Genomic DNA, 56,550 nt, shown 5'->3' on the forward strand with positions numbered 1-56,550 from the left:
ACTAAACGGCGTCAAACGGGCATTTTTATGGTGGTTCATCCGGGCTCTTTGGGGACTGGATAGGTGTGGTAACCACCATTTTCCAAAGATGCCCCGGATGAACAACCTACCGAGAGATCACAACTAACAGTCGACTCTACCCAGTCGAATCTACCCGGTCGGCTCTACCCAGCCACCCGAACAAAAACGCCGGCGCAGGGCCGGCGTTTTCGTGGATGCAGCGCGGAACCTCAGTGCTTGAGGGTCTTGCGCAGGCGTTCCAGGGCCTGCAGCTGGACGACGGCTTCGGCCAGCTTCTGCTGGGCTTCGGCCACTTCCATGGCTTCACCGCGGTTGGCCAGGATGCGCTCGGCTTCTTCCTTGGCCTTGCGGACCGAGGCTTCGTCGATGTCCTGCGCGCGGATCGCGGTGTCGGCCAGCACGGTCACCACCTGCGGCTGCACTTCCAGGATGCCGCCGGAAATGGCGAAATCCAGCTGCTCGCCATTCGGCGTGGTCACCACCACCTTGCCCGGCTTCAGGCGGGTGATCAGCGGCGCGTGCTTGGGCGCGATGCCCAGTTCGCCCAGCTCACCGGTGGCCACGACCAGGGTCGCTTCGCCACGGAAGATTTCCTGCTCGGCGCTGACGATGTCGCAACGGATCGTGCTCATGCAAATCTCTTCGCTGTTCGCGGCGGCGCAATGCCACCGTGGGAGTCCACCGGCGCGGGCGGTTGCCCGGCGCCGGCGTCAGGTCGGGCAGGATCGCTCCCGCCCGCCCCGGATCAGGCCTTCTCGGCCATCTTCTTGGCCTTCTCGACCGCTTCTTCGATGCCGCCAACCATGTAGAACGCCTGCTCCGGCAGGTGATCGTACTCGCCATCGACGATGGCCTTGAAGCCACGGATGGTGTCCTTCAGCGGCACGTACTTGCCCGGCGAACCGGTGAACACTTCGGCCACGTGGAACGGCTGGCTGAAGAAGCGCTCGATCTTACGGGCGCGCGACACGGCCTGCTTGTCCTCTTCGGACAGTTCGTCCATGCCCAGGATCGCGATGATGTCCTTCAGTTCCTTGTACTTCTGCAGGGTCTGCTGGACGCGCTGGGCGGTGTCGTAGTGCTCGTGGCCGATGACCAGCGGGTCCATCTGGCGGCTGGTGGAGTCCAGCGGATCGACGGCCGGGTAGATACCCAGCGAGGCGATCGAACGCGACAGGGTAACGGTCGAGTCCAAGTGGGCGAAGGTGGTTGCCGGCGACGGGTCGGTCAGGTCGTCCGCGGGAACGTAGACGGCCTGGATCGAGGTGATCGAACCGTTCTTGGTCGAGGTGATGCGCTCCTGCAGGACGCCCATTTCCTCGGCCAGGGTCGGCTGGTAACCCACGGCGGACGGCATGCGGCCCAGCAGTGCCGACACTTCGGTACCGGCCAGGGTGTAGCGGTAGATGTTGTCGACGAACAGCAGGACGTCCTTGCCCTTGCCGTTTTCGTCCTTCTCGTCGCGGAAGTACTCGGCCATGGTCAGGCCGGTCAGGGCGACGCGCAGGCGGTTGCCCGGCGGCTCGTTCATCTGGCCGTACACCATCGCCACCTTGTCGAGGACGTTGGAGTCCTTCATTTCGTGGTAGAAGTCGTTGCCCTCACGGGTACGCTCACCCACGCCGGCGAACACGGACAGACCGCTGTGCGCCTTGGCGATGTTGTTGATCAGTTCCATCATGTTGACGGTCTTGCCGACGCCGGCGCCGCCGAACAGGCCGACCTTGCCGCCCTTGGCGAACGGGCACATCAGGTCGATGACCTTGATGCCGGTTTCCAGCAGTTCGGTGGCCGGGGACTGGTCTTCGTACGACGGGGCCGCACGGTGGATTTCCCAGCTGTCGCTGGCGGCCACCGGGCCGGCTTCGTCGATCGGACGGCCGAGCACGTCCATGATGCGGCCCAGGGTGCCGGCGCCGACCGGCACCGAGATGCCACGGCCGGTGTTGACGGCAACCAGGTTGCGCTTCAGGCCGTCGGTGGAACCGAGGGCGATGGTACGCACCACGCCGTCGCCCAGCTGCTGCTGGACTTCGAGGGTGATCTCGGTGTTTTCCACCTTCAGTGCGTCGTACACCTTCGGCACCGATTCACGCGGGAATTCGACGTCGACGACCGCGCCGATGATCTGAACGATCTTGCCCTGACTCATTGCTGCATCCTCTAATGTGTGCTTTGAACGAACGCGGTCAGACTGCTGCCGCGCCGCCGACGATTTCGGAGATTTCCTGGGTGATCGCTGCCTGGCGCGCCTTGTTGTAGACGAGCTGCAGGGTGCCGATCAGCTTGTTGGCGTTGTCGCTCGCCGCCTTCATCGCAACCATGCGTGCCGCATGCTCGGAGGCGACGTTTTCCAGCAGTGCCTGGTACACCAGCGACTCGATGTAACGCGTCATCACGTGCTCGAGCACGGTCGCGGCATCGGGTTCGTACAGGTAGTCCCAGTCGTGGTGAGCGACCTGCTTCTCAGCCGGCGGCAGCGGCAGCAGCTGATCGAAGCTGGCCTTCTGCACCATGGTGTTCACGAAGCGGTTGTAGACCAGGTACACGCGGTCGATCTTGCCTTCGGTGAAGGCGTCGAGCATGACCTTGATCACACCGATCAGCGATTCCAGCTTCGGCACGTCGCCGATGTGGGTCACGCTGCCGACCATGTTGACCTTCACGCGGCGGAAGAAGGTCGAAGCCTTCTGGCCAATGGTCACCAGGTCCACTTCCGCACCCTTGTCCTGCCATGCCTTGGCTTCGCCCAGCATCTTGCGGAACAGGTTGTTGTTCAGGCCGCCAGCCAGGCCGCGATCGGAGGAGATCACGATGAAGCCGACCCGCTTGACCTGCTCACGCTCGACCAGGAACGGATGCTGGTAGTCGGTGCTGGCCTGGGCCAGGTGACCGATCACCTGCTTCATCGCCTGCGCGTACGGACGCGAGGTCTTCATCCGATCCTGCGCCTTGCGGATCTTGGAGGCCGAGACCATTTCCAGGGCGCGCGTCACCTTGCGGGTGTTCTGCACGCTCTTGATCTTGGTTTTGATTTCGCGTCCGCTTGCCATCTCTTGTTTCCCGTGGCGCGGGGCTGCTGCCCCGCGTTGTTCAACCGTTTGTCATCTGGTCCAGCGGAGCCAGCGGCTCCGCTCTACAGGACCGCGATTACCAGCTGCCGGTGGTCTTGAACTCGGCGATGCCCTTCTTGAAGGCACCTTCGATGTCGTTGTCCCAACCGCCGGTGGCGTTGACCTTGCTGACCAGCTCGCCCTGGGTGTTGGCGAAGTGGGCGTGCAGGCCTTCTTCGAACGCCAGCAGCTTGTTGACCGGCACGTCGTCGAGGTAACCCTCGTTGACGGCGTAGATCGACAGTGCCTGGTTGGCGATCGACATCGGCGCGTACTGCTTCTGCTTCATCAGCTCGGTGACGCGCTGGCCACGCTCCAGCTGCTTGCGGGTCGCTTCGTCCAGGTCCGAGGCGAACTGCGCGAACGCAGCCAGCTCGCGGTACTGGGCCAGCGAGATACGGATGCCGCCGGACAGCTTCTTGATGATCTTGGTCTGGGCCGAGCCACCGACGCGCGACACCGAGATACCGGCGTTCACGGCCGGGCGGATGCCGGCGTTGAACAGATCGGTTTCCAGGAAGATCTGGCCGTCGGTGATCGAGATCACGTTGGTCGGAACGAAGGCGGACACGTCGCCGGCCTGGGTTTCGATGATCGGCAGCGCGGTCAGCGAACCGGTCTTGCCGGTGACCTTGCCTTCGGTGAACTTCTCGACGTATTCCTCGGACACGCGGGCAGCGCGCTCGAGCAGACGGGAGTGCAGGTAGAACACGTCACCCGGGTAGGCTTCACGGCCCGGCGGGCGCTTCAGCAGCAGCGAGATCTGGCGGTAGGCGACAGCCTGCTTGGACAGATCGTCGTACACGATCAGCGCGTCTTCGCCGCGGTCCATGAAGTACTCACCCATGGTGCAGCCCGAGTAGGCGCTGATGTACTGCATGGCAGCCGATTCGGAAGCGGTCGCGGCCACCACGATGGTGTGGGCCAGCGCGCCGTTCTCTTCCAGCTTGCGCACGATGTTGGCGATGGTCGAAGCCTTCTGGCCGATCGCAACGTACACGCACTTGATGCCGGTGCCCTTCTGGTTGATCACGGCATCGATCGCCATCGCGGTCTTGCCGGTCTGGCGGTCACCGATGATCAGCTCGCGCTGGCCACGGCCGATCGGGATCATCGAGTCGACCGACTTGTAGCCGGTCTGCACCGGCTGGTCGACCGACTTGCGCCAGATCACGCCCGGCGCAACACGCTCCACCGGAGCGGTCAGGTCGGTGCCCAGCGGGCCCTTGCCGTCGATCGGCTCGCCCAGCGCGTTCACGACGCGGCCCAGCAGTTCCGGACCGACCGGCACTTCCAGAATGCGGCCGGTGGTCTTGGCGACGTCGCCTTCGCGCAGGTGCTCGTAGTCACCCAGCACCACGGCGCCGACCGAGTCGCGCTCCAGGTTCAGGGCGAGGGCGAAGGTGTTGTTCGGCAGTTCGATCATTTCGCCCTGCATCACGTCGGCCAGACCGAAGATGCGCACGATGCCGTCGGACACGCTGGTCACGGTGCCTTCGTTGCGCGATTCCGCGGCCAGCTTGACCTTCTCGATGCGGTTCTTGATCAGTTCGCTGATTTCGGAGGGGTTGAGCGTGGTTGCCATCGTCAAGTCCTAGTGCCGGCAGCGGGGCCGGACGTTAAATGAATTCAGTTAGCGAGCGCGGTCTGCAGACGGGCCAGCTTGCCCTTCAGCGAACCATCGATGACCACGTCGCCGGCGTCGATCACGGCGCCGCCGATCAGCGAGGCATCGACCGCGGTGGTCACGTCGACCTCGCGGTTGAAGCGCTTGCGCAGCGCGACCTTGATCGCGTCCAGCTCACCGGCCGACAGTTCGGCGGCCGAGGTGACGGTGGCCTTGACCACGTGCTCGGCTTCGGCGCGCAGGGCGTCGAACATGCCGGAAATCTCCGGCAGCAGCGGCAGACGATGCGATTCGGCCAGGATGGCCAGGAAGCGCGAGTAGGTCTCGCCGTGGGACACCGGCGCCAGCAGGGCGACGGCGTCGTCACGACCCAGCTCCGGGTTGGCGAGCAGGGCCGCCACGCGCGGGTCGGCGGCGACGTGGGCGGAGAACGCCAGGGCGTCCGACCACGGCGCGAACGCGCCTTCGTCGCGCGCGGTCGCGAACGCGGCGCGGGCGTACGGGCGGGCAAGCGTGAGGGCCTGGCTCATCCTTAGATCTCCGAGGCCAGCTCGTCGAGCAGCGCCTTGTGGGCGTTGGCGTCGATTTCGCGCTTGAGCAGCTTTTCGGCACCGGTCACGGCCAGCGCGGACACCTGCTTGCGCAGATCTTCACGGGCACGGTTGGCGGCGGCGTCGATTTCAGCCTGGGCCAGTTCCTTCTGACGGGTGGCTTCGGTGATCGCTTCGTTGCGGGCAGCATCAACGATCTGGTTGGCACGCGCGTGGGCCTGATCGATGATCTCGTTGGCCTTGGTGCGTGCTTCCTTCAGCGCTTCGTTGACCTTCTCCTGCGCCTGGGCCAGATCTTTCTGGCTGCGGTCGGCAGCAGCGAGGCCTTCAGCAATCTTCTGCTGGCGCTCTTCGATCGCGTTCATCAGCGGCGGCCAGATCTTGGTCGCGATGATCCAGATCAGACCAGCGAAGGCCAGCGCCTGCGCAAGAAGGGTGAAATTGATATTCATGGTTAGCTCGATCGCTGGTTTCGGGGTGGACGCGCCGCCGTAGCGGCACATCCGGCCTTCATCCGAAACCGGGTGCATCAGCACCCGGTCGTCTCAAACCGCTGTATCAGCCGGCCAGAGCCTTGGTGACGGCGCCAGCGAAGGCAGCCGACAGCGGGTTGGCGAAGGCCAGCAGCAGGCCAACGGCGACCGAGATGATGAACGCGGCGTCGATCAGGCCGGCGGTGATGAACATGCGGACCTGCAGGACCGGGATCAGTTCCGGCTGGCGGGCGGCCGACTCCAGGAACTTACCAGCCATGATGGCCAGACCCAGACCGGCGCCCAGCGCGGCCAGGCCGATCATGATGCCGACGGCAAGGGCGGTGGAGCTCTGAATCTGCGCGAAGTTGGTCAGGACGGCGAAGTACATGGTTATCTCCAGGAACTTAAGTTGCTAAGGGTGATGAAACGGATGAAGGTTGAAACGCGTTGAAGCTTGAAACTCAGTGAGCGTCTTCCGACAGGCTCAGGTACACGATCGACAGCATCATGAAGATGAAGGCCTGCAGCGGGATCACCAGCAGGTGGAACAGCATCCAGCCGAGGCCGAACACACCACCGGCAATGGCACCGAAGAAACCGGCACCACCCAGCACCCAGATCAGCAGGAACACGATTTCGCCGCCGAACATGTTGCCGAACAGTCGCATCGCCAGCGAGATCGGCTTGCTCAGCCACTCGACGATGTTGAGGATTAGGTTGAACGGCATCATCCACTTGCCGAACGGCGCCGTCAGGAATTCCTTGATGAAGCCGCCCAGGCCCTTGGACTTGAGCGCGAAGAACAGCATCAGGAAGAACACGCTGATGGCCATGCCCAGGGTGGCATTGACGTCAGCGGTCGGCACCGGCTTCCAGTAGTGCACGCCCGCCCATTCCAGCGGCTTGGCGATGAAATCGGCCGGGATCATCTTCAGCAGATTCATCAGCAGAATCCAGAAGAAGATGGTGATGGCGATCGGCGTGACCAGCTTGCTCTTGCCGTGGTAGGTGTCCTTGGCCTGGCGGTCGACGAACTCCAGGCAGATTTCAACGAAGGCCTGCCACTTGCCCGGCACGCCGGCGGTGGCCTTGCGGGTGCCCAGCCAGAACGCGACAACGATCACCACGCCCATCAGGACCGCGGTGAGGAAGGTATCGACGTGGATATGCCAGAACATACCCTCACCCTTGCCGACCGGCGCGGTCAGGTTGTGCAGGTGATGCTGGATGTAGCTGGTAGGGGTTAGAGCCTCGCCCGCCATGTGTCCGGAACCTTCAGTTAATTGAATTCTGTCAACGCCTGGCCATCGCCAGGACCTGGAACATCAAGCCGACGGCGATACCGGCCAACAGCGCCAATGCAGGCAGCTTGAAGACCAGGAACCCCACCAGCAGGACGCCGAAAACCACAACCCACTTGGCCACGATCGCAATGATCAGGCGAGCCATCGCCGATCCTGCAGCCAGTGCCCCACCGCCCAGTGCCATCCGTGCCGCCACCCAGCCACCGGCCGAAATGGCCACACCGGACGCCAGCGCGCCGAGGGCGTATTTCGGACCTACCAGCAGGAAGGCCAGGGCCAGGACAGCCACTGCGGCCAGCGGGTAGACCGCGGCGCGCAGCATCAGTCGCCGACCCGCATCAACGGAGTTCAGCACAGGACGTCCCGCGTGGTTGCAAGTGGAGGGCTGAGGCGGCTACAGCAGGGGGGCCTCATCGAGCCGCCAAATTATAGCAATGGGACAATTTGCGAGACAACCGCTCCCTGTTCATCCCTGGAAGCCGCAAGTTGCGGTAACGGTTACATTTTTGCGTGCCACCAGGGGGACAATGACGTCCGCACCATGTTGCGACGCACTATTGAACTTTGGTCGCAGGCTGCGGAACTTTCGTCAGACATGCCGGTCCGATCATTCGACCTGCCTGCAGCATCCTCGTCGGCTCCGCCCCGCAGGTCCCACGATGGCCCCGAAGCCCGGCTCCGGGGCCATCTTTTTGCATCGTCGCGACAGCACTGAACCGTACACATGCCATGGACCATACGTTCACGCATGGTGGACGGGCCTGTCCGGCACAGTGGCCTTCATTCTGATGAACCACTGCAAGGACTCTTCGATGCGCCCCGTACCCACCCTGCTCGCCCTCTCCCTGCTCGCTGCCGGCGCCTCGTTCGCCAATGCGGCCCACGCCGCCGAAGGCGATGACCGCTTTGCCATCCGTCTGGGTGCGATGAACATCGATTCGGACAACACCCTCCGCGGCAGCACCACCGTGGCCGGCCAGGACATCTCCCTGAACCAGGACTTCAAGCTGGGTGGCAAGGAATGGGAGCCGCGCATCGACGGCATGTTCCGCATCAGCAACCGTCAGCGCCTCCTGTTCAACTACTTCAAGTACGACAAGGACCGCCGCGAGACCCTCGACCAGGGCATTTCCTTCGGCGGTGAGAACGTGCCGGCCGGCAGCTTCGTGAAGGGTGAGCTGAAGTACCAGGTGGCCAGCCTGGTCTATGACTACTCGGTGGTTGATACCGACACCTTCGACCTCGGCCTGCAGATCGGTGGCGAGTACGCCAAGGTCAGCACCAAGGGCTACGCCGACCTGGGCACGGTGTACGAAGGCCAGTTCCTCGACGAGAAGGCCGATGGCGTGGCACCTGTGGTGGGCGCCCGCATGACCTTCACGCCGTCCGAGCGCTGGATGATCACGCTGCAGGGCCAGTACCTCAACACGCGCTGGGGCAGCTTCGATGACTACAAGGGCGACCTGAGCCGCGCCAATGCCATCGTCGATTACCGCTTCACCAAGAACTTCGGCGTGTTCGCCGGCTACGACTGGTTCAAGCTGGACGTGGACAAGAAGGGCAGCGACGGTACTGTCGGCCTGAAGCAGGAATTCAAGGGCCCGGTGGCCGGTATCAGCTTCGTGTTCTGATCCCCCACCCCTTCCACGGCACCCTCTCTCCTGGCGCGGCCTCCGGAACATCGGGGCCGCGTTTTTTGTGGCATCGTCGAGCAGAGAAGCAGGTTGGTCGAGCGCGGGGGGAGAGGGGCTTGCGTGCGAATGTCCCCCGGCGCCGGCCTACGGCCGACGCCTCCTCCTTTACTTCGCACACAAGCCCCTCTCCCCCCGCGTGTCAGGAATCAGGGCGGCTTTGGCACTGGCTCTGACTATCCGCAAGCCGAGCCACTGCGCGGGTGGCGGGCGTTTCGACAAAGTAAAGGAGGAGGCGACCGCCACAGGCGGGCGACGGGGGACATTTGTCGAAATGCCTGCCACCCGCGCAGTGGCCCGGACCCTCGCGATGACAACAGCCGAAGACATTCCTGCAGCCAACAAAAAACCCCGGCAGAAACCGGGGCTTTTCGTTCGGAACGGCGCGGGCGCCTTACTTCTTCTTCGGCATGTACAGATCGGTGATCGTGCCGTCGTAGATTTCCGACGCCATCGCCACCGACTCGCTCAGCGTCGGATGGGCATGAATGGTGTGGCCGATGTCTTCCGCCTCCGCACCCATCTCGATGGCCAGGCCGATCTCGGCCAGCAGGTCACCGGCGTGCACGCCGACGATCGCACCGCCGATGATGCGGTGGGTTTCTTCGTCGAAGATCAGCTTGGTGAAGCCCTCGGTGCGGCCGATGCCGATCGCGCGGCCACTGGCGGCCCACGGGAACTTGGCCACGCCGACCTTCAGGCCCTTGGCCTTGGCTTCGGTCTCGGTCACGCCAACCCAGGCGATTTCCGGGTTGGTATAGGCCACCGACGGAATCACGCGGGCCACCCATTCCTTCTTGTGCCCAGCAGCCACTTCTGCGGCCAGCTTGCCCTCATGCGTGGCCTTGTGGGCCAGCATCGGGTTGCCGACGATGTCGCCGATGGCAAAGATGTGCGGCACGTTGGTGCGCATCTGGCGGTCGACCGGGATGAAGCCACGGTCGGTGACCTGCACGCCGGCCTTCTCGGCATCGATCTTCCTGCCGTTCGGCGAGCGGCCCACGGCCACCAGCACGCGGTCGAAGGTGCCCTGCGCCAGCGCAGGCGCCTGGCCTTCCTCGGCGGCTTCGAAGGTGACGGTGATGCCCTTGGCATCGGCGGTGACGCCCGAGGCCTTGGTCTTCAGGTGCACTTCGATGCCCTGCTTCTTCAGGCGGTCGGCCAGCGGCTTGACCAGGTCCTTGTCGGCGCCCGGCATCAGCTGGTCCATGAACTCGACCACGGTGACCTTGCTGCCCAGCGCGCTGTACACGGTGGCCATTTCCAGGCCGATGATGCCGCCGCCGACGACCAGCAGCGAGCCCGGCACTTCGGCCAGCTCCAGCGCGTCGGTGGAATCCATCACGCGCTTGTCGTCCCACGGGAAGTTCGGCAGCTTCACCGCCTGCGAACCGGCGGCGATGATGCACTTCTGGAAGCGCAGCAGCTGGGTGCTGCCGTCAGCAGCGGTGATTTCCAGCTCGTTGGCCGAGATGAACTTGCCGACGCCCTGCACGCTGCGGACCTTGCGCTGCTTGGCCATGCCGGCCAGGCCCTTGGTCAGCTGGTTGACGACCTTTTCCTTGTACTCGCGCAGCTTGTCCAGGGTGATGGTCGGCTTGCCGAATTCGACGCCGAAATCACCCGCGTGGGCCACTTCGTCGATGACCGCTGCGGCGTGCAGCAGCGCCTTGGACGGAATGCAGCCCACATTGAGGCAGACGCCGCCGAGGCTGGCGTAGCGTTCGACCAGCACCGTATCCAGGCCGACGTCGGCAGCGCGGAAGGCGGCGGTGTAGCCGCCCGGGCCCGAGCCCAGCACGACCATCTCGCATTCGATGTCGGCCGGCTTGCCGCTGGACAGCGCCGGCTTCGGCGCAGCCGGTTCGGCCGGGGCGCGGTGCGACGGGGTCACCGGCGGCTTGCTGGCCGGAGCGGCTGCAGCCGGAGCCGGCGCAGCGGCCTTGGCCGGGGCTTCGGCGGCGCCTTCAGCGTCCAGCACCACGACCACGGCGCCTTCGGACAGGGTGTCGCCCAGCTTGACCTTGATCTCCTTGACCACGCCGGCAGCCGAGGACGGCACTTCCAGGGTGGCCTTGTCCGATTCCAGGGTTACCAGACCCTGGTCCTTCTTCACCGTGTCGCCGACGGCGACCAACACTTCGATCACCGGCACATCGCTGTAATCGCCGATGTCGGGAACCTTGACTTCAATCGTGGCCATGGTGGGTTTTCCTCATGCCCGCCCGGCATGGCCGGTGGGCTGTCACTGCATCTGTTCACGCGGCCGCGCCAGGGGCTGCGGCCGCACGGTGGGGGCGAAGCGGGTGCCTTACAGCAGCACGCGGCGCATGTCGGCCAGTACCTGGGACAGGTACGTGGTGAAGCGTGCGGCCAGGGCGCCGTCGATGACGCGGTGGTCGTAGCTCAGCGACAGCGGCAGCATCAGCTTCGGTGCGAATTCCTTGCCGTTCCAGACCGGCTGGATGGACGACCTGGAGACACCGAGGATGGCCACTTCCGGTGCATTGACGATCGGGGTGAACGCGGTGCCGCCGATGCCGCCCAGCGAGCTGATCGAGAAGCAGCCGCCGCTCATGTCGGCCGGGCCGAGCTTGCCGTCGCGTGCCTTCTTGGCCAGTTCGCCGGTTTCCTGCGCGATCTGCACCACGCCCTTCTTGTCCACGTCGCGGATCACCGGCACGACCAGGCCGTTCGGCGTGTCGGCGGCGAAGCCGATGTGGAAGTACTTCTTCAGGGTCAGGTTTTCACCGCTGGCATCGAGCGAGGCGTTGAACTCCGGGAACTTCTTCAGCGCTGCGGCGCTGGCCTTGATCAGGAAGGCGAGCATGGTCAGCTTGATGCCGGCCTTCTCGTTCTCCTTGTTCAGCGCCACGCGCAGGCCTTCCAGGTCGGTGATGTCGGCCTGCTCGAACTGGGTGACGTGCGGGATCATCGCCCAGTTGCGGGCCAGGTTCGCACCCGAGATCTTCTTGATGCGCGACAGCGGCTGCACTTCGGTCTCGCCGAACTTGCTGAAGTCGACCTTCGGCCACGGCAGCAGGTTCAGGCCACCACCGGCAGCGACAGCAGCACCGCCGGCAGCCGGCACGCCACCGCTGAGGGCGGCCTTGACGAACTTCTGCACGTCACCCTTGGTGATGCGGCCACCCTTCTCGGTGCCGTTGATCTGCAGCAGGTCCACGCCCAGTTCGCGGGCGAACACACGCACCGCCGGGGTGGCATACGGCACCTTGGCGGGCAGCACGCCATCGGCGTTGAACTGCACCGGCGGGCTGGACGGGGTACCGGCCGAGGCGATCTCGCGGGCCGCCAGCTTGTCCGGCTGCACCGGCACAGCGACCGGCTCGACCTTGGTGGCGGTCTCGGCGGCAGCCGGAGCGGCCGCAGCGGCCGCCTTGGTCGGCGCCGGCGCGGCAGCGCCCTCGGCTTCGATGATGGCGACCACATTGCCCTGCGACAGAGTGTCGCCGACCTTGACCTTGATCTCCTTGACCACGCCGGCCACCGACGACGGCACTTCCATGGTGGCCTTGTCGCTTTCCAGCGTGACCAGGCCCTGGTCCTTCTTGACCGTGTCGCCGACGGCGACCAGCACTTCGATGACCGGAATGCCGGAGTAGTCGCCGATATCCGGCACCAGCGCTTCAACCGCACCACCGCTGGCAGCCGGGGCGGCCGGCGCAGCTGCGGCCGGGGCCGGTGCGCTCTGGGTGGCGGCAGCCGGGGCAGCGGCCTTGGCAGGTGCCGGCGCGGCGGCCGCCGGCTTGGCGGCTTCGGCTTCGCCTGCGGCCACTTCGATCAGGGCCACGACCTTGCCTTCGGACAGGCTGTCGCCGACCTTGACCTTCAGTTCCTTGACCACACCAGCCACCGAGGACGGCACTTCCATGGTCGCCTTGTCGCTTTCCAGCGTCACCAGGCCCTGGTCCTTCTTGACCGTGTCGCCGACGGCGACAAGCACCTCGATTACCGGGATATCGCTGTAGTCACCGATATCGGGGACAAGTGCTTCCTTGATTTCGGCCATGGGGATAACTCCGGCAATCTGGTGTAGGGAAACGTCTATTGTGCGGCCAGCGGGGTCCAGCGCCAACCGTTACAGGTGTTTTCAGTACGCACGCAGCCGGGACAGGCTGTTGCCAATGGGTCGCGGCCGCGACCAGTCGGCAGCGTATTGTCCGGACGATGTCCGCTTCATGTCGCCCGCGCGTCGGCCACCGGCTGCCAGGCCTGGCGCAGGCGCGGCAACGACCACGCCGCATTGGCAGGGCTGGTCGACGGCAATGCGACCAGCTTCGGCGGGGTTTCCAGCCGTGGCAGCACCCAGCGCTGGAACGCCTGCAGCGACGCACCACCATTGCAGCCGATCAGCTTCAGCTCAGGCAGCGTGGCGATCAGTTCCGGCAGCGCATTGGCCACTTCCGTGCCACGCACGATGTCGGCATCCAGGCTGCCGCGCCGCTCGCAGCGGCCGATCACATCCCACAGGCCGATGCTCGCGGCGTTCAACGCCTGCAGCCGTTGCACATAGGGCAGAGCCGCGTCGAAACCGCAGATATCGGCCATCAGCGGCCAGAAGCGGTTGCGCGGATGCGCGTAGTAACGCTGCTCCTGGAGGGATGCCACGCCTGGCATCGAACCCAGCAGCAGTACCCTGCAATCCACGTTCACCTGCGCTTGCAGGCCGACGCACAGCGTTGCCGCGCTCACATCTTCTCCAACTGAATGAATGCCACTGACGACCAGAAACCCCATGGATACAGGCTTTTCGCGCTGATCGCTGAACAAGGAAAACTATTTTTTAACGCGCGTCGGATTCGATTCATGTTGAGGCGACTACGGTGTGCTCGCCCCGCAACCGGGGGCCCAAAACAAGAAACATTAGGAGATACCCCCATGCGCTCCATCCGTATCCTGAGTCTCGCCCTGCTGACCTCCGCCGCCTTCGCGCCGGCCGCTTTCGCCCAGGACAGCAGCTCCACCGATACCGCTTCGGGCAAGCATTTTGCCGTGGTTGGCGGCGTCGCGCTGCTGCAGCCGAAGAATGATCCGATCGACGGCATCAAGAAGGTCGATGGTGGCCCGGCGCCGACCGTCAGCTTCAGCTACTACATCAACGACAACTGGGCCGTTGAACTGTGGGGCGCCGCCGACAAGTTCGACCACAAGGTGAAGGGCCCGAACAATGCCCGCCTGGGCAACGTCGAGCAGCAGCCGGTCGCGCTGAGCGGCCAGTACCACTTCGGCCAGGCTGACAACGTGTTCCGTCCGTTCGTGGGCGTGGGCTACTACCAGTCCAGCTTCAGCAATGAAACGCTGGCCGACGGCAGCAGCTCCGACATCCGCCTCAAGGACGCCAAGGGCGTGATCGGCACCGTCGGCGTGGACATGAACATCAACTCCACCTGGTTCGCCCGTGCCGATGCCCGCTACATGCGTTCGCGTCCGGACGTGAAGGTCGGCGGTGAGAAGATCGGCGAAGCCAAGATGGATCCGTGGACCGTCGGCTTCGGCATCGGTGCCCGCTTCTGATCCAGGCAGCACCGGCTTCACGGATGTAACGCGACGGGCCCTGCGGGGCCCGTCGTCGTTTCCGTCACCCGCGTTCTGTAGAGTCGACTGTCAGTCGACTCTACGCACACACAGGACACGGAGACGCGATGGACGACGTCGACCTGCTGGTGATCGGTGGCGGCATCAACGGCGCCGGCATCGCCCGTGATGCGGCCGGCCGCGGCCTGCGGGTGCTGTTGTGCGAGCAGGATGACCTGGCCGCGCACACCTCCAGCGCCAGCAGCAAACTGATCCACGGCGGCCTGCGCTACCTTGAACAGGGCGAGTTCGGACTGGTGCGCAAGGCACTGGGTGAACGCGAAGTGGTGCGGCGGCAGGCCCCCCATCTGGTCCGTCCGTTGCGCTTCGTACTGCCATGGGAACCCCACCTGCGACCGCGCTGGATGCTGCGCGCGGGCCTGTGGCTGTATGACCATCTGGGCGGGCGCAGCCCGAGTTTTCCCGCCTCGCGCGCACTGGACCTGCAACGCGACCCGCTTGGCCCCTGGCTCTCCCCGGCGCTGCGGCAGGCCTTCAGCTACGCCGATGCACAGGTCGATGACGCGCGGCTGGTACTGCTCAATGCGCTGGATGCCGCCCGGCGTGGCGCACGGGTACATGTGCGCAGCCGCTGCATTGAACTGCGCCCTGTGCTGGGCCGTTGGCAGGCCACGTTGGAAGCCACCGACGGCCGGCAGCAAACGGTGATCGCCCAGGCCGTTGCCAATGCAGCCGGCCCTTGGGCAGGAGGCCTGCTGGAACGTATGCAGGCGCGCGATGGCGGCCCCGCCCTGCGCCTGGTACAGGGCAGCCACATCGTGCTGCGCCGGCCCTGGCCCGACGACAGCGCCTGCCTGCTTCAGCAGCCCGATGGCCGCGTGGTGTTCCTGCTGCCGTTCGCCCACGACCACCTGCTGGTCGGCACCACCGACACCGACTACCGCGGCGACCCGGCCCGGTGCAGCGTGCTGCCTTCGGAGGTGGCTTACCTGTGCGAGGCCGCCAACCACTACCTGCGCGAGCCGATCACCCCGCAGGACGTGGTCTGGCAGTTCGCAGGGGTACGCCCGCTACTTGCCGATCCCGATCCGCGTGCAGCGAAGCTGAGCCGTGACTACCGCCTGCAGTTGCAGTCCAGCCCGGCGCCCGCGCTGCATGTGCTGGGCGGCAAGCTGACCACGTACCGCGTGCTGGCCGAAGAAGCGCTGGACCTGCTGCGCCCCGCCCTGCCGCAGATGGGACCGGCATGGACGGCAACGGGCCACCCACTGCCGGGCAGCGACTGGGGCGACGCCACGCAGGCGTGCTCGCGCCTGCAGGCACTGGCACCGTGGCTGCCCGCGGAGATTGCGCGCCGCTGGGCCGGCGCCTACGGCAGCCGCAGCGCGGAGCTGCTGCAGGGCGCTCAGGGCAAGGGCGATCTTGGCGAGGAGTTTGGCGGCGGCCTGCATGCCCGCGAAGTGGACTTCCTGCGCGACCACGAATGGGCCTTGAATGCCGAGGACGTGCTGTGGCGGCGGAGCAAGCTGGGGCTGCGGCTGGATGCGGCGCAGGTGGCGCGGCTGCAGGCGTGGATGGGGGGTCGGATCCCTTTCCCAGGGAAAGGGCTCTGACCCCCGTGTTGCCACGTGTGCCAACCAAGGTTGGCAGCTACCAGGGTGGCCGCGCGCGACGCGATCGATGCATTAGGATTTCCCCATCGCCACCGGAGACGCTGCATGACGCCCCGCTACGTGCTGGCCATCGACCAGGGCACCACCAGTTCGCGCGCGATCCTGTTCGACCGTGCTGGCGACATCGTCGGCAGTGCGCAGCGCGAGTTCGCGCAGATCTTCCCGCAACCCGGCTGGGTCGAGCATGACCCGCGCGAGATCCTCACCAGTGTCTATGCCACGCTGACCGAACTGCTCAGCCGCGAACAGATCGACCCACGTCATATCGCCGCGCTGGGCATCACCAACCAGCGCGAGACCACCGTGGTCTGGGACCGCGCCAGCGGCCAGCCGATCCACAATGCCATCGTCTGGCAGTCGCGGCAGAGCCATGCCATCTGCGAGCGATTGAAGTGCGACGGGCATGAGGCACTGGTCCGCGAACGCACGGGCCTGCTGATCGACGCCTATTTTTCCGCCACCAAGGTGCGCTGGATCCTCGACCACGTGGAAGGTGCGCAGCAACGCGCCGAGCGTGGCGAGCTGCTGTTCGGCACCATCGACAGCTGGCTGGTATGGAACCTCAGTGGCGGCCAGGCGCATGTGACCGACTACAGCAACGCCGCACGCACCCTGTTGTTCAACATCCACACGCTGGACTGGGATGACGACCTGCTGGCGCTGCTGGACATACCCCGCGCGATGCTGCCGCAGGTGCGCGATTCCAGCACGGTGTATGCGCACACCCGGCCGCAGTTCTTCTTCGACCACCCGATCCCGATCGCCGGCATCGCCGGAGACCAGCAGGCGGCGCTGTTCGGCCAGGCCTGCTTCCAGCCGGGCATGGTCAAGAACACCTATGGCACCGGCTGCTTCATGCTGATGCACACCGGCACGCAGGCGGTGCGCTCGCGCAACGGCCTGCTGACGACCATTGCCTGGGGCCTGGACGGGCGCGTGGAATATGCACTCGAAGGCTCGATCTTCATCGCCGGCTCGGTGGTGCAGTGGCTGCGTGACGGCCTGCGCATGATCGAGCGTGCCAGCGACAGCCAGGCACTGGCCGCGCAGGTGCCGGACAGCGGCGGCGCGTATCTGGTGCCGGCATTCGTCGGCCTGGGCGCGCCCTACTGGCGCAGCGATGTGCGCGGCGCGATGTTCGGCCTGACCCGTGGCACCCGCAAGGCACACTTCGTGCGTGCCGCGCTGGAGGCGATGGCCTACCAGACCCGCGACGTGCTTGATGCGATGCAGTCCGATGCGGGCATCGCGCTGACCGAACTGCGCGCCGACGGTGGTGCGATCGGCAACGACTTCCTGGCCGGCTTCCAGGCCGACATCCTTGGGGTGCCACTGCTGCGGCCGCGGCTGACCGAGACCACCGCGCTGGGCGCGGCCTACCTGGCCGGTCTGGCCGTCGGGTTCTGGTCCAGCCGCGAGCAGATCGCCGCGCAATGGGGCCTGGACCGGCGCTTCGAGCCACAGATGGAAGTGGCGCGGCGCGAGAAACTCTATGCAGGCTGGCAGCAGGCCGTGGCGGCCACCCTCGCCTTCCACGTCGACTGAAGGTCGTGCCGGCCGCTGGCCGGCAACCCCATGATCCTTGGCGGCGTTTGCAGATTGCCGGCCAGCGGCCGGCACGACCGCATGGCCAGAACGCCCGCAGCGCCGGTCAGAACGCCGGCAGCACCGCGCCCTTGTACCTGGTCTCGATGAAAGCCTTCACCTGCGGGCTGGTCAGGGCCTTGGCCAGCTTCTGCACGCGGGCGTCGTCCTTGTTGTCCGGCCGCGCGACCAGGAAGTTCACGTACGGCGAGTCCTTGCTCTCGATCGCCAGTGCATCCTTGGTCGGGTTGAGGCCCGCATCCAGCGCGTAGTTGGTGTTGATCAGGGCCAGGTCGACCTGGTCCAGCACGCGCGGCAGCATCGCCGAGTCCAGCTCGCGGAACTTCAGGTTCTTCGGGTTGGCGGTGATGTCACGCAGGGTCGACAGCGCGTTGGCCGGATCCTTCAGCTCGATCACGCCGGCCTTGTGCAGCAGGATCAGCGCGCGGCTGTTGTTGCTCGGGTCGTTCGGGATCACCACGTCGGCACGGTCGCGCAGCTCGGCCAGCGACTTGACCTTGCGCGAATAGGCACCGAACGGCTCGATATGCACGCCGATCACCTTCACCAGATCGGTCTTGCGATCGCGGTTGTAGGCATCCAGGTACGGCTCGGTCTGGAAGTAGTTGGCGTCCACCTGCTTCTGCACCAGCTGGTCGTTGGGCTGCACGTAGTCGTTGAACACGCGCACGTCCAGGTCCACGCCTTCCTGCTTGAGGATCGGCTTGACCACATCAAGGATCTCGGCATGCGGCACGGCCGTGGCGGCCACCACCAGCTTCTGCGAGGGCTCGCCGGACTTGCCGCAGGCGGTCAGGGCCAGCGCAGCGGCGAGCAGGGGCAGCAACAGGGTCTTCTTCATGGGCGGAGGAGTTCTCGGGGGGAGTGTCAGGATTTTTCGTAGTTGCTCAGGGCCAGCTCGAGCAGCGCCTTGGCCTGCTCGCGCAGCATCACCGGCTCGACGATTTCGGCATCCGAGCCGTAGTGCAGCACGTCCATCAGCAGTTCGCGTGAGACGCTGTACGGCACCTTCAGTTCATAGCGGCCATCGGCCAGGAAGCGGCCCTGCTGCTTGGAGTGCCAATGCTCGTCGGCCACCCAGCGCGCGGCCTTGGCACTGAACAGGATGGTCGCCCAGCCCTTCGGCGCACCGGAGAAGATGCCGTAGCTGGCACCCAGCTGCTCGTCCAGCTCGCTGTCGGCGACGTCACGGGCAGTGCTGTCGACCACGCGCGCCTTGTGGATGCGGTCCACGGCGAAGCTGCGCAGGGCTTCGCGGTCATGGTCCCAGGCATCCAGGTACCAGTTGTCGCGGTAATGGGTCAGGCGCTGCGGCGAGACGGTGCGCTTGGTCGGCTCGTCGGTGGAACGGGCACGGTACTCGAACGCCAGCTGGCGGCGCTCCAGCACCGCCGAGGCCACGCTGCGGAAGCTGCCTTCATCGAACTTGCGGCCGCGGTGCGGGATTACCCGCACACGGTCCACCGGCCAGTTGGAGACACCGGCCTGGGCAGCCAGCAGGCTCTCGATACGCTGCTGCAGCGGCGCCAGCACCGAGGACAGCACGCCGCCGCCGGTACGCGCCAGCAGGTGCTGCGAGGCCAGCAGGGCGTGCAGCTCCTCCGAGCTGAGCCACAGGCCAGGCAGTTCGAAGCGGTCGCTCTCGTCGGCCTGATAGCGGAAGCCGGCCTCGCCGTCGCCCTCGATCGGTGCCATCAGCGCATCGCGCAGGAAGGCCAGGTCGCGGTAGACGGTGGCACGGGAACAACCGAGCTTGTCCTGCAGGGTCGCCACCGTCACCGGATAGCGCGCGGACTTGAGCAGACGATGCAGGGCGGTGATGCGTTCGTATCGGTCCATACCCCCGATTATGTCCGAGTCGCGGGTCTTGTGTGGGACGTTTGGGCTATCGTGGTCGCCCCCACCCCCATGGAATGCCCGATGCGCCGGTTGCCCGCCCTGTCCCTGCTGGCCTGCCTGCTGCTGGCTGCCTGCGATCGCGCACCGGCGCCGGCCAGGACCGAAGCTCCCGTGCCCGCGGCCGATCCGGCCCAGGCCGTACTGGGCGCCAGCCAACGCTTTGCGGCCCTGGGCAGTTTCCATGCCGAGCTGGAGGTGCTGGGCGCGCCGCAGCCGGTGCGCAGTGCCATGGACTTCGTCGCCCCCGACCGCTTCCGGGTGCAGACCCCGGGCGGGCCGCAGACGATCATTGGCGACACCATGTTCCTGCAGGCCGACGGTGCGATCCGCCAGGTTCCCACCCCGCCGGGCCTGCTGGAGCAGTGGCGCAACCCCTTGCCGGCCGACGCCCTGACTGCCGAACTGCAGGCCGAAGACCTGGGCAGCCAATCGCTGGATGGAGTCGAGACCCGTCACTACCGCCTGCGCGGCGCGCAGGCCGGCGAACGCCTGGAGTACTGGGTGGACGCCCAGGGCCTGCCACGGCAGATCGTGCGCAGCGGCAGCAGCAATGGCCGCAATTTCCAGCTGCGCCTGCGCTACTCGCGCTTCAACGACCCGGCATTGCGTATCGATCTGCCCTGAATAGGCGTCCGCGGCAACGTCTGCTGAAGCGCGCCTTGGATCGATTCTGACCGCCATCACGCTTCCAGTATCATCACCGGCTGTCAACCGCTTCGGAGAAGCCCCGATGTCCCTGCGCGTGTCCCTGCTGATCCCCCTGCTGCTGTGCGCGCCGCTCGCGTATGCACAGGATGCCTCCGAACTGGCGGCGATGTCTTCGCCGTGGAGCGGCAGTGGCGGCGAGCTCGGCTTCGCCTCGGCACGCGGCAACAGCAGCACCGAGAGCTTCAACGGCCGCCTGCGCCTGCGCTACACCGACGGCGATTGGGTGCACAGCATGGACCTGGCCGGCCTGCGCTCCAGCTCCAAGGTGACCGAGACCCGCGACGACGGCACCACCACCCGCCGCAACAACACCACCGCCAACCGCTACACCGGCAGTGCCGGCAGCGCGCTGCAGCTGGGCGAGCACCGCCAGCTGACGGCCACGGTGCGTACAGAGCGCGACGACTTCGCCACCTACGACCGCCAGAGCTCGTTCGGTCTGGGTTACGGCACCCGCCTGTGGAACACCGAGCGCTTCTCGTTCGACGCGCAGATCGGCCCCGGTGTGCGCCGCACCCACAGCACCGAGGACGACCGCACCCGCACCGGCATGATCGGCCGCGGCCTGTTCGACATGAAGTACTCGCTGACCGACAACACCGACCTGGTCAACACCCTGCTGGTCGAATCCGGTTCGTACAACACCTTCGGCCAGAACGACTTCGGCGTGTCGGTGAGCATGAACGAGCACCTGGCGCTGAAGGCCGGCTGGCAGGCGCGTTACAACAGTGACGTGGCCGAGGACAAGCGCAAGACCGATACGCTGACCACGATGAACGTGGTCTACAAGTTCAAGTAAGAAACGGGCGCCAAGGGCTCCCGTTCTTCTTCCGGTGGTGCCGGCCGCTGGCCGGCACGACCTGCGATGGCTCAGACGTTCAGCAGTTCGCCGGCACCGGCATCCAGCAGCATCTTCGCCACTTGCTGGCCCAGCGCTTCCGGATCACTGCCTGGGCCCACGGCTTCGGCGCGCACCGCACGGCCGTCGCTGGCGCTGCCAACCAGCCCCTGCAGGTGCAGGTCATCGCCCTGCCACTGCGCGATGGCCGCCACCGGCACGTGGCAGCTGCCGTGCAACGCACGATTCATCGCCCGCTCGGCTTCCACGCAGGCACGCGTGGCCGCGTCATCAAGCGGGGCGAACAACGCCATCAGACGCGCATTGCCACCATCGCACTCCACCGCCACCGCGCCCTGCGCCGGGGCCGGCAGCCACTGCGGCGGTTGCAGGCGCGCGACGATGCGCTCGCCGAGACCCAGACGCTCCAGGCCGGCCACGGCCAGCACGATGGCGTCGTAGCCACCGTTGTCGAGTTTGGCCAGCCGGGTGTTGACGTTACCGCGCAGGTCGAGCAGTTCCAGGTCCGGTCGCAGCGCGCGCAGCTGCGCCTGGCGACGCAGCGACGAGGTCCCGACCCGCGCACCGATCGGCAGCGCGTCCAGCGAGGCGTACAGGTTGGAGACGAAGCCATCGGCGGGATCGTGACGGGTCAGCATTGCCGGCAACGCGAACGGCGCATCCAGTTCCATCGGCACATCCTTCAGCGAGTGCACCGCGCAGTCGGCCTCACCGCGCAGCATGGCCAGCTCCAGCTCCTTCAGGAACAGGCCCTTGCCACCGATGGCGGCCAGCGAACGGTCGAGCACTTCGTCGCCGCGGGTGCTCATCGGCACCAGTTCCACATGCAAGCCGGAATGGGCCTGGCGCAGGCGGTCGGCGACGTGTTCGCTCTGCCAGAGGGCGAGCGGGCTCTTGCGGGTGGCGATGCGGACGGTTTCCATCCGGTCATTATCGCGCCTTCGGCGCGGATACGGCCAACGGCGGAGCCCCTCGTGGCTGGTGGAGGGGTCATGAAAGCAACAGCCGCGCGTGGCCGGGCGGGGTGGGCCACGCAGGGGACGCTGCAAGTACGTCCGTGTAAGCTCGGTCGCCGCATCCATGCGGCTCACGCCCCTGCGCAGCCCACCCCGCCTGACCTCTGACAGCTTCAGTGCGCGTCAGCCACGGAAGATCAAAAGAAAAAAGCAGAAGCAAAAGCAACAGCCGACGGCTTCCGGGGTCAGATCCCTTTTCCGCAGGAAAAGGGATCTGACCCCTCTTTCCAAGCCGATAACAACAATGCTCTTGCTGTCCGATGCGTTGAAGAACGAGAGGGTTGGGCCGGGGTGGGGCGGCGGGACCGTTGGCGCCATGGATGGCGCCATCGAGCTTACATGGATGTACTTGCAGCGTGTCCCGCCGCCCCACCCCGGCCCAACCCAGCACGTAGAAACAACGAGCCATGACCCGCTGTTGCTGTTGCTGTTGATTTCATAGCAGTCGCGGCCGCAGGCCGCGCGGGACCACTCACAGATGCCGCAATTCCTGCTTCAGCGTCGCCACGCAGCGGCGGCTGACTTCCAGCGGCTGCTTGCCATGCCGCAGCACCGCCTGCACTTGACCACCCGAGCCTCGACGCAGCTCCACCAGCTCGTGGCGCGCCACCAGGCAGTTGCGATGGATGCGGATGAAGCGGCTGGCGAACTCTTCCTCCAGCGACTTCAGCGACTCCTCGATCAGGTCCTCGCCGCGCGCATGGTGCACCACCACGTACTTCTCTTCCGCCTGCAGGTAGTGGATGTCGTCCAGCGGGATCAGCCGCAGGCTGCCACGCAGGCGTGCGCACAGCATGCTGCGGGCCTGCTGCCCGCCGTTGTCCTGCGGCTGGCCATCGCGGCCGGCCAGGAACGTGCGTGCACGTGCGATCGCTGCGGCAAGGCGCTCGGCGCGGACCGGCTTCATCAGGTAATCGATGGCCGCCGCCTCGAACGCCGACAGCGCATGCGCGTCATAAGCCGTGCAGAACACCACCGCCGGGCGCGGCTCGAAGCTGGCCAGGTGGCGGGCGGCTTCCAGGCCGTCCAGCCCGGGCATGGCGATATCCAGCAGGACCAGGTCCGGCTGCAGCTCCGCGCACGCATGCAGGGCCTGCTCGCCGTTGCCGGCCTCGGCCACCACGTCCACCCCGTCCTGCGCCGCCAGCAGGCTGCGCAGGCGTTCCCGCGCCAGCGGTTCGTCATCGGCGATGACTACCCTCACGGTCGTCCCCTCACTGGATCGGCACTGTCACCTGGCAGGCATAGTAGCCCTCGCTCCAGCCAGCCGTCATCCGCGCGGCGGCGCCGAAGCGCCACGCCAGCCGATGAGCGATGCTGTGCTGGGCATGGCCGGCACCACGCGCCAGCGCCAACCCCGGCGCCTGCGGATCGGGCGCGGGATTGCGCACGCGGATCTGCAGCTCGTTGCCCTCGCGCACCAGCTGCAATTCGATGGTGCCGCCCTCGGGCAGCCGCGAAATACCATGCAGCACTGCGTTTTCCACCAGCGGCTGCAGTACCAGCCTCGGCAGTGGCAGGTCCCACGGCAGCGGCTCATCGCGCTGCCAGCGCACCTGCAGACGCTCGCCGAGGCGCAGCGACTCTATCGACAGATAGCGCTCGGCCAGCTCGCATTCGTCACGCAGGGTGGAGTCGCCCTCGCCCGCACCCAGGGCAGCACGGAACAGATCGGACAGATCCAGCACCGCGCGTTCGGCCACCGCCGGATCGCGATGCAGCAGGCTGGCGATCAGGTTCATGCTGTTGAACAGGAAGTGCGGCCGGATCCGCGCCTGCAGCGCGTCGGCCTGGGCACGCGCGTTGGCCTGCACCTGCACGGCCCAGCGATCGCTCACATAGAAGTAGCGCAGGGCAAGTGCGGCGATCAGTGCCGTGGTTGCCGCACTGCCCAGGGTGAAGCGCCAGAAGCTGATGCCGCGGGCGAAGTTGTCGCCCAGTACCGCGTACAGTGCATGCACGATGCCGGCACAGACCACGGCGATCAGGGTCGCCAGCATGATCGCCGCGACAGCGCCCAGCACCGGCGGCAGCCTCGACAGTGCCTGCCGCAGGAGGCACAGGCTGGCGGTCACCGCCAGCGCCAGCCACAGCGCGAAGCCGCTGGCCGACAGCAGCTCGCCGAAGGTCCAGTGGCGGCTGCCATCGGGCGCCAGCGCCAGCACCACCACCACCAGCTGGGCCAGGCCGAGCATCGCCGCCAGCCGCGGCAGGCGGCACAGTTCCGGCATCCACGGCGATGTGCTGGCCGGGGGCATGGCTCAGGCAGCGCCCAACCGTTCCTGCAGCCAGTCACCCAGCGCCTGGATCTCTTCGGCGCAGACCTGGTGGGCCATCGGGTAGCTGTGCCACTCCACCTGCAGGCCCAGCGCCTGCAGGGCCTGCGCGCTGTGTACGGCCACCGCCTGCGGAATCACCGGGTCGCTGCTGCCATGGGCCATGAACACCGGCACCTGCACCGCACCGTCAACGCGACGGGCACTGTCGGCCTCGGGCAGATAGGTGGACAGGGCGATCAGGCCGGCCAGTGGCGCGGTGCGCGCCAGCGCGGCGGTCAGGATGATCGCCCCGCCCTGCGAGAAGCCGGCCAGGAAGATCTTCTCCGGCGCGACGCCGCGCTCGATCTCACGTGCGATCAGCGCATCCAGCTGCAGCACCGATTCCTGCACGCCGGCCATGTCGGCACGCGAGCGGAAGTCCATCCCGACGATGTCGTACCAGCCGCGCATCGGTACGCCGTTGTTGATCGTGATCGGCCGCACCGGTGCGTGCGGGAACACGAAGCGCAGCGCCGGCCAGTGCGGACGCACCAGTTCCGGCACGATCGGCGCGAAGTCGTGGCCGTCGGCGCCAAGCCCGTGCAGCCAGATTACCGACCACTGTGGCGAGGCGCCGGTTTCCTGTTCCACCGTTTGCAGCATGATGCGGCTCCTTCAAGTTCGAGCCGCATTATGCCGCTGGTGCAGGGCCATCAGTACAGCGGCGATTGCTCGGCGGCTTCCCGGCGCAGCTGCGCGGCGCGCACCAGCACCGGTGGCGGAATGTTCTCTTCGGGGATGTCGAGCAGGCCGAGGCGATGCAGGAAGGCACCCGGGCCGCGCGAGGAGGTCAGCGCCACCACCGGAACGGCCAGCACCATGCCGATCACCACCGGCGCCATCCAGGCTGCCAGCGACGGCGACACCGCCCACGCCAGCACACCCATGAACGCACCAAACACACCCAGCCCGCCGTAGCCACGGATCAACGCCATCCACGAGATGCCACCATCGTCACGCTGCTGTGCGTCCCAGCCGGAATCGCGGCCGGACAGCACTTCGGCCACGCCGCGCGACTGCACGTACATCACCACCGGTGCCATCAGTGCGGCCAGCACGGTCTCCACCAGCATCGACACGAACGCACGGATCGCACCGCCGCAACCGCGGCGGTCGACAGGGTCCAGCAGCATCGCCAGATAGCCCAGCACCTTGGGCAGCAGCAGCACGGCCATGGTGGCGGCGAACAGGCGCACCACCTGCTCCTCGTCCTGGGCCCGCCAGTACACGCTGGGTGACAGGTGCAGCAGGGCGTTGAAATCGATGCCTTCCTGGAACAGCGGGATCGCAATGCCGATCAGCATCAGCATCGCCCACATCGGCGCGGTGAAGTAATGGCCGATGCCGATCAGCATGTGGGTGCGGCTGATCCAGTGCAGGCCACGGCTGCCGACCACCTTGCCGTGCTGCAGGTTGCCCTGGCACCAGCGACGGTCGCGCACCAGCAGGTCGGTCAGGGTCGGCGGGCCTTCTTCGTAGCTGCCCCCCAGGTACGGCACCATGTGCGCGGCCCAGCCGCCACGGCGCATCAGCGCTGCTTCGACGAAATCGTGGCTGAGCACGTGGCCGCCGAACGGCTTGCGCCCCGGCAGCGCTGGCAAGCCGGCGTGGTCGGCGAAGGCACGGGTGCGGATGATGGCGTTGTGGCCCCAGTAGTTGCTCTCGGCGCCATGCCACCAGGCCACGCCACGGGCGATCACCGGGCCGTACACGCGACCGCCGAACTGCTGCATGCGTGCGAACAGGGTGCGGCCACCAATCACCGAGGGCAGGGTCTGGATCAGGCCGACATCGGCGTTGTGTTCCATGCCGGCCACCAGGCGCACGATGCTGTCGCCGGTCATCAGGCTGTCGGCGTCCAGGATCAGCATCTGCGGGTAAGCGCCACCGAAGCGGCGCACCCAGTCGGCGATGTTGCCGGCCTTGCGCCCGCTGTTGTCGCCACGGCGGCGGTAGAACAGCCGCGTCTGGCCGTCCGGCACGCGCTCGCGCAGTTCGGCGAATACCTGCTCCTCGGCGCGTGCGATGTCCTCGCGCCGGGTATCGCTGAGCACGAAGAAGTCGAAGCGTTCGAGCTGGCCGGTGGCGGCCACCGACTCGTAGATCGCCTGCAGGCCCGCCAGCAGTCGGCGCGGATCCTCGTTGTAGGTCGGCATCAGCAGCGCGGTGCGGCTGTGCACGGTCGGCAGCGGCTTGTCCGGGTCGATGCCAAGGCGATAGCCACGGTCGAACACGGCGGTCAGGAAGCCGGCCACGGCGCTGGCGAAGGACAGCGCGATCCAGGCAAACAGGCCGACGAACAGCACCAGCAGGCAGGCTTCCAGCACGCTGATGCCATTGGCCGACAGCACCCGCCACATCATGCGGGTGGCGATGGCGGTCATGGCCAGGGTGCCGCCGAAGATGTAGAACCGGCGCAGGCCGATCAGGCGTGGCGAGGTACGGTGCCGACGGACCTTCAGCTTGCCTTCGCGCAGGGTCTGTTCGGGCATCGGCAGCGGAGATTCGGCCGGCAGCAGCGCCCAACCGGCGTCGAGCCGGGGCGCATCCGCTTCCGCGTGGATGGCTTGACCCCCCATCACCGCTTACTCCCCACGATCGGCATGGCCGGCCGTCCCGGCCGGGCTGTATGCGCGAAGGTTCCCGGCGCGCCCTCCCGGCGCCCGCACTTGTCCTGGCTGTACCGGCCCTTGGCCGCACAGTCGCTGTCTGTCACTACCGGAACCCACACGATCTCCAACGGGGCGGAATCGAAAATGCGGCCCAGTCTAGGGCGCCGGATGTAAGCCGAGTGCGAAGGTCTACGCCGGGATTTATCCCCATTCAGCAAACAGCAGGCGATGGCGGACCGCGCAGCGGAATGTCGCTTCGTGGCACCGGGTACTGGATCGTAACAAACGCGAACGGTTATCATTTCATTAACCAGGCAGGTCGCCGTCCTCCGTACGGCCGAGGCCCACCCAGCTGCGCCGGCCCGAACCGTGCGCCCTACGACCCATGGAAGGGGGGGCCTGCCTGCTTGTCTGCGTGTGCCCGCTGCTTCCATCCGGTCCCCCCTCATTCGATGGAAGCCGTCATGTCCCAGCCGTTCCGCTCCCGTTCCGCGCGCCTGCCGCGCACCCGCCTGGCCAGTGCCCTGGCCACCGCCTGCCTGCTGGCCCTGCCCGGCGTGGCCGCTGCAGAGGCCAGCGCCGATGCCTCCACCAAGGACCTGGATACCGTGGTGGTCACCGCCTCGGGCAACCAGCAATGGATCAAGGATGCGCCGGCCAGCATCAGCGTGATCAGCCGCGAGGACATCGCGCGCCAGCCGGTGCACGACCTGGCCACCCTGCTCAGCCGCGTGCCCGGCGTGACCGGTGGCCTCAGTGCGGTTGGCGAGCAGTCCAAGATCAAGCTGCGCGGCATGCCGTCGAACTACACGCTGGTGCTGGTGGACGGCAAGCGCATGGGCAGCTCGGCCTCGACCAACTACCGGCCGGACCTGGGCCGCCAGGACCTGAACTGGATCTCGCCCGACCAGATCGAGCGCATCGAAGTGGTGCGCGGACCGATGTCGTCGCTGTATGGCTCCGACGCCATGGGCGGCGTGATCAACATCATCACCCGGCGCATCGGTGATGACTGGAGCGGCAGCGCCACCCACAGCTATACCCGCCCGGGCGATGGCAAGCGCGGCGACACCCAGCAGATCGGTGCGACGTTCTCCGGCCCGCTCGGCGAGCGCTTCGGCCTGCGCATCGGTGCCAACAGCATGCGCCGCGATTCGGATCGCTCCAATGGCGGTGTCTACGGCAACGCGTATGCAGGCGAGAAGGACCGCAATGTCGATGCGCTGCTGCAGTGGAAACTGAGCGACGCGCAGGAACTGTCGCTCGAAGCCGGCCATGGCGTGCAGCAGGCCTTCATCGACGCTTCGCTGGAAAAGCAGGATGAAGGCGCCTGGGGTGCCAGCGAACTCAAGCGCAGCTCGCTGGCGCTCAACCACGATGGCAAGTGGAGCTTCGGCAATTCGAAGATCAGTGCGTACTGGACCGAGTACAGGAACGACATCGGTGCTACCGGCCGTTCCGAAGCCACCGATACGATCATCGAGGGCAGCCTGACCACGCCGTTCACCCTGGGCGTTGAACATCAGTTCGCCGTGGGCGGCCAGTGGAAGCGCCAGGAGCTGACCAACACCGACACCATCGGCCGCGCGCCGATCGACTATGCCGGCAATGCCGTCAGCGGCTCCGATCTGGAAGTGGATACCTGGGCCCTGTTCGTCGAAGACGAACTGAAGCTGCACCGCACCCTGGCACTGACCCTGGGCGCGCGCCTGGACCACCATGAGACGTTCGGTGGCCACGTCAGCCCGCGCGCCTACCTGGTCTGGCATCCGGCCGAGCAATGGACCATCCGCGGTGGCGTTTCCAAGGGCTTCCGCGCCCCCAGCCTGACCGAGAACTCCGCCAGCGCCGCCACCCAGTCCGGTGGCCGTGGCTGCACCTCGCTGATTCCGCTGGGCTATACCCGCGGCGGCTGCTACATGGCCGGCAACCCGGACCTGGACCCGGAAACCAGCACCAACCGCGAAATCGGCATCAGCTTCGACAACGATCTGGTCGATGCCGGCCTGACCTACTTCCACACCGACTTCAGGAACAAGATCGAGTACGCACCGCTGGGCAGGTTCAACGGCATCTGGTGGACGCGGATGAGCAACGTGCAGCGCGCACGCACCAGCGGCATGGAAGGCAGCTTCAATGTCCGCTTCGGCGAGCACTGGCGCTGGCGCACCTCGGCGACATGGATGAAGGAAGCCAGGAACCTGACCACCGGCCGCAACCTGATCGATACCCCCGAATTCTCGGGCTATTCGTCGCTGGACTGGACGCCCGACGCGGTGTTTTCCAGCAGCCTGTCGGCGCAGTACACCGGCAGGCAGGCCGGCACGGCGACGACCTTCCTCAAGGCCTACACGCTGTATGACCTGACCGCCGCCTGGAACGTCAATGAGGTACTGACCCTGCGTGGCGGCGTCAGCAACCTGGCCGACAAGAAGCTGTATGCGGAAGGCTCCACCGATTACTTCGTGGCCGGGCGCAGCTACTTCCTCAGCATGACCGCGCGGTTCTGACCAAGAGCGTCCGCCGCGATCGCGCTGGCGACGGGCCAGCGCGATCGGCGGTGTTGCGGATTACTCGCTTTCCAATGCGGCGGCGGGCGCCGCGCTCTGCGTAGCCGCCGTGCGTGCACGGTCCATCGCCACCGCCAGTTGCTGGCGTGCGAGCAGCTGTTGTGCCTGCACCACTTCAGGTGTCGGCAGGAGCACCGGTCCCGGTGCGTTTTCCGGTGTAGCAGGTGTGGTCATGCAACCTCCATGGACATCCCGCCGCCGCACGGATTCAGCTGGTGCGGCAGCGGAACTGCGCACCCTATCCTAAAAACAAGGCGGGCGGGTGACGGTGCGCGCCCCTGCCACAGCAGCCGGAACAAGGCAGGCGTCACATTTTTGACGGTGACGCTTGGATCCTGAATAGGACTTGTCCTATCATGAAAACGTTTTCTCACAGGGATGTCTCCCCCAATGAATACCACTGACCTGTCCCAGTTCAGCCCGAAGTGGCAGTTCCGCTTCAACTTCTTCCGCCAGCACGGCGCCCCCAAGAACCCCGGCTTCAAGCAGGCCTGGAAGGCGCTGTCCTTTGGTGACCGCCTGAAGATCAACCTGAACTTCTTCGCGTTGTTCTTCGGTGCCATCTACCTGCTGATTCTTGGCATGTGGCGCAAGGCACTGGTGGTGATCGGCATCAACATCGCGCTGGCCATCATCACCATGTTCCTTCCGGACGTCGTCGGGCGCATGCTGTTCATCGCCATGAACCTGCTGGTCGCCTCCAGCACCAACTACAGCTACTACCTGGAGAAGGTGGAAGGACGTACCAGCTGGAACCCGTTTGAAGGAATGTTCTGAGCCATCAGACCTGCGCAGGATGCGCGGCAAGGATGCAACCGACGCCCGGCCCCCGCCGGGCGTCTTCGTTTCCGGGATCAGGCCGCGCGGCGGGCCATGGCCTCCGGTTCGGCCTGCAGGCGGAAGCGCGAGACCGCCACGGCCAGCTGCTCGGCCTGCTCCTCCATAGCCCGCGCCGCGGCGCTGGCTTCCTCCACCAGCGCGGCATTCTGCTGGGTGGTCTCATCCATCTGCACCACGGTCTGGTTGACCTGCTCGATGCCGGCGGACTGTTCACGCGACGCAGCCGAGATCTCGGCCATGATCTCGTTGACGCGCCCCACCTGGCCGACGATGGCCTGCATGGTACGGCCCGCACCGTGCACCAGCTGCGCACCGGCACCGACCTGCGCCACGGATGCGTCGATCAGCTCCTTGATCTCCTTCGCTGCGCCCGCCGAGCGTTGCGCCAGCGCGCGCACTTCGCTGGCGACCACCGCGAAGCCGCGGCCCTGCTCACCGGCCCGCGCCGCTTCCACCGCCGCATTCAACGCCAGGATGTTGGTCTGGAAGGCGATGCCGTCGATCACCGAAATAATCTCGGCGATGCGCTGCGAGGAGGCCTCGATCTGCTCCATGGTCTGCACCACCTGGTTGACCACTTCCCCGCCCTCGCTGGCAACGTCAGCGGCGGATCCTGCCAGGGTATTGGCCTGCAGCGCGTGGTCGGCGTTCTGGCGCACGGTGGAGGTCAGCTCCTCCATCGAGGCGGTGGTTTCTTCCAGGTTGGCGGCCTGCTGCTCGGTACGACGCGAGAGATCGCTGTTGCCCGCAGCGATCTCACCCGCCGCCAGGCGGATGCTGGCGGCCGACTGCTGGATCTGGCCGACGATCTGGGTCAACTGCTGCACGGTGCTGTTGGCATCGTCGCGCATCACCGCGAACACGCCATGGAAATCACCGCGCATGCGTGCGCTGAGGTCGCCGGCGGCAATCGCGCGAAGCAGCGTCGAAAGCTCAGCCAGGTTGTGATCGCTGACCTGCATCATGATGTTGAGGGTCTCCACCATGCGGCGGAAATCGTGGTCGAAGCGCTGGGCATCACCGCGTACAGCGAAGTCGCCGGCCGCCGCGGCGGCGGCCAGCTGCTGGATCTGCTCGTTGATCGCGGCCAGGTTGCTCTTGGTGGTGGCCATCGCTGCGGTGAACACCGCCTTCTCGCCCGGCAGCGCTTCCATGTCCACGCTGAGGTCACCCACCGCGTAACGCTGCATCACCTCGACCAGGCGCTGGGTGACCGCATTGCTGGAAGCCACCAGCTGGTTGCTGTCGGCCACCATGCGGCCGTACTCGCCGGGGAAGGCAGTGGCGTCCATGCGGTAGCTCAGCTCGCCAGCATCGTGGCGGCGCGCCATTTCCGCCTGCGCCGCCATCACCGCCTGCAGCTGCCCGCGCATGCCCTGCATCGCGTCCAGCAGGCGGCCCACTTCATCGTTGCTGCGCGCAGGCAAGGTGCTGTCGAGCTTGCCGGCGGCTACGTCACCCGCCACCCGCACCGCTTCGGCCAACGGGCGGATCGCCAGGCGGCGCAGCAGCACATAGACACCGGCACTCAGCGTCAGCGCGGCCACCACGCCCACCAGCAGCGTCAACCACAGCAGCTGGCGCGCCTCGGCCACGATCACCGCGTGCGGCATCACCACGCCCAGCGCGAAGCGCTGCGGGGCATTGCCCACGCGTAGCGGCACGTAGACGCGCACGTTGCCGGCTGCATCGGGCGTGAAGGCTTCGAACCGGCGGTCGGCGGCGATGTCGGCCAGCATGCTGCGGGTCAATGCGTCGGTGCGCGGCTTGCCGATCTCGGCGGCATTCGCCGAGGCCAGCACCACGCCGTTGGGCGAAAGCAGCTCGACGCGGCCTGCGCCCATCGGCGTCAGCGTCGCCATGTGCTTCTGCAGCGCCGCCAGCGAGAAGTCGACGGTGAACACGCCGAGGAAGGTACCGTTTTCGACGATCGGCGAGCTCAACGTGCTCATCAGCACCTGCTGGCCGGCGATGTCGTAGGCATAGGGCTCGCTGACCTTGGGCAGCTTGTCGCGGCTGGGTACCACATACCAGTCGGCCGAGCCGTCGGCGGCTTCGGTGTAGTCGGTCATGGTCGACTGCTGCGGCTTGCCGTCATGCCAGGCCCAGTAGCTCATGTAGCGGCCGCTGGCATCGTGCATCGCGGTGTTGGCGAACTCGGCATCCCTGCCATCGAAGGCATCGGCCTCCCACATGGTGCTCTTGCCCAGCCACTCCGGGTGGGTGCGCAGCTGCTCGCCCAGCACGGCAGCCAGGCTGGCGCGATCGGGCACGTCGCCCCGCGCACGCTGGGCGAGCACGGCTTCGACCATGGCATCGTTGCTGGCAAACGCCGTGCCCAGGTCGGCGGCGACCTGGCGCGCTTCGGCGTTGGCCTCGCTGGTCATGGTCTGGCGCGAGGCATCGATCAGGCTGGCACTGGCCTGGCGATAGATCAGGAACGCCGTCAGGCCGAAGCACAGCAGCGCGATGACGGCGGTGCCCAGCATCAGCTTGTGGGCGATGCTGCCCGGGCGGCGGGCAGCGGCGGAACGGGAAGAAGGCATGGAGGGGTCCGCAAGGCAGTTCAGGACGACCGGCGCCGGGAGGGCACCGCGCAGGCGCGCGATCCGTCGCGCAGGCCACCGGCCGCCGGGACCCGCCCGGCGCAGGAAGCGCACCGGGTTAGCGGCCGCCTGCCAACGAGGTTGAGGCGACCGGCCTACACATTCCTGAATCCACTCAGGGATCCGTCCCCGCTTCCCCTATTCGGCCACCCGATCCTTGATCCACTCCGCGCGTGGCAACACCTCGATGCTGCCTGCGGCGTACTGCTGCAGCACGGCGTCCGGCCCGAAACGCGGCTGCCACCCCAGCTCCCTGCGGATGCGGGCGCTGTCGTAGACGCGGTCGACGCTCAGCGGCAACGGCCAGCCGCGGCGCTCGAACTCGGCCAGCAGCTGCGGTACGCGCCGGGCCAGTACATTGCGCGGCTGGGTGGCCAGTTCCAGGCAATCCTCGCGCCGGAACGGGGTCGCGGCGCAGGCGATGTAGCGGGCGAAGGCCGGCCCCTCATCCAGCAGCAGCGCGGCATGGGCACTGGCCACGTCACGGGCGTCGATCCCACGATGCAACCGGAACATCGCCATCCGTTCCGGCGGTTCCGGGAAGCAGCGCCCCATCCGCAGCACGCGCACCCCGAAGTCCGGTGCGGCGGCAGCTTCAGCCAGGGCCTCGGCCTGCAGCTTGCTGCGGTGGTAGATCGTTCGCGGCAGCGGCTCGGTATCCTCATCGATCCAGCGGCATCCCCCTGCCACCACCGCGTGGCCGTACAGCGCGGTGGTACTGGTCAACACGAACCGCCGTGCGCCTGCCTCGCGCGCCGCCTGCAGCAGGTGCGCAGTCGCGTCCACGTTGATCTGCTGGAACACCGCGTCCGGTACCAGGCCGACGTGTGGCGCATGCAGGGCCGCGGTATGGATGACCGCGTCGACGCCCTGCACCGCGCGCACGACGGCTTGATGATCGGTGACATCGGCAATGATGCGCGTGGTGGCAAACGGACTGCGGTCCAGACCCACCACTTCATGGGCAGCCGCCAGCGCGCCGAAGATCGCGCGCCCGATCCGCCCGGAACTGCCGGTCAACAGAATCTTCATTGAGTCCATTCACTCGAAGCGCCCGGGAACTACCGGGATGCTTCGATTCTAGGCATGCAACGGAACATCTGCGATAGGACGACCGCGCAACTGTGCGTTCATCTTGACGACTTCGGCGGAGCCAGCAGTTGACGTGCGATGGAGAGCGGATCGTCGCCGCCTGCCGCGTGGGGCGCGACACCGGTCCGTTCGCCGTTGCCACCGGTGCGCAGTTTGATCGGTTGCCGGTGCGGAACGTTTATCTGATAGCCATCGGGCAGCAGCACAGGATCATCGAACATATGTGCGGCACCGCCACTGCGGCCGCCGGCGTTGCGCGCACATCCGAGGGCCGGCAGTGAATACGCGACGAATGCGGCCGCCGGTCCGGCTGCGTGATCATCACGGTGCGCAGGGCGCGTGAAAACCGGGGCGAAGATGGCGACCTGGACTTAGCGTGCGGTGGCCAAGCATGGACGCCGTCGCCCACGAAGGCGGCGTCCACACTGCAGGAGATTTCACATGACTGAGCAGAAGCCGCGCAGCTCCAACCGGGGCTTCGCCTCGATGGACCAGGACAAACAGCGCGCGATCGCCGCCAAGGGCGGGCGCGCGGCACATGCCTCCGGCAATGCGCACGAATTCAGTCCGGCCGAAGCACGTGTCGCAGGCCGCAAGGGCGGCGAAGCGATCAGCCGCGACCGCCAGCACATGGCCACGATCGGACGCGAAGGTGGACACGCACGCCACGCCAACGCGCGCCAGCAGCAACAACAGCCTCAGGCGATCGAACGCACGGCAGAGGACCCGCAACGCCAGCAGGGCTGAATGCTGCGCGTCAAGCCGATGCACGCTGCCGATGCAGCCCAAGCGCCGCAAGCAGGGCCAGCGCACCCGCCACCGCCATCGCCCAACCGAACCCGCTGGCCATCGCATTGCGGTACCAGGTCAGCACCTGCGGCGTGGCGTGCATCGAGCCCGGGTGCAGGATCAGTTCACGCGCCTGCGCAACAAGCCGCTGCTGCCCTGCGGCCTGTGCGCAGGCGGTGAACTGCTGTACGGCACGCTGGCCCATCAGGCTGCCCATCAGCGCGATGCCCAGGCTCATGCCTGCCTGGCGCAGCGCGTTCATCGTGGCTGACGCGATACCTGCGCGTTCGGCCGGTGCGCTGGCCATGATCGCCATGCCGGTCGCTGGCACCGCCAGCCCCATTCCAATGCCAAGCAGCATCAGCACGGCAGTGGCATGAGCGCGCGAAGTAGCCGGTTCGAACGTGGCCATTGCGCACATCGCCACACCGGCCAGGACGTAGCCCAGCACCAGCGCGGCATGCAGCCCGAGGCGGGCAACCAGGCGCCCGAACAACAGCGAGACAACACCCATCAACAGGAACTGGGGAGCCAGCTGCGAGCCTGCCAGCGCCGCGCTGTGCCCCTGTGCCTGCTGGAAGAACAGCGACAGGAAGAACAGGCTCGCATAGGCGGTGAAGCCCAGCACGAACGAGGCCAGGTTGAGCATGCGGAAGCGACCGTCGGCAAACAGGTCCAGCGGCAGCAGGGGGCGTGCCACCCGCCGCTCGACGATGCCGAACAGGATCAGCCCCGCAGTTGCGGCGCCCAGCGCCAGAAGCGTCACCGGGGCCAACAGGCCCTGCTCACCGATCGCGATCAGGCCATAGCACAGTGCGCCCAGCGCGCCGATACTGAGCAGCTGCCCGGCCGGATCCAGCGCGGCGTGCTGCGGGTGCCGTCGCTCGGCGATGCCCCAGGCGCCAAGCACAAACGCCAGCAGCCCCAAAGGCAGGTTGATCAGGAAGATGCTGGGCCAGCCGGCCCGCTGCACCAGCGCACCGCCCAGCAACGGGCCAAGCACCAGGGCAAGCGCGCTGAAGGCGGACCAGCCACCGATCACGCGTGCACGCTGGCCCGGATCGGGAAATGCGTGACTCAGGATCGGCATCGCACTGGGAATCAACAGCGCACCTGCCACGCCCTGCACCGCGCGCCCGGCGACCAGGGTCGAAAGGTCCTTGGCGCAGGCGCACAGCAGCGAGCCCATGGTGAAGGTGGCGACGCTCAGCAGCCACATCCGCCGATGACCGTAGCGATCCCCCAACGGACCGGCCGACAGCATCAGCGCCGACAGTGCGATCGCATAGGCGTTGATCACCCATTGCAGGCCCGCCATGTCGGTCTGCAGCGCCTGCTGCAGGGTTGGCAGGGCCACGTTGACGATGCTGATGTCCAGCGAAGCGAGGAATGTACCGAGGTAGGCCGCCAGCACCAGGGCGGGCCGTTGGAGGCGTCTCATGCGTGGATCCGGGGGGAGGATGTGCGCGCATCCTATCGACTGACTGACCGTCGGTCAATGACTGGCGGTCAGTCAGTGCGAAGGGGCAGCTAGAATGGCGTCCGTCACACCCGGATACCGCCAACCATGCAGACCCCAGCTGTCGCCAGGCCTCGCACCAAGCCCGCCGAAACCCGCCAGGAGGAACTGATGGACGCCGCGCAGGCGTTGTTCCTTTCGCAGGGTGTGGACGCCACCACCATCAGCGACATCGTCGCCGCGGCCGACGTGGCCAAGGGCACTTTCTATACCTATTTCGCCTCCCGCACCGAGATCCTGCAGGCGCTGGCGCAGCGCTACACGCGGCAGTTCATGGACGAGGTCGAGCAGGCAGTGCAGCAGCACCCTGCCGGTGATGGCGCAGCGCGCCTGCGCGCCTGGATCCGCGCCAACATCGAGATCTACGCGCGCACCCACGCGTTGCATGACGTGGTGTACGCCAACCATCACCACCACCAGCGGGGCAATGCCGAGCGCAATGCGATCCAGCAGCAGCTGCTGGGCATCCTCGAAGCGGGCAACGCAGCCGGACTGTGGCAGCTGCCTGCTCCACAGGTCACCGCCTCGTTGATCTATGCCGGCGTGCACGGTGCCACCGACGACCTGATCGCCACACCCGCACAGGATGCCGATGCCTTCATCGCCGCTGTGGAAGCGGATTGCCTGCGCATGGTCGGCGTTCCGGCAGCGCCGACGCGCAGCGGCAGACGCCGCTGACGCAACGCTTCCCGCTCAGGTGTGGGCGAGAATGTTCAACAGCCGCCCGAACGGGTCGCGGACGAAGAAACGACGCACTCCCCACGGCTCGTCGGCAGGGCCATACTCCAGCGGGATGCCGGCCGCGTGCATGCGCTCCAGCACCTGCTGCAGGTCGTCCACTTCGATCGACAGATCGGGCACCGCGGTGCCGGAACCCCCTTCGCTGGCAAAGCTCACCTGCGCCAGCGCACTGCCCTGCCCGCCATGGGTGACGATCCAGCCATGATCCATCACCACCGGCATGCCCAGCAGCCCGCCATAGAACGCTGCGGCACGCGCCGGGTCGGGCGTGGCGATGTTGGCGACAATGCGTTTGACGGCCATGTGCAGCGGCTCCGGTGCGATTTCACATCCTCGCCGCTGCGTGCATGGCCCGCAAGCGGGCTCAGGCCAGATGCCCGCATCGCCACCTGAGGCGATCGCTGGAACAGAAGAGCCCCGTCGATGACGGGGCTCCGCGTACGGCTCAAACGGCGCGACTCACACGCCCATGCACAGATCGACCACGCAGGTGTTGTACGCCTGCTGGCATTCACCGGCATCGGTGCCACTGGCCAGGCACATCTGATAAGCCCGCCAGCACGGCTGGTCGCAGGGCTCGACCGGCCCTGCCACTGCCACCGAACCGGTACACGCCAACGCGAATACCGCCACTGCGATCACCTTCCTGACAACACGCATCGCCATCACTCCTTGATAAGCCTGGTGAGCCCAGGCCGGCCCACGTTAGCGAGGACACGGGGAGACGAAGTGAAGCCCACTGTCACGCACACTTAACCTGTTCACAATTTTCCTTTCACATGCATGGGGGATGTCGCCACGGATTGGCGTTAACGGCCTTGTTGCCCGTCCACCAAGGAAGTTGCCCGATGAATCACCCGCTGCACGGCCGTTCGTCCCACTCCCGCTCCCCGCTGCACAGCCGCCTCGCGCTGGCCGTGTCCAGCTCTCTGTTGCTTGCCGCTGCCGCGCCCGCCATGGCCGGCGAGGCGCTCGACGCATGGCAGCAACAGCGCGAGCTGCAGGCGGCGTGGGCACAGCCCGCCGTCAGCGCGCCTGCAGCATCGACGGCCGCCACGCCCGCGGCAACCGCCACCGCCCTGCTCGGCATTCCGGGCGATGCCGCCAGCTGGCGCAGCGATGAATTCAACGCCGACTGGGGCCTGGGTGCGATGGGGGCCGACCACGCGTATGCCCGCGGCCTGACCGGCAAGGGCGTGCGCCTGGCGCTGTTCGACACCGGCTCGGCACTGGCTCACCCCGAATTCGCCGGCCGCAACACCTCCAGCATCACCATCGGCCCGAACTGTGCGTCACCGGGAACCGTCGGCGGTACCGGCGCGTGCAGCCAGACACAGGGTGATCAACCGGGTATCAACTACTACACGCTCGGCGCGGGCGTGCCTGCTTCCCTGCAGGCCAACATCATTGCCGCAGGCCGTGAATGGGGTTTCCGCTATGCCGATCACGGCACGCATGTCCTCGGAACCATTGGCGCCAACCGCAATGGCACGGGGATGCACGGCGTCGCCTTCGGTGCCGATCTGACGACCGCCCGTGTATTTGGTGACACTTACTACGAATGGAGGCGCCAGGCGAGCGGAGGCTACCTGCCTGAAGCCGTGGAACGGACGGATCCCGATGGTGCCGCAAGGCTGGACATGTACGCGCAGCTGCAGGCACAAGGCGTGCGTGCCATCAATCACAGCTGGGGCATCTCCACCCGGAACATGACCGTGGCCGCACTGGATGCCCAGTACGCACGCATCGGTGCCGGCTACGACGTATACGGAAGCATCTACAAGGACAGTGCGAACGCCCCCGCTTCGCAGTTGATCCAGGTCTGGTCGGCCGGCAATGGCAGCGGCGCCGTCGCCGGTATCACCGCGGCCCTGCCGCGCTGGAAGCCGGAGATCGAGCCCTACTGGCTGGCCGTCGCCAACGTTCGCCAGCCCAATACAGCCAATGGTGAAACCGACTACGTGATCAACGCAGGCTCGAGCATCTGTGGCGCTGCCGCCAACTGGTGCATTTCCGCACCCGGCACGGCAATCCTCAGCACCATCGTTTCCGGTGACATCCAGGGACGGCTGGAGAAGACCGCAGACTACGTCCGTCTTCTCATCGACAGCCAGAATCCCACGTACGACTACGGCCTGAAGACCGGCACGTCCATGGCCGCCCCCCATATCACCGGCGCACTCGGCCTGTTGATGGAGCGCTTCCCCTACCTGGACAACACCCAGGTGCGCGACGTCCTGCTGACCACCGCGCGCGATCTCGGTGCGGCAGGCGTCGACCCGATCTACGGCTGGGGCATGGTTGACCTGCGCAGGGCCATCGAGGGCTATGGCTCGCTGCGCGTGGATACCAACGTGGTGATGAACCAGAGGGCCGGCGGCCTGAAGGTGTGGGAGGGCGATGCCTGGGACGACTGGACCAATGACATCGGCGGCCCCGGCACGCTGACCAAATCCGGCATCGGTTGGCTGCGCCTGAGCGGCGACAACAGCTTCAACGGCGCGGTGCTGCGGGAGGGCACGCTGGAGTTGAACGGCAGCAACACCCTCACCTCGGCAGTCGATGTGCAAGGCGGCCGGTTCCTGCTCAACGGCAGCCTGGTCTCCACCGCACTCACCACCACCGGTGGCGTCAGCACGGTCAGCGCCAGCGGCGTTCTGAAGGACGGGAACCTGACCGTCAATGGCGGCGTGGTGTCCTTCAATGGCATGCAGACCGGCGGCACCACCACGGTCGGCAGCAACGGCCTGCTGAAGGGTATCGGCACGTTGGGCAGCACCCGAGTGGACGGCACCATCGCGCCCGGCAATTCGATCGGCACGCTGACCATCAACGGCGACTACGTGCAGGGCGCGACCGGCGTCTACGCCGCCGAACTCGCGCCTGGCGGGCACAGCGACCAGTTGCACGTGACCGGTACCGCCACCCTCGGCGGCACGCTGGTCGCGTTGCCGGAACCAGGCATCTACTATCTCGGCGAGCAGTTCAACTTCATCCGCGCCGACGGTGGCATCAACGGCCAGTTCGCGAAAACCGACTTCAGCGCGTTCTCGCCGTTCCTGCAGTTCAGCCTCGCCTACGGCACCAATGGCACCCGCATCGACGTGGCACGCGGTGCCTCGCTGGCCAGCGCCGCCACCACCCCGAACCAGCGCGCGGTGGCCGCCGCGGCGGACCTGCTGGCAATCAACCAGGGCCTGCCCAGGCCGCTGACCCAGCTGTTCCCGCAGCAGGTCGGCGGCGTGCTCGACGGCCTCAGCGGCGAACTGCACGCAGCCACGCCGCTCGCACTGGTGGAAGGCAGCCGCTACGTTCGCGATGCCGTGCTGTCCCGCCGTGCAGGTGCAGTCGCGCCAGGTGCCGATGCGGGCGACGCCACCGGCGCCTGGGTGCAGGCTCTGGGCGGCAACAGCAGGCTGGACGGCAACAGCAATACCGCCCGCACCGAAGCCAACAGCAACGGCCTGCTGGCCGGTATCGACCACGAGTTCTCTGGCTGGCAGGTCGGCGTGCTGGCTGGCACCGGCCGCACCGACGTCAAGCAGCAGGCGCTTCGTGCCAAGTCGAAGATCGACAACACCCACTTCGGTGCATATGCCAGTCACAACTGGGGCGGCCTCGGCCTGCGTGGCGGCGTCGCCTGGAGCAAGCACAAGGTGAAGAGCACCCGCGATGTCGACTTCGCAGGGTTCAGAGACAGCCTGAGCGCCCGCTACAACGCGCATACCCGCCAGGCCTTCATCGAAGCCGGCTACCGCTTTGGTGGCCCGGAGGCCGGGCTGGAACCCTACCTGCAGGTCGCGCGCGTGGAGGTGGACCTGAAGCAGATCAACGAGCGCGGTGGTGCAGCCGCCCTGCACGGCAAGGTGGACGACACCGGCACCACGATCGCCACCGCTGGCCTGCGCTTCGACAAGGGCCTGAAGGCATCGTTCCAGCAGGACAGCTGGCTGCACCTGCGTGGGGGCGTGGGCTACCGTCGTGCCTCGGGTGACCGCAGCCAGCTGGCCGACCTCGCATTCGCCAACAGCACCACCACCTTCGCGGTCGAAGGCGCCCCGATTGCCGACAGCGCCGTTGTGGCCGAGCTGGGGCTGTCGGCCTGGCTGACCCCGCGCCAGCAGCTGGAGCTGGGCTACAGCGGCCAGTACGGCAGTGAAAGCCGCGACCACAGCGCCAACATGCGCTGGTCGGTTCGCTTCTAGACGCGTGTTCTCCTGACGGTTTGGGGCGGCCTCAGGGCCGCCCCTTTTTTATCCACGCCCCAGGGCCATGCGCGATACCCCAGGATCATCGCGTCCTGGATCCATCCGTGGAGGGTTACGCGTGAATGAAGATCGACTGGAGCCGGGTCGCCCAGCCATTGCACCCGGTGGAGTTGAACGCCTCGAGCCGGACATTCTTCCCCGATGTCAGCGCTGCCAACGCCGCCGCGTAGGCTTCCTTGGCTCCCGGCCGGGACATGTCGATTGCAAAGGTATCGGTATTGCAGAAAGCCGTACTCGAAACATGCACGTACACAATTCCCGCCGGGCCGTCCATGTACGGCCGCAGCGACAGAATCGTCATCTGATCGCTGGTTGGCTCCGCCTTCAGTGGTGCAGACAGGCACAAGGCCAACGTCAAGGCCAACCCCGCTCCCAACCTCCTGCGGAAGCCCGGCGTCGCGTCACTCATCATCATGTAGTTCCCCTGTGGATTCAGACATCAGGCCTCAGGCATCGTCACGGCCCTCAGCTGCATTACCCCGGAGGTGCAGCCGTCGACACGCAATCCGACACGCAGCTTGTTCTGCCAGGCGATGAGCAGCATCGAGACCATCTCCCTCTGCATTGGATGATCATTGAGGAGAATGAAGCGATTGCCCCCCCCACAATCCGAGCCCGCTGGAAGCACACCTTGCGTCACCAGGTAGAACCCTTCCCCGCCCCAGCCAGTTGCGACGGATACGATCCGATGGCCTTCCAGGTTGTAAGGCTCAGCATTTGCCGTTGAGGCCAGGCCAGTTCCCAGCACTGCCACCAGCGCCAGCAGAACCTTGCCGCCGATGGCGCCACGCAGGCGCGATACAGCACGTACTCCATCCATGTTCTTCTTTCCCCTGTCATGAACAACCGGTTGACGGTGCACTGCGGCCCGTGCGGTCCGCTACACTCAGCCCAGCAGCAGCTGGTACAGCAGGGGCACGATGTCACCCTGCGGACGCTGGACATGCGAGACATCGGACACCGGCGTGCAGCTCCCCGTGGCGCCACAGGCAAGCACGCGATACGCATAGCTGGTGGCAGGGCGTGCGGCCGACGTCCAGTTCGCGGCGTTGCCTTCGTAGACCGTGGTCCAGGTCACCCCGTCCACGCTTTCCTCGACGACGTAGCGGACGGCAGAGGCCACAGGCGACCACCCAACGAAGTCCTTCGCGGCCGGCGAACGCCGCATCGGCACCGCTGCCTTGGCGACCAGGCTTCCGCCCAGCGTGATGTAATCGGTCCGTTTGTCCTCGCGCTCGCTCGCCTGGTAGCGGAGGACGCCGGCGTGGTCGTACATCGAGGTGATCCGTCCGAACGATGAATCTGTCTGTGTGCGGCGACCGTCAGCGTCGTAACGGTAGCTCTCGGAACCTGCCGCCGCACGCAGCCGGTTGCCGAAGTCGAAGGCGAACGGCTGTCCGTTCTTCGCCCGCAGATTGCCCTGCGCATCGTAGGCCAGGCCGACCACGGTTGACCCTCCGCACCCGTTGATCTTCACGTTGGTCAAGCGCCAGGCGTTGTCATAGCAGTAGTGATGGTCACGGCCGAGAATCGTCACCCGCGTGAGGTTGTCCAACGCGTCATAGCTGTAGCTCGCCGAGCCGAACATGGGCGAGGAAGCCGAAACGAGCCGATCCAGCGCGTCATAGCCCAGATTGCGGTTGCCACGCTGGTTGCGGCCGGTGGCACCGTCAGTGATTGCCATCACATTGCCGACCGCATCGTAGTCGTAGCCGTCGCTGAGGATCCGGGTTGCGCCAAGGGTGTCCTGGCTTTCATCCGGCAACTGGCGCGCGTTCTGCACCATCGTGTGGACAATACCGTTGCCATAGGTGAACTGACGAATCGCGCCGTTGGGGTAATAGACCACGCCAGCGGCGTAGGAGCCCGCCTGCCCGGCCTGTCCCAGCGCGTTGGGCGCATACGCGACCACGTTGCCGGAGGGATAGCGATGCGCGGACAGGTTGCCCAGTGCGTCGTAGGCATACCCCATCGCCAGCGCTTCGCCATCGGTGGGGCTCTGCACCTCACCGATGAGCAGCCCGCGACGGTTGTACGCATAGCTGTTGTGCGTCTCCACCCCGGCGTTCAACGTGGTGACCTGCTTGACCAGGCCATCGGGCCAGTAGCTCCAGCGCTGGTTGCCATTGCCGTCGGGGAACTGCAGTGATGCGAGCCGGTTGCGTGCGTCATAGGAACGCACCACCCGGCGCCCGCTCGCCGCGGCAATGTCCTGGTTGCAGTTGCCTGCATCGGACAGGTCCAACCCCTGCGCGCTTCCAACCGGGTTCGATGCGGCGTCGTAGTCGAATACGGTGGCGCCGGTTTCCGGTTCGATCATCTTGCACAACCGCTGCGCCGCATCGTAGACATAGCGCCGGGTCGACGTCACCGAACCATTGCTGGCCCTGCGGGTGATCGACGTCGGCTTGCCGAAGACGTCCCGCGGGATATCCAGCACGGCTCCCTCTGCCAGTTCGATACGTACCGGCCAGTCAAGCTTCGCGGCATCTGCACCGGTGTAGGTCACGACGGTCGGGATACCCCTGGCATTGGTCGTGCGCACGCGCCGCCCCGGCAGGTACTCGGTTGTGCTGACCAGCGCGCCAATCTCGGAATCCTGGCTGACCTGGACCACCCGCCCAAGTGCGTCGTACGTCGTACGGACGCCAGTTCCGGCGTCCTGGACCGTACCGACCCCCGCGACAGGATAGGACTGGAAGGTGACCCGCCCCTCCGTGTCATAGGCGGTCACCGAGGCCCGCTGCGTGCCGGCTTCATTGCCCGCGTCGTACTCGCGCACCAGCAATGGGCGCCACAGCGCATCGTAGTAGGTGACCTTGCGCGCATTGCCGGTGCTGACCGTCTGCCGCCAATGACCGGCAGGAATGCCGTACTCGGCGCCGCCCACCTGGGCAAACTGTGTCGTGGTGGACGCCCAGTCCACCGTATCGCCGTCGGGGTAGTCGACCAGCGACACGCGCCCCATCGCGTCGTAGTCGTAACGCGTGGTGTTGCCCCGGCCATCGGTGATCCAGCGTATCCAGCCATTGTCATCCACGCCGGCAGACTGGGTCGAACCATCCGCATACTGGATGTTCCCGGGGATGCCGCGCTTCCAGCCGGACAGGCTCACCGTATTGCCACGCCCATCCACCACGGCGCGAACGGTACCGTCGCTGTTGTAGTGAATGGTCTGCTGGAGCTGGCCGAAGGCATGGATCCGCTGGGGCTTCGCGGTGGCCGGGTCATAATCCACCTGGGACTCGGTCCGGCCCGTGTCCTGGTTGACCGACGTCCGGACCTGGCCAAGCACCCACTTCGACAGATCATCGTGATAGGTGATGACGTTGGTCTTGCTGTAGGACTGCGCCCCCGCACTTCCCACAACCGTGCCCAGCAACATCATCGCGGAAAGTGCATTGACTCGACGCATCGTCAGTGGGCCTGTTCGCAATGGATGGCGATGGGACAACCAGGATCAGGCAACGGAAAGACCGGCGAAGCGCACATCACAGCAAACCGCGCACACGCACAAAGCCGGACGCGACTGCATCCGGTTGGCGATTGACGTTGATGCTGGACGAAGCCCCCTTCGTCATGCCGCGCCTGTTCCCTGGACTCGGCCAAGTATAACCATGGAAAGGGGGCGGGACGCCCGGTCCTTCGCAGCCCTGCCGGGCTGCGAAGGTTCCCGGGGCATGACGCGCCTCCGGGGCTCGACGGCCGCGATCGGCCGCCCGGCGTGGGACGTCAGGCGGCCTTCATGGCGTGCTTGCGTGCCCGCATGACGTTGTGGCACTCCTGCACATCCGGCAGCAGCTGGGTCACTCCCTGGCGCACCGCCGGCGGCAGATCGTTCTCCTGCAGCACATCCTTGAACGCGCCCAGCAGGCGGTCTTCGGATTCTTCCAGTTCGGCCACGTAGCCGTAGTTGGTATCACCAAACGCGGCGCGCACCTTGCCGTAGAACTGCTGCATCGAACCGACCATGGTGCCGTGCTCGGCCGGCTTGCCGCCGCTGGCGGCAACCGAACCGCTGAGCGCCGCGACGATCCGCGCCTTGACCCCGGCGATACGGGTGAACAGTGCCGACAGTTCGGCATCCTTTACCTTCGTTGCGGCTTCCTCATAGAAGGACTTGCCATCACGGGCGATCTCGATCAGGTCGTTGAGGCGATGTTCGATGGTGGACTGGGTGCTCATGGCGTCGCTCCTGTGTGCTCGAAAGTCAGTGGAGAATGGCAGCGCGTCGGCACTGCCTTCGACCTCACTATCATCGTCCTCGTGTGCCGGCCGGGTGAGTACGAATTGATGTACACATCACCATGCGGAACACGTGCTGACTTCTTCATTGCCGGCATCATTGAATGTTCACGGAAAACAAGCATGCGATGCCTGCCTCACCATGGCGCGATGACGATGATCACACTGATCAGCAGCGCAATCGCCAGAATCACCAGCAGCACATGCCATTGCTTCCAGCTGGGTTTCGGCTTGCCAGGCGTATTCATCGGCGGCCTCCTGTGTATGCCGGGAAAGGAGCTGCCAGACTGAAGCGAAACGACATTGCACAACGTCGACGCGACGTGCACTCCCCGTGCAGGACAGCGGCCAAGGGCGCGCGAAGATAACGCGTCCATAACGCAGTTCAAATGTGAGCGGGATGTTAGGTTCCTCTCGATTCCGGGTAACGGAATGCAGACCGGTCGTAGCGCCGCGCGCATTGCGACCACACAACGGATTTGGAGAGAGAAACAATGCACTACAAATACACTCTGCTTTCGGCAGGGATCGGCGCCGTGTTGGCTGCCGTTTTCTCGCCGGCTGCCAATGCACAGGACGACGCTGCGAAGTCTCCGAAGAACCTGGACCGCATCCAGGTGACGGGATCGGCGATACGCAGCGTGGATGTGGAAACCCAGCAGCCGGTGCTTGCCATCTCGCGCAAGATGATCGAGCAGCAGGGCTTCACCACCATCGCCGACGTCCTGCAGAACCTCACGTCGGCCGGCGCACCAGCGCTCTCGCGTTCGCGCACGCTGTCGTCCGGCGAAGACGTCGGCGGCAGCTACGCAAACATCCGCAACCTCGGCGCCACCCGCACCCTGGTGCTGGTGAACGGCAAGCGCCTGGGCGCCAGCACCAGCGGCCTGCAGGACCTGAGCCAGATTCCGATGAGCGCGGTGGAGCGCATCGACGTGCTCAAGGATGGCGCCTCGGTGCTCTACGGATCCGACGCCATCGCCGGCGTCATCAACATCATTACCCGCAAGAGCGTCGAGGGGCTGGAGCTTTCGGCGCAGCATGGCCAGTTCAGCCAGGGCGACGGCAAGGACAGCACGTTCTCGCTCGTTACCGGCGCGCGCGGCGAGCGAGGTGGCTACACCTTGGCCCTGGAATACCAGAAGGCCGACCCGGTGTTCGCCCGCGACCGCTGGTTCTCCAAGCATGGTGGTTCGGGGCCGGGTTATCCGCGCGCGGGCTGGAGCGACCTCAGCCAGAACGGCTCCTGGTGTGACCCGGCGCTTTACGACTGTGCCACCGGAAATTCCGTGTTCAAGACACTCAATCGTGGTGGCGACCCGAAGAACCCGAACGATTACCATCCGATCACGCCGGCCGAGTATTCCAACGGCAACGAGCAGATGCATGTGCAGACCGGCATCGAGCGCCGGTCGCTGTTCCTCAGCTCCGACTATGCACTGAGTGACCAGATCACCTTCACCACCGATATCGGCTACAACGAGCGCATCTCGGACCAGCAGATTGCCGGCTACCCCTACGAATCGACCAAGTTCGGGACGCCGCTGGCTGGCAACAGTGCGTTCAACCCGGTCGGCCATGACATCGCCTTCAACCGCCGCCTGTGGGAGCTTCCGCGCACGACCGAAAGCAAGCTGAAGTCGCTGCGCGTGGCACCGACGCTGTCGGGCTACTTCGAACTGGCCAGCAAAACGTTCGACTGGGAGGTGGGCGCGCTGTTCAACCGCAACGAGGTGACCAAGACCGGCCGTGGTGACATGAGCCTGATCGCCTCGCGCCAAGCGCTGGGACAGTCCTTTGTTGATGGCAACGGTGTAGCACGCTGTGGCAGCGCAGGTGCACCGATCGCCGGCTGCCTGGCCTGGAATCCGCTGCTGCCGTACGGCGTTGCTGGCGCCGGCTCGCTTGCCGACCCGGAACTGCAGCGCTTCCTGTTCCCCACGTTCACCGATACCGGCATCACCAAGACCCGAAGCTACTTCGCCAACATCTCCGGCCCGGTGCTGGAACTGCCGGCGGGCGAGCTCTCGGTGGCGATGGGCTACCAGTACCGCAAGGAAGAAGGACGCTACGTTCCCGACGCCTTTGCCCAGTCGCGCCAGAGCACTGCACTGGGGGCACAGACCACTGCAGGCGGTTACAGCCTCAATGAAGTCTTCGCCGAAGTGAATGTGCCGGTGCTGCGTGACCTTCCGTTCGCCAAGGAGCTGACCGTCAACGTTGCGGCACGCTATTCCGACTACAGCAACTTCGGCAGCACCACCAACACCAAGGCCAGCTTCGCCTGGCGCCCGGTCGAGGAGCTGATGGTGCGCGGCACCTTCGCCGAGGGCTTCCGTGCTCCCAGCATCTCCGACCTGTATGGCGGCCTGGGCACCAGCTTCGAAACCTACGTGGACCCCTGCGGCATCGGCGCCACCAACAGCGTCAACGGCAACGCGGCCTGCAACGCCGCCGGTGTTCCGCGTGGCTACGAGCAGCTGGCCCAGGGCCTGAAGCCCTGCACCAGCTACCCGTGCGCGACCCCGAACGAGTTCACCACGGGCTCGAACCCGAACCTGCGCCCGGAAGAGTCCAAGAGCAAGACCGTCGGTGTGGTCTGGAGCCCGCGCTGGGTCAACGGTCTGGACATCAACCTGGACTGGTACAGCTACAAGATCACCAACATGATCATCGAGGACAACGTCGATCGCATCCTCCGTGACTGCTACGTGCTGGGCAATGCCTCGCGCTGCGGCAGCGTCAAGCGTGCCGTTGATGGCCACATCACCAGCATGTTCTACGGCCTGACCAACCTCGGCGCGATGAAGACCGAGGGGTGGGACCTGGGCATCCGTTACCGCCTGCCGGAGTACGCGTTCGGTCGCTTCACCCTTGACCTGCAGAACAGCTACGTCTCCAAGTACGACGAGGAGAAGCAGAACTCGGCCGGTGACACCATCATGGACGGTCGTATTGGACGCCCTGGGGTGTTCCGCCTGCGGTCCAATCTCGGCGTCAACTGGCAGCTGGGCAACCTCTCGGCCCAGTACACGGTGCGCTACTACTCCGGGATGATGGAAGGCTGCATGCCAAACCGGCCCTGCACCGCGCCCGAACGCATCGCCAACGGCGAACCGGATGCCGTGCGCAGGGTCGGCTCGAATGCGTTCCACGACATCCAGGTCAGCTACAGGCTGCCCTGGGATGGCACCGTGGCAGTGGGCTCGAACAATGTGTTCGACCATCGCGGCCCGATCATGTTCTCCAAGCCGCAGAGTTCCTTCCCCTACTACGGCGGCTTCGATATCGGCCGCACGGTGTACGTGAAGTACTCGCAGCGCTTCTGACCGTAGCGTCCGTGCACGTGGCCGGCGGAAGGGGAGTTCCGCCGGCCACGCCGCACACAACCTCCACCCAATCTCCACGCTACTTCGACCCAATCTCCAACATCCCCGGCAACACTGGCGCAACGGCAGCAGATGGAGCAGGCAAGCGAGGATCGCCCGCGCGGCATCCACCTCGCCCGACCTCTCCGGATTCACCACTGAATGCGATGGACCACCCCCTCCCCGCTGCGGGGATGAGGCTGGTCCAAGGGAAGCAAGCGATGACAACGGCAGTACACAGTGGCTTGACCGATCTGGTCATGGATGCGCAGCGCTACCTGCGCCGGATCCTGCCCGGCCTGGCCTCGGTGGTCGGCCCCGTGGCTGCGGCACGCTTCATCCCGCAGACCATGGCCTCGCGCTATCACATCGCCGAGCTGACCCTCTATGGTGAAACGCCGGCGATGTTGGCAGTTCCACGCGTCCCGGGCGAATCCAGCAGCCGCGTCATCCAGGATGTGAAAGTGCTGCGCTCAGCAGCAAAGGCCATGGTGCTGTATGTCTCGCCGTACCTCACCCCCACCCAGCGCAGGTTCCTGGTCGAGAACCATATCGACTTCGTGGTACCGCACAACCAGCTGTACGCCCCCAGCCTGGCGATCGAGTTCCGCGATGCACCCGACCACGAGAAGAAGGCGATTTCGCTGCTGCCTTCGGCGCAGGCCGTGCTCATCCACGTACTCCTGTCCGGCCAGGCACGCTGGTGGTCACCGCGTGAGGTCAGCCGTGCTGCCGGATACACCTCGATGACCGCGTCGAGGCTCTCCGCTGAACTGGTCGGTCGCGGACTGGCCGAACGCTCCACCGGCGGACGCGAACGCTTCCTGAGACTCGCCGGCAGCCGCGGCGAGGTCTGGGCGAGAGCGCAGCCGTTCCTGCGCTCCCCCGTGCTGAAGGAAGTGGAGGTCTGCTGGGAACAGGTCGCCGACATTCTGGCCCGACATGCTCAATCCGCCCCCCAGGCAGGGACGGAAGCAATGCTCGCGGTGCCGTCGAAAGACCACGGCATCACGCGCGCCCTGTACATCGATGCCTGGCGGAAGCTGGGGGCACTGCCTGCAGCCGGCCGCGACTGCACGCGCAGCGGAACGTTGCAGATATGGTCGTATCCGCCTGCCTTCACCGGTAGCGGTGACCGCGTGGACCCGCTGTCGCTGTACCTGGGCCTGCAGGGCAAGCGCGGCTACGACGCCGACGCGCTGGAGCAGGAGGTGGAGCAGGCGCTGTGCGGGACGACACGCCACGGCTGAGGTCCGCGCGGGTCCGGCCCGACCGCGTCAGGACGCTTCGCCCCCACTCGCCATCGTCGCGCGCTTCGCTGCGTACTCGGCGAAGACCACACCGGATACCGCCAGCACGCCCCCTGCCAGTACCCAGCCACTGAGCGATTCACCCAGCAGCAGCACGGCCAGTGCGGCGGTCACGATCGGCACCAGGTTGAAGAAGCCGGAGACACGCGCTGCGCCCAACCGTGACAATCCGGTCATCCAGGTCAGTGGGGCCAGGATCGACGCGCATACTGCCGCAAACCCGATGCAGCCGACCGCGGTGAGATTGTTCACCCCGGTACCGACCAGCAGCTGCGCCGGCAACAGGATCAGCGACGCGGCGGTGGCCTGCAGGAACAACGATTCCAGCACCGTCAGCGGGATCTTCCAGCGCTGCATCAGCACATTGTAGGCGGCAAAGGCCAACGCACCGATCAGCATGATCGCATCACCGCGGTTCACGCCCTGAGCGGCCAATCGTGCCAGGTCGCCCTGCGAGACCACCGCCGCCACCCCGACAGTGGAAATCACCGCACCGGCAATGGAGTTACCGCGCACCGGATGGCCCATGAACACGCGTGACAACGCCAATGCGAGCAGTGGAATCAATGCCTGGATCACGCCCATGTTGGTGGCCGAGGTGAAGTGCGCCGCATAGTACGCAAGGCACTGGTACATCACCCCGCCCAGGCACCCCAGCACCAGGAAGCGGCCAAGGTTGGCACGCACGGTCGGCAGGTTGTTGCGCAGCCGCGGCAGCGCGAAGGGCAACAGGACAATGGCCGCCACCAGCCAGCGGAAGAAACCAATATCGATGGGACCGACCGCGCCCGAGGCCAGCTTGGTCACGATGGTATTCGCGCCCCACAGCAGGCAGGCAAGGATTGGGAAGAGGTAGTTCAAGAGCGTGGGTGTACGTGGGGGAATGGCCAGCGTACGCTTGGCGCATATCGAGGACATCCTGAAAATGCGTCACTCCGACCCCGGGTTGCGGCAACCGATGGAACCCATCCCCACCTTCCGCCAGCTGCCCGGTCCGGTCTACTTCCGGCAGGGTGCGATGGAGCCCACCGACTGGGGCACGCACAGCCATCCTTGGGGCCAGTTCAACTTCGTCGCACAAGGGGTGATGGAGATGAAGATCGACGGCGAGTGGATGGTGTCCCCGCCCCATTACGCGATCTGGATCCCACCGGGAATGCCCCACTATTCGCGCAACCGGTCGCGGTTGGCCTATCGCTCGGCCTACCTGTCGCCGGCGTTGTCACGCCGCCTGCCCGAGCGTTGCAGTGCGCTGGAAGTCAGCCCATTGCTGCGCGAGCTGCTGCACGAGCTGGCGCGACAGGGCGTGACCGATCCGCGGACGCCGGCCCAGCGGCGCATGGCCGCCGTGGTGATCGACCAGATCCTCAATGCCGCAGTGCTGCCCAGCTTCCTGCCGATCGCCAGCAGCGATGCCCTGAAACAGGTGATGGCGTACATCGAGAAGCACCTGTCCGCAGCCGAGTCGGTCGCCGATATCGCGCAGCGGCATCATATGAGCGTACGCAAGCTGGAGCGCATGGCACGCAGCGAGCTGGGCATGTCACTCGGTGACTGGCGCGGTCGGGTGAAGTTCGTGCGTGCCACCGAAGCGCTGTGCACACGCCGGCCGATCAGCCGGATTGCCGAGGAGCTGGGCTACTCCGGCGTCAGCGCCTTCGCAGAGATGTTCAAGCGGCACGCACAGTGCACGCCGGACCAGTACCGGAAACTGCATCGGGCGGGGTGAAGAGCGCATCGAGGGGTGTCGATTTCCGCCCTCGTCGTTCGTCGGAACAGAAGAGACAGGCCTTCCCGCCTGCAGGAGCGCCGCGATGTCCCCCATCCTCACCGCCTTTGCCACCTCCCCCGACCGCGGCCAGGGCCTGGCCCGTGACATGCGCGTGCGCTGGGCGCTGGAGGAACTGGGCGTGCCCTATGACGTGCAGCTGCTGACCTTCGCCGAAATGAAGCAACCTGCCCACCTGGCGCGGAATCCCTTCGGACAGATTCCCACCTGGCAGGAGGGCGACCAGGTCCTGTTCGAATCCGGCGCGATCGTCCTGCACCTGGCCGAACAGCATGCCGGCCTGCTGCCCGTCGGTCCGGATGCACGCATGCGCGCAGTCATGTGGGTGTTCGCCGCGTTGAATACGGTGGAGCCACCCATCGTCGAGCGCTCGATGGCCTGGGTGCTGGAGCGCGAACAGCCCTGGTATGCACAGCGATTGGTGATGCTGGACGAGCGCGTGCGGATGCGTCTCTCGCAACTGTCCGCGTGGTTGGGCGCGGCAGCGTGGCTGGACGGCGGGTTCAGCGTGGGCGACCTGATGATGGTCTCGGTACTGCTGCGCCTGAAGAGCAGTGGCCTGCTCGACGAGTACCCGCTGCTGGTGGCCTATGTGGCACGGGCGACGCAGCGTCCCGCCTATCAGCGCGCGTTTGCTGCGCAGTTGGCGGTATTCCAGAACGGGTAGTTCCACGCCATGGGTGGAAACACTCAGCGCAAGCTGCGCCGGCAGGCGGCCTGCACCAGCATCAGCTGCGCTACCAGGATCAGCATCGCGCAGCCTGACAGCAGCCACGGGTCGATGTACCACTGCGCGTGGAGACTGAAATCACCGGCGGAAATGCGCTTCCAGCCATTGAAGTGCTGCATCGCTGCAACCGCGAACGCGAAACCGCCCGCTGTGTACGACAACCAGGGCACGATGAGGCTCCCCGGCCGCGCGAACAATGTCAGCACGCCCAGCACACCGATGACAGTGCGTTGTACGCGGCAGTATGGGCAGACATAGGCCATCCCGCTCCATTCCACCGCCCAGGCCAACAGGCTGACCAGCACGGCCACGCCTGCGGCTGTGTACAGGACTTTCGGCGTGATCGTCATGCCACCCTCGTGTGCCATCCGGTGCTCCTTGGTTGAAAGACCCGGGCAGGGTAGCAGTGCTGCAGCCTCATCCCTTCTTGATGACAGTCCGCTTGCCGATGGTGCTGGTCTTGCCAGCGGTCGGCCTGGCCAAACCAGGAATCAGGAAATCGGTGGCCTTGTGGCCCATCGAGACCTTGGACGCCAACCAGCGCGGCATGCGCCCGCGACCGGTCCAGGTCAGGCGCTTGTATTCCGGGTCGCGATACTTGGGCGCGACTTTGCCGGATTTACGGCGGGCGGGTTTGCGGGCGGGCGCAGGTGTTTCCGAGGCTTCGCCACCGAAGAGTTCTTCGAGGGTGTAGCCGGCTTCGGCCGCGGCAGCCTTCAACATCCGCCGCACCGCGCTGGCCGGACGGCGGCTGGAAATGAGCTGTTTCCGCTGTTCAGCGGCAACCACCAAGGCGCCCAGCTCCCGAAGGCTGAGCGATTCAATATCGATCGTCATGATGGAAAGGTGTCCTGCGGCCGGCCAGCTGTCAAGCCGCCTTGCCCGGTACGTAGACACGGGCTTCACTGCCGGTGGGCTCCGATCGCCTTCGGCAGCCATCTCCGAGGACTTCGACGTGAGCAACTCATCGCATTCGCTCGCCTACCTGCTTGCGCGCATCCTGCTGATGGCGCTGTTCCTGGTGTCCGGCATCGGCAAGCTCGGCGACCTCAACGGTACCCAGGGCTACATGGAAGCGATGGGGGTACCCGGCATCCTGCTGTGGCCTACCATCGCCTTTGAGATCGGCAGCGGCCTGTGCATCCTGCTGGGCTTCCAGACCCGGCTGGTATCGATCGTGCTGGCAGGCTTCAGCCTGGTCACCGCCTTCATCTTCCACCACAACGTTGCCGACCCGACCCAGCAGATCATGTTCCTGAAGAACCTGGGGCTGGCTGGTGGCTTCCTGCTGCTGGCCTGCACCGGGGCAGGGCGCTACAGCATCGATGGGCGTGGGCGGCGCGGATGAGCACGCGGCATGCCGCCATCATCCCCTGCCCACGGGCTGGACGCGCTGCAGACGCAGGTTGCGCCATGTCGGCTGGGAGCTGCGGAAATCCACCGCTTCGCCATCGCTGGTGAACAGCAGGCCTGGCTCCACTTCAGTGACCAGGCGGATGCCATCGATGTACAGCCAGCCCTGTCGCTGCTCCAGCACAACGGACATCGACGGTTTCCCCCATTGGTCGATGCGATAGCGCCCCAGCCAGGGTCGCCAATGGGACGCCTGCGGCCCGGTGGACCCATCGATGGGATCGTTCTGGTCCAGGCCATCCTCGCCGTTCGTACATTCCAGGTGCGCCGGCAGCCTCTCCGTCGCCGCATGGTAACGGTACGTCGCAACCTCTCCATCGGTGTCCGCGGTGAACAGTTGGTCGCCGTCGATGGCCGCAAACCGTCTGCCCACAGCTTGCGCCCCACGATGCAGTTGCAGTTCACTGCTTCCGGCAACCACGATCTTCGCCTTGCCGCTGCGCCCTATCCAGTCTCCCGCCATCCGCTGCATCTGGTCCTGGTTCAACCTGATCGGCGCCAGGGACGATAGCGGCACACGCGGCTGACGGGGCCCGAAACGCGCCGACAGCAGCTGATCGATCAGACGCTCGCCGATGCCGTACCCCGCGGACGTCGCGCGGTTGAACATCGCGGCGAATCCAGCGTTGGCCTGCCTGCAGTAGGTGAACACGCACCCGAATCCGAAGCCTCCGCCGCGATGATGAAGCAGCCGCACCGGCGTACTGCCGTAGAGCCGTTCGCTGCGCATTACGCCGAGCCCGTAGTCACCGCCCAGGCCGAAGCCATGCATCTCGTCCCAGAGATGGGGCTCGAGCAGCTGCTGCGCGCCGGCTTGGCCGCCACCGAGCAGGAAGCCAAGATACTTCGCCATGTCGGCGGCACTGGTCCAGACGCCTCCCGACACCACCAGCGGTGTCACCGGCGGCACCTGCGCATGGCCGTCCTGGGTTCCCAGTGCCCGCCACTTGCTTGCCAGGTAGACCGACGCATCGGCCGTACTCTCGTGCATTCCCAGTGGCTCGAAGATCCGGCGCTGCAGCCAGGCCGGATAGCCGATGCCCGCAACCTGCTCAAGGACATGACCGGCAAGGTCGAAGCCCAGGTTGGAATAGCGATAGCGCGTACCCACCGGAAAGCGCAGCCATGTCTGCGAGATGCTGCGGACGTGCGCATCAAAGCCCGGTGACGCCGGTTCGTAATTGTTGCCCAGCGGCGCCTCGTGCGTGAATCCCGCGCGATTGGCAAGCAGCAGGCGCAGGGTGATGCGCTCCTGCGGGGAATGCTCGAAGCGACTGCGCACCGTGAACGACGGCAGATAGCGGGTAATGGGCGCATCCAGATCAAGGATGCCGTCCTGCACGGCCAACAGCACCGCCACCGCCGCGAAATTCTTCGAGGTGGACTGGATGCTGAACATCGTACTGGCGTCTACTGCTGCACTACCGTGACCCGACGCGTACCCGAAGCCCTCGAGCCAGCGCACCTGCCCGCCTTCGACCAGGCAGACGGCAGCGGCACCGATGCCGCTGCCTTGCATGGCGGAGCGGATCACGCTGCGCTCCGCTTCGATCAGGTTCCCGGTGGTGACGGTGGGCTGCGCCGCCGTGGCAACACCGGTGGGCATGAGCGTGGCCGCCGGAACAGCCGCGACATTGGCCAGGAAGGCGCGACGACTGAGCGTACCAGGCATCAGATCACTCCACTTCGGGATGCCGCCATCTTCCCGCCAGCAGAAATGGCGGGGCATGTGTCATTCGGCACAGAGTGCGGTGATCGACGGTGCTGCGCCTTCGCCGGCCGAGCAGGCCTCAGCCCGGAGGGTCCGGCAAGCGGATTCCCTGCGCCGAAACAAAGGCGCGGGACTCGCTCCAATAGGCCTGTGGCGGTTCCCGCAACTCTGGTCGCGCCCAGTAATCGTCGCCATGCAATACGCTCATCACATGACGCCAGCCATCACGCGGATCATGAACCTGAAATCGACCACGATGATGGCGGGGACGATACGCGTAGTGGCCGAGCGCCTCCTGGCGCGCTTCATCCGGCGAACGACCCGCCTGATGGACCAGCGTCCATGCACGCATGTGGCGCGCATGCGCGAGCGCGCCAAGGTACTCGTCCTCATCCAGCAGTGGCACCTGCTCACCGCGGGCCAGGTGCAGTGCGTCCGATTCGGCTTCGTAGTCCAGCGACGGCTGCGCCAGTTCCGGGTGCCGGTGCCAATACCCCTCGCCCTTTACGTGCAGCATCGCCCAATGCCAC

The 56,550-nt window shown here is 66.1% G+C and carries 51 protein-coding genes (1 of these 51 only partly in view); 16 read left to right on the top strand and 35 right to left on the bottom strand.

The features are described 5' to 3' along the window. Nucleotides 1-230: 230 nt before the first annotated feature. The 9 genes from AC5P60_RS14270 to AC5P60_RS14310 all read right to left on the bottom strand — a co-directional run bounded on the left by AC5P60_RS14270 (nt 231) and on the right by AC5P60_RS14310 (nt 7,447). Nucleotides 231-653: a F0F1 ATP synthase subunit epsilon gene (locus AC5P60_RS14270; RefSeq protein WP_005411127.1), complete on the bottom strand. Its 423-nt coding sequence runs from the start codon at nt 651-653 to the stop codon at nt 231-233. A 113-nt stretch (nt 654-766) separates the two neighbouring features. Continuing rightward, on the bottom strand, nt 767-2,173 hold the full coding sequence (atpD, locus tag AC5P60_RS14275; protein ID WP_005411128.1) for a F0F1 ATP synthase subunit beta: 1,407 nt from the start codon (nt 2,171-2,173) through the stop codon (nt 767-769). A 37-nt stretch (nt 2,174-2,210) separates the two neighbouring features. After that, nucleotides 2,211-3,074, bottom strand: a complete 864-nt coding sequence (gene atpG / locus AC5P60_RS14280) for a F0F1 ATP synthase subunit gamma (RefSeq protein ID WP_005411129.1) — start codon at nt 3,072-3,074, stop codon at nt 2,211-2,213. 97 nt (nt 3,075-3,171) lie between these two features. Then, nucleotides 3,172-4,719 (bottom strand): F0F1 ATP synthase subunit alpha, encoded by a 1,548-nt coding sequence (gene atpA / locus AC5P60_RS14285; RefSeq protein ID WP_005411130.1) that lies wholly within the window; start codon nt 4,717-4,719, stop codon nt 3,172-3,174. Nucleotides 4,720-4,763: 44 nt separating this feature from the next. Continuing rightward, nucleotides 4,764-5,291 (bottom strand): F0F1 ATP synthase subunit delta, encoded by a 528-nt coding sequence (locus tag AC5P60_RS14290; protein ID WP_005411131.1) that lies wholly within the window; start codon nt 5,289-5,291, stop codon nt 4,764-4,766. A gap of 2 nt (nt 5,292-5,293) precedes the next feature. Continuing rightward, entirely contained in the window at nt 5,294-5,764 is a 471-nt protein-coding gene (locus AC5P60_RS14295; protein ID WP_005419512.1) for a F0F1 ATP synthase subunit B, read from the bottom strand. 106 nt (nt 5,765-5,870) lie between these two features. Further along, a complete protein-coding gene (gene atpE, locus AC5P60_RS14300) occupies nt 5,871-6,176 on the bottom strand; it encodes a F0F1 ATP synthase subunit C (protein WP_005411133.1) in 306 nt (101 codons plus the stop codon). Nucleotides 6,177-6,249: 73 nt separating this feature from the next. After that, nucleotides 6,250-7,050: a F0F1 ATP synthase subunit A gene (gene atpB / locus AC5P60_RS14305; RefSeq protein ID WP_483693880.1), complete on the bottom strand. Its 801-nt coding sequence runs from the start codon at nt 7,048-7,050 to the stop codon at nt 6,250-6,252. A 31-nt stretch (nt 7,051-7,081) separates the two neighbouring features. Continuing rightward, on the bottom strand, nt 7,082-7,447 hold the full coding sequence (locus tag AC5P60_RS14310) for a hypothetical protein (RefSeq protein ID WP_006394654.1): 366 nt from the start codon (nt 7,445-7,447) through the stop codon (nt 7,082-7,084). Between the two features lie 457 nt (nt 7,448-7,904). Between AC5P60_RS14310 and AC5P60_RS14315 the strand changes: the two genes are divergently transcribed. Continuing rightward, a complete protein-coding gene (locus AC5P60_RS14315) occupies nt 7,905-8,723 on the top strand; it encodes a hypothetical protein (RefSeq protein WP_032967007.1) in 819 nt (272 codons plus the stop codon). Nucleotides 8,724-9,177: 454 nt separating this feature from the next. On the opposite strand, the gene lpdA is transcribed toward AC5P60_RS14315, so the two are convergent. The 3 genes from lpdA to AC5P60_RS14330 form a co-directional block, all read right to left on the bottom strand. After that, nucleotides 9,178-10,986 carry a dihydrolipoyl dehydrogenase gene (gene lpdA / locus AC5P60_RS14320; protein WP_049454969.1) on the bottom strand — a complete coding sequence of 603 codons (1,809 nt, stop codon included), beginning with the start codon at nt 10,984-10,986 and terminating at the stop codon, nt 9,178-9,180. Between the two features lie 108 nt (nt 10,987-11,094). Then, nucleotides 11,095-12,813 (bottom strand): dihydrolipoyllysine-residue acetyltransferase, encoded by a 1,719-nt coding sequence (gene aceF, locus AC5P60_RS14325; RefSeq protein WP_483693879.1) that lies wholly within the window; start codon nt 12,811-12,813, stop codon nt 11,095-11,097. A gap of 167 nt (nt 12,814-12,980) precedes the next feature. Next, complete coding sequence (locus AC5P60_RS14330) at nt 12,981-13,496, bottom strand: DNA-deoxyinosine glycosylase (RefSeq protein ID WP_483693878.1); 516 nt, start codon at nt 13,494-13,496, stop codon at nt 12,981-12,983. A 186-nt stretch (nt 13,497-13,682) separates the two neighbouring features. On the opposite strand from AC5P60_RS14330, the gene AC5P60_RS14335 reads away from it, so the two are divergent. From AC5P60_RS14335 to glpK, 3 genes are all read left to right on the top strand, one after another. After that, a complete protein-coding gene (locus AC5P60_RS14335) occupies nt 13,683-14,318 on the top strand; it encodes an OmpW/AlkL family protein (RefSeq protein WP_005411140.1) in 636 nt (211 codons plus the stop codon). 128 nt (nt 14,319-14,446) lie between these two features. Further along, entirely contained in the window at nt 14,447-15,952 is a 1,506-nt protein-coding gene (gene glpD / locus AC5P60_RS14340) for a glycerol-3-phosphate dehydrogenase (protein ID WP_483693877.1), read from the top strand. A 105-nt stretch (nt 15,953-16,057) separates the two neighbouring features. Further along, complete coding sequence (gene glpK, locus AC5P60_RS14345; protein ID WP_005411142.1) at nt 16,058-17,557, top strand: glycerol kinase GlpK; 1,500 nt, start codon at nt 16,058-16,060, stop codon at nt 17,555-17,557. A gap of 106 nt (nt 17,558-17,663) precedes the next feature. On the opposite strand, the gene AC5P60_RS14350 is transcribed toward glpK, so the two are convergent. Both AC5P60_RS14350 and AC5P60_RS14355 read right to left on the bottom strand, forming a co-directional pair. Next, nucleotides 17,664-18,458, bottom strand: coding sequence for a MetQ/NlpA family ABC transporter substrate-binding protein (locus AC5P60_RS14350; protein WP_483693876.1), 795 nt, complete (start codon nt 18,456-18,458; stop codon nt 17,664-17,666). 26 nt (nt 18,459-18,484) lie between these two features. Continuing rightward, nucleotides 18,485-19,456: a helix-turn-helix transcriptional regulator gene (locus tag AC5P60_RS14355; RefSeq protein WP_005411144.1), complete on the bottom strand. Its 972-nt coding sequence runs from the start codon at nt 19,454-19,456 to the stop codon at nt 18,485-18,487. Nucleotides 19,457-19,537: 81 nt separating this feature from the next. Here AC5P60_RS14355 and AC5P60_RS14360 point away from each other — a divergent pair, with 81 nt between their 5' ends. Together AC5P60_RS14360 and AC5P60_RS14365 are read left to right on the top strand one after the other, a co-directional pair. Next, on the top strand, nt 19,538-20,140 hold the full coding sequence (locus AC5P60_RS14360) for a LolA-like protein (protein WP_049404108.1): 603 nt from the start codon (nt 19,538-19,540) through the stop codon (nt 20,138-20,140). Between the two features lie 106 nt (nt 20,141-20,246). Continuing rightward, a complete protein-coding gene (locus tag AC5P60_RS14365; RefSeq protein ID WP_005411146.1) occupies nt 20,247-21,023 on the top strand; it encodes a DUF481 domain-containing protein in 777 nt (258 codons plus the stop codon). Nucleotides 21,024-21,094: 71 nt separating this feature from the next. Here the strand turns inward: AC5P60_RS14365 and hemC are convergent, their stop codons facing one another. From hemC to mdoH, 5 genes are all read right to left on the bottom strand, one after another. After that, nucleotides 21,095-22,006, bottom strand: a complete 912-nt coding sequence (hemC, locus tag AC5P60_RS14370; protein ID WP_231522932.1) for a hydroxymethylbilane synthase — start codon at nt 22,004-22,006, stop codon at nt 21,095-21,097. Nucleotides 22,007-22,571: 565 nt separating this feature from the next. Further along, complete coding sequence (locus tag AC5P60_RS14375) at nt 22,572-23,303, bottom strand: LytR/AlgR family response regulator transcription factor (protein ID WP_033833965.1); 732 nt, start codon at nt 23,301-23,303, stop codon at nt 22,572-22,574. 10 nt (nt 23,304-23,313) lie between these two features. Next, nucleotides 23,314-24,357 (bottom strand): sensor histidine kinase, encoded by a 1,044-nt coding sequence (locus AC5P60_RS14380; protein WP_176425397.1) that lies wholly within the window; start codon nt 24,355-24,357, stop codon nt 23,314-23,316. 3 nt (nt 24,358-24,360) lie between these two features. Continuing rightward, the gene (locus AC5P60_RS14385; RefSeq protein WP_088470150.1) at nt 24,361-25,020 is read right to left on the bottom strand and encodes an alpha/beta hydrolase; all 660 of its coding nucleotides are present in this window, start codon (nt 25,018-25,020) and stop codon (nt 24,361-24,363) included. A gap of 50 nt (nt 25,021-25,070) precedes the next feature. After that, on the bottom strand, nt 25,071-26,996 hold the full coding sequence (gene mdoH, locus AC5P60_RS14390; RefSeq protein ID WP_495201764.1) for a glucans biosynthesis glucosyltransferase MdoH: 1,926 nt from the start codon (nt 26,994-26,996) through the stop codon (nt 25,071-25,073). A 497-nt stretch (nt 26,997-27,493) separates the two neighbouring features. Here mdoH and AC5P60_RS14395 point away from each other — a divergent pair, with 497 nt between their 5' ends. After that, nucleotides 27,494-29,539, top strand: coding sequence for a TonB-dependent receptor domain-containing protein (locus tag AC5P60_RS14395; protein ID WP_005414558.1), 2,046 nt, complete (start codon nt 27,494-27,496; stop codon nt 29,537-29,539). 60 nt (nt 29,540-29,599) lie between these two features. Here the strand turns inward: AC5P60_RS14395 and AC5P60_RS14400 are convergent, their stop codons facing one another. Further along, nucleotides 29,600-29,773: a hypothetical protein gene (locus AC5P60_RS14400; protein ID WP_005411154.1), complete on the bottom strand. Its 174-nt coding sequence runs from the start codon at nt 29,771-29,773 to the stop codon at nt 29,600-29,602. Nucleotides 29,774-29,989: 216 nt separating this feature from the next. On the opposite strand from AC5P60_RS14400, the gene AC5P60_RS14405 reads away from it, so the two are divergent. Further along, the gene (locus tag AC5P60_RS14405) at nt 29,990-30,376 is read left to right on the top strand and encodes a DUF2628 domain-containing protein (RefSeq protein ID WP_024957921.1); all 387 of its coding nucleotides are present in this window, start codon (nt 29,990-29,992) and stop codon (nt 30,374-30,376) included. A gap of 77 nt (nt 30,377-30,453) precedes the next feature. Here the strand turns inward: AC5P60_RS14405 and AC5P60_RS14410 are convergent, their stop codons facing one another. The 3 genes from AC5P60_RS14410 to AC5P60_RS14420 form a co-directional block, all read right to left on the bottom strand. Continuing rightward, complete coding sequence (locus AC5P60_RS14410) at nt 30,454-32,985, bottom strand: methyl-accepting chemotaxis protein (protein WP_495201765.1); 2,532 nt, start codon at nt 32,983-32,985, stop codon at nt 30,454-30,456. A gap of 198 nt (nt 32,986-33,183) precedes the next feature. Further along, nucleotides 33,184-34,077 carry an NAD-dependent epimerase/dehydratase family protein gene (locus tag AC5P60_RS14415; RefSeq protein WP_005414561.1) on the bottom strand — a complete coding sequence of 298 codons (894 nt, stop codon included), beginning with the start codon at nt 34,075-34,077 and terminating at the stop codon, nt 33,184-33,186. Nucleotides 34,078-34,175: 98 nt separating this feature from the next. Continuing rightward, entirely contained in the window at nt 34,176-34,358 is a 183-nt protein-coding gene (locus AC5P60_RS14420) for a peptidase S41 (protein ID WP_111108283.1), read from the bottom strand. A 220-nt stretch (nt 34,359-34,578) separates the two neighbouring features. Here AC5P60_RS14420 and AC5P60_RS14425 point away from each other — a divergent pair, with 220 nt between their 5' ends. Then, nucleotides 34,579-34,884, top strand: coding sequence for a KGG domain-containing protein (locus AC5P60_RS14425; RefSeq protein WP_033833971.1), 306 nt, complete (start codon nt 34,579-34,581; stop codon nt 34,882-34,884). 10 nt (nt 34,885-34,894) lie between these two features. On the opposite strand, the gene AC5P60_RS14430 is transcribed toward AC5P60_RS14425, so the two are convergent. Next, a complete protein-coding gene (locus AC5P60_RS14430; protein ID WP_495201766.1) occupies nt 34,895-36,367 on the bottom strand; it encodes an MFS transporter in 1,473 nt (490 codons plus the stop codon). Nucleotides 36,368-36,493: 126 nt separating this feature from the next. On the opposite strand from AC5P60_RS14430, the gene AC5P60_RS14435 reads away from it, so the two are divergent. Further along, nucleotides 36,494-37,123 carry a TetR/AcrR family transcriptional regulator gene (locus AC5P60_RS14435; RefSeq protein WP_005414565.1) on the top strand — a complete coding sequence of 210 codons (630 nt, stop codon included), beginning with the start codon at nt 36,494-36,496 and terminating at the stop codon, nt 37,121-37,123. Nucleotides 37,124-37,138: 15 nt separating this feature from the next. Here AC5P60_RS14435 and AC5P60_RS14440 read toward each other — a convergent pair whose 3' ends face one another. Then, the gene (locus AC5P60_RS14440) at nt 37,139-37,489 is read right to left on the bottom strand and encodes a VOC family protein (RefSeq protein WP_005411161.1); all 351 of its coding nucleotides are present in this window, start codon (nt 37,487-37,489) and stop codon (nt 37,139-37,141) included. A gap of 156 nt (nt 37,490-37,645) precedes the next feature. After that, nucleotides 37,646-37,846 (bottom strand): hypothetical protein, encoded by a 201-nt coding sequence (locus AC5P60_RS14445; RefSeq protein ID WP_005411162.1) that lies wholly within the window; start codon nt 37,844-37,846, stop codon nt 37,646-37,648. 188 nt (nt 37,847-38,034) lie between these two features. Between AC5P60_RS14445 and AC5P60_RS14450 the strand changes: the two genes are divergently transcribed. Next, the gene (locus tag AC5P60_RS14450) at nt 38,035-41,391 is read left to right on the top strand and encodes an autotransporter domain-containing protein (protein ID WP_231522801.1); all 3,357 of its coding nucleotides are present in this window, start codon (nt 38,035-38,037) and stop codon (nt 41,389-41,391) included. Nucleotides 41,392-41,506: 115 nt separating this feature from the next. Here AC5P60_RS14450 and AC5P60_RS14455 read toward each other — a convergent pair whose 3' ends face one another. From AC5P60_RS14455 to AC5P60_RS14470, 4 genes are all read right to left on the bottom strand, one after another. Continuing rightward, nucleotides 41,507-41,863: a hypothetical protein gene (locus tag AC5P60_RS14455; RefSeq protein WP_225792032.1), complete on the bottom strand. Its 357-nt coding sequence runs from the start codon at nt 41,861-41,863 to the stop codon at nt 41,507-41,509. A gap of 30 nt (nt 41,864-41,893) precedes the next feature. Further along, nucleotides 41,894-42,274 carry a hypothetical protein gene (locus tag AC5P60_RS14460; protein ID WP_044570920.1) on the bottom strand — a complete coding sequence of 127 codons (381 nt, stop codon included), beginning with the start codon at nt 42,272-42,274 and terminating at the stop codon, nt 41,894-41,896. Between the two features lie 66 nt (nt 42,275-42,340). Beyond that, on the bottom strand, nt 42,341-44,869 hold the full coding sequence (locus AC5P60_RS14465; protein ID WP_483693873.1) for an RHS repeat protein: 2,529 nt from the start codon (nt 44,867-44,869) through the stop codon (nt 42,341-42,343). 317 nt (nt 44,870-45,186) lie between these two features. Next, complete coding sequence (locus AC5P60_RS14470) at nt 45,187-45,639, bottom strand: PA2169 family four-helix-bundle protein (RefSeq protein ID WP_483693872.1); 453 nt, start codon at nt 45,637-45,639, stop codon at nt 45,187-45,189. A 554-nt stretch (nt 45,640-46,193) separates the two neighbouring features. Here AC5P60_RS14470 and AC5P60_RS14475 point away from each other — a divergent pair. Then, the gene (locus AC5P60_RS14475) at nt 46,194-49,028 is read left to right on the top strand and encodes a TonB-dependent receptor (RefSeq protein ID WP_495201767.1); all 2,835 of its coding nucleotides are present in this window, start codon (nt 46,194-46,196) and stop codon (nt 49,026-49,028) included. A gap of 260 nt (nt 49,029-49,288) precedes the next feature. Continuing rightward, nucleotides 49,289-50,317, top strand: coding sequence for a hypothetical protein (locus tag AC5P60_RS14480; RefSeq protein ID WP_111151323.1), 1,029 nt, complete (start codon nt 49,289-49,291; stop codon nt 50,315-50,317). Between the two features lie 27 nt (nt 50,318-50,344). Here AC5P60_RS14480 and AC5P60_RS14485 read toward each other — a convergent pair whose 3' ends face one another. Then, nucleotides 50,345-51,295: a DMT family transporter gene (locus AC5P60_RS14485; protein WP_483693871.1), complete on the bottom strand. Its 951-nt coding sequence runs from the start codon at nt 51,293-51,295 to the stop codon at nt 50,345-50,347. A 7-nt stretch (nt 51,296-51,302) separates the two neighbouring features. Here AC5P60_RS14485 and AC5P60_RS14490 point away from each other — a divergent pair, with 7 nt between their 5' ends. Continuing rightward, the gene (locus AC5P60_RS14490; protein ID WP_049404131.1) at nt 51,303-52,106 is read left to right on the top strand and encodes an AraC family transcriptional regulator; all 804 of its coding nucleotides are present in this window, start codon (nt 51,303-51,305) and stop codon (nt 52,104-52,106) included. 85 nt (nt 52,107-52,191) lie between these two features. Beyond that, nucleotides 52,192-52,833 carry a glutathione S-transferase family protein gene (locus AC5P60_RS14495; RefSeq protein ID WP_005411173.1) on the top strand — a complete coding sequence of 214 codons (642 nt, stop codon included), beginning with the start codon at nt 52,192-52,194 and terminating at the stop codon, nt 52,831-52,833. A gap of 23 nt (nt 52,834-52,856) precedes the next feature. Here AC5P60_RS14495 and AC5P60_RS14500 read toward each other — a convergent pair whose 3' ends face one another. Further along, nucleotides 52,857-53,264 carry a hypothetical protein gene (locus AC5P60_RS14500; RefSeq protein WP_483693870.1) on the bottom strand — a complete coding sequence of 136 codons (408 nt, stop codon included), beginning with the start codon at nt 53,262-53,264 and terminating at the stop codon, nt 52,857-52,859. 49 nt (nt 53,265-53,313) lie between these two features. Then, entirely contained in the window at nt 53,314-53,733 is a 420-nt protein-coding gene (locus tag AC5P60_RS14505; protein ID WP_049453980.1) for an H-NS histone family protein, read from the bottom strand. A gap of 118 nt (nt 53,734-53,851) precedes the next feature. Here AC5P60_RS14505 and AC5P60_RS14510 point away from each other — a divergent pair, with 118 nt between their 5' ends. Beyond that, nucleotides 53,852-54,244: a DoxX family protein gene (locus tag AC5P60_RS14510; RefSeq protein WP_043034583.1), complete on the top strand. Its 393-nt coding sequence runs from the start codon at nt 53,852-53,854 to the stop codon at nt 54,242-54,244. Between the two features lie 18 nt (nt 54,245-54,262). Here the strand turns inward: AC5P60_RS14510 and AC5P60_RS14515 are convergent, their stop codons facing one another. Both AC5P60_RS14515 and AC5P60_RS14520 read right to left on the bottom strand, forming a co-directional pair. Beyond that, nucleotides 54,263-56,038, bottom strand: coding sequence for a serine hydrolase domain-containing protein (locus tag AC5P60_RS14515; protein WP_483693868.1), 1,776 nt, complete (start codon nt 56,036-56,038; stop codon nt 54,263-54,265). 61 nt (nt 56,039-56,099) lie between these two features. Then, on the bottom strand, nt 56,100-56,550 hold the 3' portion of the coding sequence (locus AC5P60_RS14520; RefSeq protein ID WP_049431604.1) for a hypothetical protein. The gene runs 191 nt beyond the window's last position; only the last 451 of its 642 coding nucleotides appear in the window; its start codon lies beyond the right edge, outside the window; the stop codon is at nt 56,100-56,102.

The organism is Stenotrophomonas sp. YJH_SMC_120 (assembly GCF_059368675.1).

Excerpts from the sequence above, each read along its gene's own strand:
- AC5P60_RS14270 (WP_005411127.1), bottom strand. The coding sequence starts at position 653 with ATGAGCACGATCCGTTGCGACATCGTCAGCGCCGAGCAGGAAATCTTC.
- atpD (WP_005411128.1), bottom strand. The coding sequence starts at position 2,173 with ATGAGTCAGGGCAAGATCGTTCAGATCATCGGCGCGGTCGTCGACGTC.
- atpG (WP_005411129.1), bottom strand. The coding sequence starts at position 3,074 with ATGGCAAGCGGACGCGAAATCAAAACCAAGATCAAGAGCGTGCAGAAC.
- atpA (WP_005411130.1), bottom strand. The coding sequence starts at position 4,719 with ATGGCAACCACGCTCAACCCCTCCGAAATCAGCGAACTGATCAAGAAC.
- AC5P60_RS14290 (WP_005411131.1), bottom strand. The coding sequence starts at position 5,291 with ATGAGCCAGGCCCTCACGCTTGCCCGCCCGTACGCCCGCGCCGCGTTC.
- AC5P60_RS14295 (WP_005419512.1), bottom strand. The coding sequence starts at position 5,764 with ATGAATATCAATTTCACCCTTCTTGCGCAGGCGCTGGCCTTCGCTGGT.
- atpE (WP_005411133.1), bottom strand. The coding sequence starts at position 6,176 with ATGTACTTCGCCGTCCTGACCAACTTCGCGCAGATTCAGAGCTCCACC.
- atpB (WP_483693880.1), bottom strand. The coding sequence starts at position 7,050 with ATGGCGGGCGAGGCTCTAACCCCTACCAGCTACATCCAGCATCACCTG.
- AC5P60_RS14315 (WP_032967007.1), top strand. The coding sequence starts at position 7,905 with ATGCGCCCCGTACCCACCCTGCTCGCCCTCTCCCTGCTCGCTGCCGGC.
- lpdA (WP_049454969.1), bottom strand. The coding sequence starts at position 10,986 with ATGGCCACGATTGAAGTCAAGGTTCCCGACATCGGCGATTACAGCGAT.
- aceF (WP_483693879.1), bottom strand. The coding sequence starts at position 12,813 with ATGGCCGAAATCAAGGAAGCACTTGTCCCCGATATCGGTGACTACAGC.
- AC5P60_RS14335 (WP_005411140.1), top strand. The coding sequence starts at position 13,683 with ATGCGCTCCATCCGTATCCTGAGTCTCGCCCTGCTGACCTCCGCCGCC.
- glpD (WP_483693877.1), top strand. The coding sequence starts at position 14,447 with ATGGACGACGTCGACCTGCTGGTGATCGGTGGCGGCATCAACGGCGCC.
- glpK (WP_005411142.1), top strand. The coding sequence starts at position 16,058 with ATGACGCCCCGCTACGTGCTGGCCATCGACCAGGGCACCACCAGTTCG.
- AC5P60_RS14350 (WP_483693876.1), bottom strand. The coding sequence starts at position 18,458 with ATGAAGAAGACCCTGTTGCTGCCCCTGCTCGCCGCTGCGCTGGCCCTG.
- AC5P60_RS14355 (WP_005411144.1), bottom strand. The coding sequence starts at position 19,456 with ATGGACCGATACGAACGCATCACCGCCCTGCATCGTCTGCTCAAGTCC.
- AC5P60_RS14360 (WP_049404108.1), top strand. The coding sequence starts at position 19,538 with ATGCGCCGGTTGCCCGCCCTGTCCCTGCTGGCCTGCCTGCTGCTGGCT.
- AC5P60_RS14365 (WP_005411146.1), top strand. The coding sequence starts at position 20,247 with ATGTCCCTGCGCGTGTCCCTGCTGATCCCCCTGCTGCTGTGCGCGCCG.
- hemC (WP_231522932.1), bottom strand. The coding sequence starts at position 22,006 with ATGGAAACCGTCCGCATCGCCACCCGCAAGAGCCCGCTCGCCCTCTGG.
- AC5P60_RS14380 (WP_176425397.1), bottom strand. The coding sequence starts at position 24,357 with ATGCCCCCGGCCAGCACATCGCCGTGGATGCCGGAACTGTGCCGCCTG.
- AC5P60_RS14385 (WP_088470150.1), bottom strand. The coding sequence starts at position 25,020 with ATGCTGCAAACGGTGGAACAGGAAACCGGCGCCTCGCCACAGTGGTCG.
- mdoH (WP_495201764.1), bottom strand. The coding sequence starts at position 26,996 with ATGGGGGGTCAAGCCATCCACGCGGAAGCGGATGCGCCCCGGCTCGAC.
- AC5P60_RS14395 (WP_005414558.1), top strand. The coding sequence starts at position 27,494 with ATGTCCCAGCCGTTCCGCTCCCGTTCCGCGCGCCTGCCGCGCACCCGC.
- AC5P60_RS14400 (WP_005411154.1), bottom strand. The coding sequence starts at position 29,773 with ATGACCACACCTGCTACACCGGAAAACGCACCGGGACCGGTGCTCCTG.
- AC5P60_RS14405 (WP_024957921.1), top strand. The coding sequence starts at position 29,990 with ATGAATACCACTGACCTGTCCCAGTTCAGCCCGAAGTGGCAGTTCCGC.
- AC5P60_RS14410 (WP_495201765.1), bottom strand. The coding sequence starts at position 32,985 with ATGCCTTCTTCCCGTTCCGCCGCTGCCCGCCGCCCGGGCAGCATCGCC.
- AC5P60_RS14415 (WP_005414561.1), bottom strand. The coding sequence starts at position 34,077 with ATGAAGATTCTGTTGACCGGCAGTTCCGGGCGGATCGGGCGCGCGATC.
- AC5P60_RS14420 (WP_111108283.1), bottom strand. The coding sequence starts at position 34,358 with ATGTTCGATGATCCTGTGCTGCTGCCCGATGGCTATCAGATAAACGTT.
- AC5P60_RS14425 (WP_033833971.1), top strand. The coding sequence starts at position 34,579 with ATGACTGAGCAGAAGCCGCGCAGCTCCAACCGGGGCTTCGCCTCGATG.
- AC5P60_RS14430 (WP_495201766.1), bottom strand. The coding sequence starts at position 36,367 with ATGAGACGCCTCCAACGGCCCGCCCTGGTGCTGGCGGCCTACCTCGGT.
- AC5P60_RS14435 (WP_005414565.1), top strand. The coding sequence starts at position 36,494 with ATGCAGACCCCAGCTGTCGCCAGGCCTCGCACCAAGCCCGCCGAAACC.
- AC5P60_RS14440 (WP_005411161.1), bottom strand. The coding sequence starts at position 37,489 with ATGGCCGTCAAACGCATTGTCGCCAACATCGCCACGCCCGACCCGGCG.
- AC5P60_RS14445 (WP_005411162.1), bottom strand. The coding sequence starts at position 37,846 with ATGCGTGTTGTCAGGAAGGTGATCGCAGTGGCGGTATTCGCGTTGGCG.
- AC5P60_RS14450 (WP_231522801.1), top strand. The coding sequence starts at position 38,035 with ATGAATCACCCGCTGCACGGCCGTTCGTCCCACTCCCGCTCCCCGCTG.
- AC5P60_RS14455 (WP_225792032.1), bottom strand. The coding sequence starts at position 41,863 with ATGAGTGACGCGACGCCGGGCTTCCGCAGGAGGTTGGGAGCGGGGTTG.
- AC5P60_RS14460 (WP_044570920.1), bottom strand. The coding sequence starts at position 42,274 with ATGGATGGAGTACGTGCTGTATCGCGCCTGCGTGGCGCCATCGGCGGC.
- AC5P60_RS14465 (WP_483693873.1), bottom strand. The coding sequence starts at position 44,869 with ATGCGTCGAGTCAATGCACTTTCCGCGATGATGTTGCTGGGCACGGTT.
- AC5P60_RS14470 (WP_483693872.1), bottom strand. The coding sequence starts at position 45,639 with ATGAGCACCCAGTCCACCATCGAACATCGCCTCAACGACCTGATCGAG.
- AC5P60_RS14475 (WP_495201767.1), top strand. The coding sequence starts at position 46,194 with ATGCACTACAAATACACTCTGCTTTCGGCAGGGATCGGCGCCGTGTTG.
- AC5P60_RS14480 (WP_111151323.1), top strand. The coding sequence starts at position 49,289 with ATGACAACGGCAGTACACAGTGGCTTGACCGATCTGGTCATGGATGCG.
- AC5P60_RS14485 (WP_483693871.1), bottom strand. The coding sequence starts at position 51,295 with ATGTCCTCGATATGCGCCAAGCGTACGCTGGCCATTCCCCCACGTACA.
- AC5P60_RS14490 (WP_049404131.1), top strand. The coding sequence starts at position 51,303 with ATGCGTCACTCCGACCCCGGGTTGCGGCAACCGATGGAACCCATCCCC.
- AC5P60_RS14495 (WP_005411173.1), top strand. The coding sequence starts at position 52,192 with ATGTCCCCCATCCTCACCGCCTTTGCCACCTCCCCCGACCGCGGCCAG.
- AC5P60_RS14500 (WP_483693870.1), bottom strand. The coding sequence starts at position 53,264 with ATGGCACACGAGGGTGGCATGACGATCACGCCGAAAGTCCTGTACACA.
- AC5P60_RS14505 (WP_049453980.1), bottom strand. The coding sequence starts at position 53,733 with ATGACGATCGATATTGAATCGCTCAGCCTTCGGGAGCTGGGCGCCTTG.
- AC5P60_RS14515 (WP_483693868.1), bottom strand. The coding sequence starts at position 56,038 with ATGCCCCGCCATTTCTGCTGGCGGGAAGATGGCGGCATCCCGAAGTGG.